Genomic DNA, 57671 nt, shown 5'->3' on the forward strand with positions numbered 1-57671 from the left:
AAATAATCTCTCTTATCATATCACATTTTTCACTAACAATTTTGTGAAAATTCTAGTAAAATCAAAGTAAGAAAGACTTTCAAGGAGTTTACCATGCCCAATTTAATCGATTATCTTGAACAGGTGAAGGAGCTTACCTTTGATCAAGAACCTCTCAATATCTTGGATAAGGTTGTATGAATGAAATTGGTTACCTGGCCTATGAAAAATGGTTCACAGCAAGTGATTTACAGAATACCCTCAATTTACATGATTATGCGAGGAGAAAGACCTGAATCTAGACTACAGCTTCATGGTGACTAAGAAACGGGTTGAACTAGCTGAATCTATGGTCAGGTCGAGGCGTTTTAGGAAATTTATCTATGTGGATCAGTCCACAGAGATGAGTCAACGCTTGGAAGGGTCTTTCCATGAATGGATTGAAGTCTTGCCAAATCAACAACTCAAGCAAGTCTATGATTTATTCTTTAATACCATTCTTGATTCTGGAATTGAAAGTCTAGACGATTTTGGGATAAAAACTCTCCCTAAACTAGGTCAGTTGTTACAAGAATTTGGCAATCTTACTGACCAACAAAAAAGTTTCTTCAAGACGGTTTCAACCAGTTACTCTGGATATTTTGGAAATCTGGAAACAAGAAATCTAGTATCCCCAAGCTAGAACTTCCTGATTATATCAAGAAATTGAGTGAATTGACCAACAACGATTAGGGCAGCGGAATCATTGAAATGGAGGATATCATGCCAAAAAACGTACTTATTATAGGAGCAACTTCAGGCATTGGCGAAGCTACGGCGTGTGCTTTTGCCAGAGAGGGGGCTAACCTCATCTTGACAGGTCGCCGTGTGGAGCGCTTAGAAGCCTTGAAAGAAGAGCTCCAAACCACCTATCCAGGCCAAAAAGTTTGGACCTTTACATTGGATGTTACCGATATGGACATTGTCAAGGATGTTTGCCAAGCCATTCTCAAAAGTGTGGGGCAAGTCCATGTCTTAGTCAATAATGCAGGCCTGGCACTAGGCCTAACAGCTTACCAAGACTACGAAGAGTGGGACCTGCTGACCATGCTCGACACCAATGTCAAGGGCTTGATGATGGTGACACGTCAGATTTTGCCAAATATGGTAGCTGCCAATGAGGGCCATATCATCAATATGGGCTCTACAGCAGGCATCTATGCTTATGCAGGCGCCGCTGTTTATTCAGCAACCAAGGCCGCTGTCAAGACTTTCAGTGATGGGCTACGTATCGATACCATCGCCACAGATATCAAGGTGACAACCATTCAGCCAGGTATTGTTGAGACGGACTTTTCTCAAGTTCGCTTTCACGGTGACAAGGACAAGGCAGCCAAAGTCTATCAAGGTTTGGAAGCCCTCCAAGCCCAAGATATTGCGGAGGCGGTCCTATATGTCACCAAGCAACCACGACGTGTTCAGATTTCAGATATGACCATCATGGCTAACCAACAAGCCACAGGGTTTACGATTCATAGGGAAGAGTAAATAGAAGATAAAAACATGGAACCAAGCTGTGTTTTTTTGCTTGAACTTTCCAAAAACTATGAAAGAAAATGTGAAAATGCTATAATGTAAGGGATTACGACAATGTTGAAAGGATAAGTCATGCCAGCAGTTACTCCAGAACTTGAGATAGAACGTCAATTAATCGAGCAATTAACCTCTGGTGAGAGCCAGTGGACCTATCGCCCAGACTTAAAAAATGAAGGTCAATTATGGGATAACTTTTTTGAGAAGTTAGCGCAAAATAACGTTGCCCTCCTTGCTGACCATCCCTTGACTGAGCAGGAGAAGCACCAAATCAAGAACCAGCTTAACTTCGTTAACTATTATGAAGCTGCCAAGTGGTTGGCAGGTGAAAATGGTATTGCCAAAGTCGAGGTACAGCGTGAAGATGCTAGCCTTGGGACTATCCGACTTTCTGTCATCTGGCGTGATAATATCGCTGCAGGAAAATCTAGTTACGAAGTGATCAATCAAGTAGAACGTGGCAAGGCTTATCCACAAGATCAGGACCGTCGTTTAGATACGACGCTGATGATCAATGGTCTTCCTCTTATCCATATCGAGCTCAAAAGTCCTCGTGTGGCCTTTTTGGATGCCTTTCATCAAATCAAAAAGTATGACCGTGAAGGCAAGTTCCGGGGCATTTATTCGGCCCTTCAGATGTTTGTTGTGACGAATAAAGTAGACACACGCTATATCGCAGCTGCACGAGAAGATAAACTCAATAAACAATTCTTGACATCTTGGGTGGATAAAGATAATAAACCTATGACCAGTCTCATGGACTTCGCCCATGAAGTCCTGTCTATCCCACGTGCCCATCAGATGGTGATGCAGTACTCTGTTATTGATGATAGTAAAAAAGCCCTCATCCTCTTACGTCCCTATCAAATTCATGCTATCGAGTCTGTTCAGGATGCCTCTCGTCGTCAAGAATCAGGCTATATCTGGCATACCACGGGTTCTGGTAAGACCCTAACGTCCTACAAGGTGGCTCGCAACCTCTTGCAGATTCCAGCCATTCAAAAGACAATTTTTGTCGTCGACCGTAGGGACCTTGACCAGCAGACGACGTCATCCTTTCTTTCCTACGCTGCCAATGATGTTATCGATATCGACGAAACGGACAATACCCATGACTTGGTCAAGCGTTTGGCTGGAAACGATAAGCGTGTGATTGTGACGACTATCCAGAAAATCACAACCATGATGCGCAAGTTCCAAGAAGGTAAATACCAAAAGGATTCGGAAAAAATCAAGGACCTCCGTGTAGCTTTCGTTGTGGATGAGTGTCACCGCGCGGTTACGCCTCAGACCCAAAAAGACATCAAAGGCTTTTTCCACAATTCGCTCTGGTATGGCTTTACAGGTACACCGATTTTCAAGGAAAATAAACGCAAGCAATTAGGTGATTTGGCACAAACCACCCACCAACAATATGGCGAACGCCTTCATGAGTATACGGTCAAAGAAGCCATCCATGACGGGGCAGTTCTGGGCTTTAAGGTGGATTATTGGAATACCATTATTTCGCCGATTCCTGAAAAAGATCTTCCTGACTCTGTCTATGAAGATAAAGAACACATGCTGGAAGTACTGGATGCTATCCTAAACAAAAGTTATCAACAGTTGGGCTTCCCAAATGGTGTGGGCAAGACCTATGAGGCTATCTTAACCGTTAAGTCCATTCCACAGGCACAGGCCTATTACAATCTTCTCAAGAGTATCAAGGCAGGACAGGAACGTGTCAAGGTGTCAGAGCGAGTTAAGCGCGTGCTACCCGACTTTCCAAAGGTGACGGTCACCTACTCTGTGTCGGAAAATGAAGAAGAGTCTATCGCCTACCAAGACCACATGAAACAGGTCATGGACGACTACAATCAGGAGTATGGGACCCATTTTAATATGGCTGATTTGCGTGGTTTTAACACGGATATCAATAATCGGTTAGCAAGAAAGTTAGACAAATACATTCCTCGCAATGAGCAGTTGGATTTGGTCATCGTCGTTGACCGTCTTTTGACCGGTTTTGATGCCCCCTGTCTATCCACTCTCTTCATCGACCGTAAGCCCATGCGTCCACAGGATTTGATTCAAGCCTTTAGTCGTACCAACCGCATCTTTGACAGTAAAAAGCGTTATGGCCATATCATCACCTTCCAAAGGCCAGAGGCCTTTAAAGAGGCTGTGGATAATGCCCTTAAACTCTACTCAAACGGTGGTGAAAATGATGTCACTGCCCCAGACTGGGCAGAAGAAAAAGCTAACTTCATCCAAGCCTGGATAGACTTTCAAGTAAAAGTGGAAGATGTGGAAAACTATGTCATTACGATTGAGCAGGCCTCTAGCCCACAACTCCGTCGCATTGCCAAGGCTTACCAAACCTTTGACAAGTATCTGGCATCTATCCGTGTCTATAGTGAATGCGATGAAGCGGCTATCTATGCGGAGACAGGCCTATCAGATGAAAATCTCGAAACCTATCTAGGAATCTATCAAAATATCCTAGCAGAGCTCAAAAGTCGAGCCGAAGACGATGGTGATGATAATCTCTTTGATATCCACTACGAACTGGAATCGGTCCAAGTCGACGAAATTAACTATGCTTACATCCTGACCTTGATTCAAAGTATGATTCAGCAGGAAGAGGATAGTCCACAGGCTCTCAGTGACAAGGATATCGAAACGGTTGATAACCATATTCAGAGTCTGGAACGTACCAATCCTAAACTAGCCAAAATTATCCGAAACCTATGGAAAGAAGTCCAAGCCAATCCTAAAGATTACCAAGGACAATCTATCACTGGTGTCTTAGACACTATGATTGAAGCCATTATCGACGACTATCTCAAACGCTTTGCCAGAGAATGGTATGTCGGACTCGATGAACTTCGTTACTATGTTCAACACTATCGTAAGGGTGCCAAGAAGCAATCAGGCGAAAGCCAGCTTGCCAAGAGCCAACGCTACAAAGACTACAAAGCAGAAACAGCTGATGCCCTTAACCCGCTCAGCTACAAAAAACACATTAAAGAAGCCTACACCAAACTCATCGAAGAGGTCATTGAACCATTGAGAGTGGGTAGGTAGAGGGAATGGAAATATCTCAACTAGACAGAATTTCATATTCAATTTTGTTGCAAGAGACTTTAGAATTAAGACAAGTTTTACAGTCAATTGTAAATTCTCAAGATACTATTGATAATTATGACATCTTTATTCCCTTTCTACCTATTATGTCTTCTGTGTGTCTCGGTTGGTGTGATTTATTTACGAAAGAAGGTATAAAAATAGAAATTCCTGATATAGAAGGTTATAGTTGTGTAAGGTTTCTAAAAAATTGTAGAATTGGTTTGAAGTTATATTGTGACCAGAGAATTGGCAAAGCAACTAAACAACTTAAGAAGAATTCTGAAGAAACATATCGGTTACTAAAAACTGATTATAATATCTTTCAAAGATTAGTCGTTTCTATGTTAGGGCAATGTGACTTTGGCGTTTTTACAATTAACGAATTACCTTATGGGAATACGAGTCAACTTTTTCTTTATATCTCAGACGTAATTAATTTTGAAAGGTATAAATCCCTTGGAGTATGGGAAACAGAAGCGCGAAAAGTTGTTTTTGAATTTTCTAATTTACTTTCCCAATTTATAAATACAATTATAGACTCATTTGCTAAATCGAATATGATTGATAAGGACTCCCAAATTGAATTGGTGAAATTCAATTTTTCTTATAATGATTACTTTCTAATTGATGAAAAACGTAGAAATATACTAAAAGGTGATTTACCTATAGAAAATCAATTACAATTATTTAATATTCTTTGCCAGAATAATTTTATTATCAATGTTTTGCCACTAGTGTTCCAAAGTGGCGGTTTATTATACCATAGATCAAGACTACAAACATATTTAGTAAGTGTTAACACTGTTAAAAAAATTATTAACAAGTTTCCAAATGAGAAGTATCAAAAGCAGCTGAAGGAAATTGTAGAGGTTAAAGAAATTTATTTTGACAAAGATAGTGTCTTAAGGAATAATATCTTTCATTATAAGATTGAAGGAGTAGATGATTCCATCTTTTCAATTCCAGAAAAATATTTTTATGAGTTTATTGAATTTAATAGTAGGGTTGAATTCAATGATTTTATGCAAGTAATAAGTGAAGAAATTATAAAAATTAATAAAGTTATTTATAAAATGGTTGAATTTTGTTAAAAATTTTCAGTTATAATGATTTGAAATAGAAGGAAATAATTATGGAAGAAAAAATTCACATATACTCTGATGAATCAAATCATGATAAGAGTATTACTAACAAAGAAAACAATATAAATATTGATAACGAAGGTTTGTCTAGAGAATATGTTAGATCCTTTCTAATGATTAAGACATCTTGTTTAGATGATGCAGAGAATAAATTAAATAATTTAGAAAAAAGATATTTTTCTTGTCAAGAAGATGAACCCAAAGGCAAGGTAATTTTCCAACTTACTAAAAAAAATGGATTAAAGAATTTATCTGGGGACGCTACAAAATTTCTTTTAGATTTACTTGATTTTATTGAAGAATTTGAAATCCATATTTTTCTTGTAGTTTTTAATAAATTTGAATATATCATAAATGATAGTATTGAGGTTGATATAGATCGTTTTTCGAAAAAATATAAACCGATTGATGATGATAGAGAAATTAGGTATTCTTTTTCGAAGTATTTCGAAAATCATTACAATGAAAAATTACGTAAAGTTTTGTTTAGTAGAAAAGATTCTCAAAAAGATTATAAAATAAAAAAAGCAATCTACGAGATGAATTGTTCTTTGAAACAACATGAACTAAAAAGGAATGAATGGTTAGTAGGAAAAAATTTATACTCTCTTGTCGATAATGGTATTGTTAAATTTAATACAAAAGCTACATATAAGTGGGATTATACATTTGAAAGTAATGCTATTATCGATATAGTTGAGGAAGTTTATAAAAATAAAAAAATAATTTCTTTTGATAAAGGAACTAAAGTGAGTACTGTCTTCAAAGAACTCTTAGTTTCAAAAAATATTACAAGTATTGAAGTTACTGAGGATTTAGATTCTAAAGAGGATATATTTATTAGACTATCTGACTACTTTGCGACATTTTTTGGAAAATTATCCAGATCATATTCAAATTCATTTAAGTTAAAAGATTTCGAAACAGGCAAAAAAAAATTATAGTACAGTTGAATCCATTCCTCAAAGCTGGTTTGAAGTAGATGAAACACAATTTTATCTAGCAAAAAGAATAGGAGAATTAATTAATAAAGGTTCAGTAATTTTGTTGCACGGTATTTTAGCAGATACTCCAATTGGTTTAAAAAATTATTTTCAGTTTATCTCTGATTTTAAAGAGTTTAGTGATTATCAAGCAGTAGATAATGTGAAATTGAGTCAATTGAATAATCAGAGATTATCAGAAACATGGAATACTAGTTATTCAAAACAAGGAATATTTTTTTCACCATATGATGCAACATATGGAGCTTTAAGCGAAAATTTTGGAAAGTCTTAGTAGATTAACCAATTATAGTATTGAAATATTAAAATGAGACAATTAAAATGAGACAATTAAAAATAAGATTTAAAAAATATAATGATGTTTGGGATAATGTTAAGTTAACAGAAATAGCACCCATTGTAATGGGGCAATCACCCGATAGTAAAAACTATACTGATAATCCAAATGATTATATATTAGTACAAGGTAATGCAGATATGCAGAATGGTAGGGTTGTCCCAAGAGTCTGGACAACACAGATTACAAAGTTAGCCGAAAAAGGTGATCTAATTTTAAGTGTTCGAGCACCCGTTGGAGATATAGGTAAGACAGACTACAATGTTGTTTTAGGTCGTGGAGTAGCAGCAATAAAAGGAAATGAGTTTTTGTTTCAACTATTAACAAAAATGAAACAATATCACTATTGGGCAAGATTCTCTACGGGATCAACTTTTGAAAGTATTAATTCAAATGACATAAAATCAGCTGAAATTTATTTGCCTAGTCCGGCAGAACAACAAGCCATAGGCTCCCTTTTCCGCACCCTCGACGACCTTCTATCTAGCTATAAGGACAATCTCGCCAACTATCAATCTATTAAGACGACCATGCTCTCCAAGATGTTTCCCAAAGCCGGACAGGCAGTTCCTGAGATTCGTTTGGATGGTTTTGAAGGTGAGTGGAAAAAAGATACTTTAGAACCTTATCTAACTGAAAGTAGAATTTCAGGCGACACAGGTCTAACTGCAAAAAAAATTACTGTTAAACTTTGGGGAAAGGGAGTTATAGAAAAGGAAGAGAAATATGCTGGTAGCTCGAATACGCAATACTTTGTTCGCAAAGCTGGACAGTTCATATACAGTAAACTAGATTTTCAAAATCAAGCATTTGGAATTATCCCGAATGAACTTGATGGGTATCAGTCAACATTGGATTTACCAAGTTTTGATATTCAAAACATTGATCCTAAATTTTTACTTGAATATGTAATGAGAAGAGAATTTTACGAATATCAAGGCTTAATTGCGAATGGTTCCCGAAAAGCAAAGCGTATTCATCCAGAGGATTTTTTAGTTATGCCAGTTAGGATTCCATCCCTTGAAGAACAACAAGCCATAGGCTCCTATTTCTCTAATATCGATAACTTTATCAATTCTTATCAAGAGAAAATTACTCAGCTAGAAACTCTAAAAAAGAAGCTTTTGCAGGATATGTTCATCTAAGGAGAAAGTGACGTATGGAGCATGAATTCATTAGGTTAGAGCACATTGATACCACAGTTGCAGCAAAAAACTTTTCTGAATTACTCAATGATAATAAAACATATTTTTTAAATGGTAGTTGGGGATCTGGTAAGTCGGAATTTTTAAAAGAAGTGAAGAGAGGTTCCCAAAATAAACTTATTACCATTGATTTTTGGAGGTTATCTGATACTCGTTCAACTATCGAGATTGCATTTTCAAAATTACATCCTCTTTTATATTGGACTATAAGACTGGGTATTATCCTGCTAGTGGCTGTATCTATACTGATGACTAATGTTGTTGATATTGGGTTGAGTAATTATTTTGGTGGCTCAAAACCTTTGATTCTGAAACTAGGAGGAGTAGTAGCATTAATAGTTGCTGTATGGCAAGTTTTTAAGAAAAAATCGAATGAATTTTATTGTTTCTCATTAAGTAAATTACCAAAATTTTCGAAAGTCCTGATTATTGATGACTTTGATAGAATGTCTGAAAAGCAACAAGAAGAAAGTTATAAACTTTTCAGTTTGATAAATGGAAAGTTGCCTATAGTTTTTGTTGGTGATATTACAAAGGTTCATAAAAGTGATGATAATTATTTATCAAAAGTAATTGATAGACAAGTTGAACTGCCATTTGATTTGCATCCATCTAAAATATGGAATAACTATTTTAGTGTTCTAGAAGATAAATTTAATACAGTACTTTCTGATGATTTTAAAAAAAAGAATAAGTTCTGAGAACAGGAATCTACGAGATAGAGAACACTTTAATGATTATGTCAATCAAGAATTCTTTACAAGAGGAAAGTTAGGACACGTTCAAGTTAAGCAGCAATTACTTGTGATTTATGCTTATCTATTTTATCCAGATTTATATATGAATCTGCTTAACGATGAAGCAATTAGGGTGGAGGAATCAGAAAAGTCAGGGTTTCTGGATATAAAAAGAATAGGTTATACAATAAAAGAACAATTATCTGAAATTCAGAGTTCAGATAATTCGGATTATCCATCAAGTTTCAAAAAGAATAAGTTAGAATATTTATTATACGAGCAAACAATCAACCGAACAAAAATTGAGTTAGAACTACTGTTTACTAGTAACTCAGAGAAATTAATCTCAGAGATTATTGATTCTGATCAATCATCTGATTTTTACAAATACTTATCTAGTCAATTCCGAGTATTCTCTAAAAAAATGAAAAAACAACTTTTGATTATGGTAATAAAAGAATCAATAAAGTTTAAGAATAGTCCTTCAATGAATTTTATTGTTCAAGAAAGTTTGAATGAGGTTATACCTTCATATGAAAGGGATTCACCTCTGACTAAGGATGTTATTACTAGGATTATAAATATGTGGGAATCTATCCTTAGGAATGAGAATCTGGACCAGTCTGAAATCATATATTTTCTCAATAAACACGACTTGCTTAGTTTTCACGAACTAGGACTATATTATTCTGATTTAAGAATAGATACTGAGACTTTTTCAAACTTACGTAGAAAGGACTTTTTTCTGTTGACCTATTTAAGTAGTAAAGGTTTATTTGAAAAGTTTAAGTATTGGGATAATACTATTTGGGAGGCTATAAAATTATTTGATGATAGGGAGTTCTTATCTTTTTGGATTTTTCAATCAATTATTACGAATGAACTAGGCTATGAAGGATTTGATATTATTCCTGAGGACAAGAGGTATACTATTTGGACTGGTAGATATTTGTTTGAATCCCCTCATAAGCATACTGATTATATGGAGTCTGTCATTTCTAAAATTAAACTGAGACTTGAAAAGATGGAGAAGGAAGGTTTTATATTTACTGAGAGGGAAGACACGAGATTTAAGGTTTAATGTAAATTATTTTCTAAGGAGACCAACATGGTATCAGTAACACAACGTATCAAACAGATTAAACAGCCTCGTGGTGGTTATCTTCCGGTCAAGACTTTTACTGTGACGACGCTTTATGATAGTCAGGATCTTAATCCTGAGGAGTCTATTGCGGCTAGTTTGGTTGGGACTGCTGTGGACTATCTTAGTCGTTTCATGGATGGGACAACCGTTGAGGAGGCTTTTAAGATTTCCTTGCTTGGGGCTAGAGTCATGAGGATGGAGTCTAAGGCTTTTGGTCTTCTGGATGATGTTAAGAGGCTGGATGATTTGTCGATTACTAAGGCTTGTCAGTTGGCAGGTTTTGATAGTGCCTTTCGTGCGGGTCCTCTGGCTTATCGTCCAGTGGAGAGTATTGTCCCAGATCAAGCTACCATTTCGAATATTCGTATCATGGTTGAGCGTAGTTTGAGCTTCTTCAAGGCCTTTGGCCCTGTGACTGCGGATGGTTTTACCATGGAAGGGGCTTATACAGCTACCATAACGACTGGTGATGGGGATTTCCTGACCAAAGATACCCTTTGGGACTTTAAAGTCACCACCAGCAAGCCTAATAAGAACCATACCTTGCAGCTACTGAGTTACTATCTCATGGGTAGGCGTTCGATTCATCCAGAGTTTCAAACTATTGAAAAACTAGGCATTTTCAATCCACGTCAAAATACTATTTACCAACTTCCTCTTTCTGAGATTTCAGATGAGGTCATCAAGGAAGTGGAAACAAACGTGATAGGCTATTAGAACTAATAGGATAACATTCAAAAATACAAAGAAAGAAACATTATGTCAGAAACAACACAAACTTCCCAGTCGCTTTATCAAGCACTCTGGAACTCAGCGGATGTGCTCCGCTCTAAGATGGATGCTAACGACTATAAGTCATATCTCTTGGGCATGGTCTTTTACAAGTATTTGTCGGACAAGATGCTCTTTTTCGTGGCAGAGACCGTGGAGGAGGAGACAGAAAGCTTGGAAGAGGCACTGGCAGTCTATCGCAAATACTATGAGGATGAGGAGACTCACGAGGACCTCTTGTCAGTCATCACTGATGAAATGAGCTATGCCATTCATCCTGACTTGACCTTTACGGCTTTAGTGGAGCGAGTGAACGATGGAAGCTTTCAGTTAGAGGACTTGGCTCAGGGCTTCCGTGATATTGAGCAGAGTGACGAGCTTTATGAAAATCTCTTTGAAGATATCGACCTCTACTCTAAGAAACTCGGAGCGACTCCTCAAAAGCAAAACCAAACGGTTGCGGCTGTGATGAAGGAGTTGGCGGTTCTAGATGTGGCAGGTCATGCTGGTGATATGCTTGGTGATGCTTATGAGTACCTGATTGGTCAGTTTGCGACGGATTCAGGTAAAAAAGCTGGTGAGTTCTATACACCGCAACCTGTTGCCAAGCTCATGACGCAGATTGCCTTTTTAGGACGTGAGGACAAGCAAGGCTTTACCCTTTATGATGCGACTATGGGGTCAGGCTCGCTCTTGCTTAATGCCAAACGCTATTCACGTCAACCACAGACAGTGGTTTACTTTGGTCAAGAGTTGAACACCTCAACTTATAACCTGGCACGTATGAACATGATTCTGCATGGTGTGCCGATTGAAAATCAGTTTTTACACAACGCTGATACCTTGGATGAGGATTGGCCAACTCAAGAGCCGACTAACTTTGATGGGGTTCTCATGAACCCACCTTATTCAGCCAAGTGGTCTGCTAGCTCAGGTTTCATGGATGATCCTCGTTTCTCACCATTTGGGAAACTAGCACCTAAGTCTAAGGCTGATTTTGCCTTCCTCTTGCATGGTTACTATCACTTGAAACAAGACAATGGTGTTATGGCCATCGTCCTACCTCATGGGGTTCTCTTCCGTGGTAATGCTGAAGGGACCATTCGTAAGGCTTTGTTAGAAGAAGGAGCAATTGATACAGTTATCGGTTTGCCTGCTAATATCTTCTTTAACACCAGTATTCCAACGACGGTTATCATTCTCAAAAAGAACCGCACCAATCGAGATGTTTACTTTATCGACGCCTCTAAGGAGTTTGATAAGGGGAAAAATCAGAACATCATGACAGATGCCCATATTGAGAAGATTCTCAATGCTTATAAGAGTCGTGAGGATATGGACAAGTTTGCCCACCTGGCTAGCTTTGAAGAGATTATGGGAAATGACTACAACCTTAATATCCCTCGCTATGTGGATACCTTTGAGGAAGAGGAAGTGGAGCCCTTGACTGAGATTGTGGCTAAGATTAATCAGACCAATGCGACAATTGAAAGTCAGACAGCCTCGCTTCTCGACATGCTTGGACAGCTTCATGGAACCACACCAGAAGCAGATAAAGAACTCAAGGCCTTTGTGGAAGCATTTATAGGGTAATTCCATATTTCATTTACTTTTTCCAAATAGATAGGAGTAGAGGGGCCATCCCTCTATTTTTTCTTAAGGAGAGGTATATGGAAAAAAGACACAAGCACGTCTCACCGACCTTGGATATCATGGATGAGAAGATTTTCAGTCTTCCTGAGGTGACGGTGGCATTTATTTGAGATATTTTGGATTTGGATGTTGTGGATGCCCAGATTTTGGAGGGGACACAGCTTCATAAAAAGGACTTTGATGAGGATGAGCTCTTTTCAGCCTCGGTGGATGTTCGAGCTAAGTTGAATGATAGAACTGAGGTTATTATTGAGATTCAGGTGCGTAAGTAACCTTATTCTTTCAATCGTTTTCATTATTATTTGGCTAACCAGCTGGTGGAAAATGTGTAACAATTACGCCAACAAGGACAGACGCGCAAGATGTACGAGCAGATGGAGCCAGTTTATGGCATAGCTATCTTGGAGAAGACCTTATTGCCGGATGAGGAGTCCCCGATTTTTAATATACCTAATTTCATTATTCTTTATTTTTAATCATATATTTTGATTTGGTCCTGTATAATTAAAGTCATAAAAATATTATGGTGTTAAGATAATGAAAGAAAAAAGAAATAGTAGAATTCATTTATTTGCTCTTCTTGTTTTAGTATTTACTTTAGGTTTTGGAGTTTCTGTAGATGCTAGCAAACAATCATTGGCTGTGCCCCCTCAAGTCGCTCAAGCAGATGAGATTAATGGTATATTAGCTTTTAATGGTCAAAAGCAGTTTGTCATGGAGGAGAAGGACCAGCTAGGACGTGCCCACAGTGCTCATATACAGTTACAAGATAAGGACGAGCCGAAGAATAAACATCATGGTAAAATAAAATATGATCCTGTAGGATGGCATAACTATAAGTTTTATTATGGTGATGGTAAATCAAAATCTTGGCTAATGAATCGAGGGCATTTGGATTGGCTATCAATTTTCTGGTGTCAATGACGAGGGCAAGAATTTAGTACCTATGACTGCCTGATTAAACTCTGGAAATTATAAAGGAACCGACGAGGGTAATCAGTCAGGCATGCTTTATTACGAGAATCGCTTGGATAACTGGCTGGCACTCCATCCTAACTATTGGTTAGATTATAAGGTAACAGCTATCTACAGTGGATACGAGTTGTTGCCTCGTCAAGTGGAACTTCAATATGTTGGTATTGATAGTTCTGGAAATCTTTTGGAAATTAAACTTGGTGGAGATAAGGAGACTCTCGACAGTCAGGGAGTTACGCATGATGTCTTGGATAACCAATCACCAAATGCAGAAATAAATTATGCGGATGGAACAGCGACAAATACGGTTACTGAATTTACTGAGGCACCATCTGAGCCTAGTCCTGAGAGATCACCAGTGGCTGAACAACCGAGTCCTGATCCAGAGCCTGCGCAACCTACACAAGAAGAAAGTAGAACAGTTTATGTGGCGCGTCATGGAGCAGCAGATGTTTATTGGTATGACATCAATAGTATGCCTAGCAATACCAATAAGGCTAATGTCGTCACTATGACAGAAGCAGATGCCATAGCCCAAGGTAAACGACATACGACTAAAGAGTAATAAAAAAGCTGAACATCTTGTCCAGTTTTTTTTGTAAAACGACTTATATTTTCCACTTTTATCTGAAAATTTGATATACTGAGACTAGTAAAGATACTTGTAAGAGAAGTCGTACGGACTCTTTGTAGGTATAAGAAAGGAATAAAAATATGATTTGGATTATTATTGCCATTATTGTTGTTCTTGTGATTTTTGTTATTGCAAGTTATAACGGCTTGGTTAAAAGCCGTATGCAAACCAAGGAGGCGTGGAGTCAAATTGATGTTCAATTGAAACGTCGTAATGATCTCCTTCCTAACTTGATTGAAACGGTTAAAGGTTACGCTAAATATGAGGGTTCAACGCTTGAAAAAGTAACAGAACTTCGTAATCAGGTAGCAGCTGCGACTTCTCCTGCACAAGCTATGCGTGCTAGTGATGAATTGACTCGTCAGGTTTCTGGAATCTTTGCGGTAGCTGAAAGTTACCCTGACCTCAAGGCAAGTGCCAATTTCAGCCAGCTTCAAGAAGAGTTGACGAACACTGAAAATAAAATTGCCTATTCACGTCAACTTTATAACAGTGTGACAAGTAACTACAATGCGAAATTGGAAACATTCCCAAGTAATGTTATTGCTAGGATGTTTAGCTTTAAGGCTGCTGAATTCCTTGAAACACCAGAAGAAGAAAAAGCTGTGCCTAAGGTTGATTTCAGTGGACTAGGTAACTAATATGTTATTTGATCAAATTGCTCGAAATAAGAGAAGGACTTGGCTTCTGCTCCTGGTCTTTTTCCTCTTGTTGGGTCTTGTTGGCTACGGTGTCGGCTATCTTTGGTTAGGTTCAGGCTTTGGTGGTCTGATTCTTGCCTTAGTTATTGGTTTTATCTATGCCATTACCATGATTTTCCAATCAACAAATATCGTCATGGCCATGAATGGTGCACGAGAAGTTGATGAACACACGGCTCCAGAACTTTATCATGTGGTCGAGGACATGGCTATGGTGGCCCAAATCCCAATGCCACGTGTCTTTGTTGTCGATGATCCTTCTATGAATGCTTTTGCGACTGGATCAAGCCCTAAGAATGCGGCAGTAGCTGCTACAACAGGTCTTCTTGCGGTTATGAATCGTGAGGAGCTTGAAGGGGTTATCGGACATGAAGTGAGTCATATTCGCAATTACGATATTCGAATCTCTACCATAGCAGTTGCCTTAGCATCGGCTATTACCATGCTAGCTGGGATGGCTCGTAATATGATGTTCTGGGGTGGAGGTCGTCGTAGAGACGATGATGACCGTAATGGAAGTAGCGGTTTGGAAATTATTCTTCTCATTCTTTCTTTGATTGCCATTATCCTGGCGCCTTTGGCGGCTACCTTGGTTCAGTTGGCTATTTCACGCCAGCGTGAATTTCTAGCTGATGCTTCCAGCGTCGAATTGACACGTAACCCACAAGGTATGATTAATGCTCTACTCAAACTTGATAATAGTGTGCCAATGCAACATCACGTGGATGATGCTAGCGCAGCCCTCTTTATCAATGACCCTAAAAAAGAATCTGGTTTACAGAAGCTCTTTTATACTCACCCACCAATTTCAGAACGGGTGGAACGCTTGAAACAAATGTAACTCAGGGAAGGCTAATCATGTGATTGGCCTCTTTCTTTTAGCAGTTATTTTCTTTTTTAATTAAATAAATAAGTATCATACCTAGTCAATTCAACTTATTTCTGGCATAATAGATATATGAAACTAACGATTCAACGAATGGCTCGGATAGCCATTTTGTCAGCACTGGCAGTAGGATTGCGGTCAGCATTTATAGGATTGCCAAATATTCAGCCTATCACAGCTATGTTTTTTGTGTCTGTCCTTTATTTGGGGTTAGTAGATGGTTTCTTGATTATGGCTTTGACCATGTCAATCTCAGGATTCATCTTTGGGTTTGGTCCCTGGGTTTTTAATCAAATCTTGGCCTTCGGCATTTTGATGGCTCTTTGGAGCTTGATTGCACCTAGGTTATCACTTGTTTGGCAGATTGCTTTGGTAACTATTTTATCCTTTCTCTACGGAGTTCTCTTGGATTATAGTTATGGCCTCCTATTTAAGAGCGGTCTTACCTTTGTTGTTTCTGGCCTTCTTTATGATACTTATCATGCAGTATCGACGCTTCTATTCTATCCATTTATTCAGTCTATTTTTAGGAGACTTTTGAAATGAAAAAATTATTGATATGTTTAGCTCTTGCCTTTTCTCTTGTTACTTTAGGTGCTTGTGGAAAAAATGAGTCTGCTAAACCTACTAGTAGCACAAACAATCATCAGTCTAAGGGTCAAGGCCAGGTTACTTTGATTTTAAAAACTGAAAAGGAAAGTAAGAAAAAATCCGTAGAATTCAAAAATGGTGATACGGTCCTTGATGTTTTAAAAGAAATATATCCTGTTCAAGAAAATGATGGTTTTATTACTGAAATTGATGGAATTTCTCAAGACAAGGAGAAGGGGATTTATTGGATGTTTGATGTCAATGGAAAAATCGGTGAGAAAGCTGCTAATCAACTTAAAGTTCAAGATGGTGATGAAATCAAATTCTATCAAGAAAAGTATAATTAAGATTTTAGACTCTAATTCAGAGTCTTTTTTTATAAAGTTCGGAAACAGGACTAATATTTTTTTCAAATAAGTCAGAAAATTGCAAAATAACTGACGATTTACAGAAAAACAGTTTACTTTTGTTTTAAAAGTGATATCATAAAAGGGTACTACATAAAGTAAGGAGAACACGGTTTGGCTCTTAACAAATTGGAAAGCAGTAACAACCAGGAAATCATCTCTGAAGAAGTTGGTATCTTGAAAGAATTGTTGGATGATGCAACACGAGGCATGGCTGGTGAGCAAGGCCTCACGACTATCCAACATTTGGTTGAACTTTATGATGAAGGTGACTATGAGGCCCTTACACAAGCTATTTCAGAAATGACAAATGATGATATGATCGTTGCATCACGTTATTTTTCTTTGTTACCTCTCTTGATTAATATCTCTGAGGACGTGGATTTGGCTTATGAAGTCAACCGAAAAAATAATATTGATGAATCTTATTTAGGTAAGTTGTCTGAAACCTTTGATGTTGTCGCTGAAAGCGACAATGCGCGTGATATTCTTGAAAATGTTAATGTCGTTCCGGTATTGACAGCTCACCCAACTCAGGTTCAACGTAAAACCATGCTTGAATTGACTAACCACATTCACGAACTTCTCCGTAAGCATCGTGACGTCAAGGATGGTCTTATTAATGAGGATAAATGGTATGCGGATTTGCGTCGTTATGTAGAGATTATGATGAAAACGGATATCATTCGTGAGAAGAAACTTAAAGTTAAAAACGAAATCACTAACGTTATGGAGTATTACAACTCCTCATTGATTAAGGCAATTACCAAGCTATCGCATGAATTCAAACGTTTAGCGGTTGAAAAAGGTATCGAACTTGATAATCCAACACCTATTACAATGGGAATGTGGATTGGTGGTGACCGTGACGGGAACCCATTTGTAACGGCAGAAACTCTTAAACTTTGTGCGACATTACAAAGTGAAGTTATCCTCAATTACTATATTGAAAAAGTTGTTAACCTTTACCGCTCATTCTCACTCTCATCACGTTTGACTGAAGTTTCAGAAACAGTAGCAGAAATGGCGAAACTTTCTCCAGATACATCTGTCTACCGTGAAAACGAACCATACCGTCGTGCTTTCAGTTACATTCAATCTAAATTGATTCAGACGCTTCTTTTCTTCAAAGCAGGTAACTTTAGCAAGGAACGAGTTGCTAAGCGTCTTTCTGAAAATGTTCGTCTTGGCTCAGTCTCAACAGGTGAAGTAGTAGCTGATTTTGTGCATGACCGTCTCAGCCAAAGTCTTCAAGCTGTCTCACAACAAACTACCGAATTTTATGAAACAGCTGAAGCATTCCATGACGATCTTTTGGCAATTAAAAATTCACTTCTCGAAAATGATGATTCTGTCTTGATTTCCGGTGATTTCGAAGAGCTTCTTCAAGCTGTTGAGGTCTTTGGATTCTACCTTGCAACAATTGATATGCGTCAGGATTCAAGCGTTCATGAAGCTTGTGTGGCAGAGTTGCTTAAATCTGCAAACATTGTTGACAACTACAGTGAATTGACAGAGGTTGAAAAGGTTGCTGTTCTTCTCAAAGAATTGCAAGAAGATCCACGTACCTTATCATCAACAAATGTATCTAAGTCTGAAACGCTTGAAAAAGAATTAGCTATCTTCCGTACTGCTCGTCTTTTGAAGGACTATCTTGGTGAAGAAGTCATCAAACAACATATCATCTCTCACACTGAGAGCGTCTCAGATATGTTTGAGTTAGCCATCCTTCTTAAAGAAGTTGGTTTAGTTGATACTGAGCGTGCGCGTGTCCAAATCGTTCCACTGTTTGAAACCATCGAAGACTTGGAAAACTCTAATGAAATCATGAAACAATACCTTGGTTATGATATTGTTAAACGATGGATTAAGAATAGCAATAACTACCAAGAAATCATGTTGGGTTACTCAGATTCAAACAAAGATGGTGGTTACTTGTCTTCAGGTTGGACGCTTTACAAGGCTCAGAACGAATTGACCAAGATTGGTGAAGAGCGTGGCATTAAAATTACCTTCTTCCATGGCCGTGGTGGTACAGTTGGTCGTGGTGGTGGCCCATCTTACGATGCTATTACTTCTCAACCATTTGGTACTATTAAAGACCGTATCCGTTTGACGGAGCAAGGTGAGGTTATCGGTAATAAATATGGCAATAAGGATGCAGCTTACTACAATCTTGAAATGCTAGTTTCAGCTACGCTTGATCGCATGGTAACACGCCAAATTACTGATCCTGATGAATTGGTTGATTTCCGTGAAATTATGGATAGTATTGTTCAAGATTCTAATGGTATTTATCGAGATCTTGTCTTCGGAAATGAACATTTCTATGAATACTTCTTTGAAGCAAGTCCAATCAAGGAAGTATCAAGTTTAAATATTGGTTCTCGTCCAGCTGCTCGTAAGACTATTACTGATATTTCAGGACTTCGTGCTATTCCTTGGGTATTCTCATGGTCACAAAACCGTATCATGTTACCAGGTTGGTATGGTGTGGGTTCTGCCTTTAATCACTATATTGAAGCTGAAGAAGGAAACCTTGAAAAACTTCAACACATGTTTGAAACATGGCCATTCTTCCGTTCACTTTTGTCTAACGTGGATATGGTGCTTTCAAAATCAGATATGAATATTGCCTTCCACTATGCACAGTTGGCAGAGAGTGAAGAAGTTCGTAGCGTCTTTAACATCATTTTGGATGAGTGGCAGCTGACTAAGAATGTCATTCTTGCTATTGAAAAACATGATGACTTCCTTGAAGAAAGCCCATTTCTTAAAGCGAGTTTGGATTTCCGATTGCCATACTTCAACGTCTTGAACTACATCCAAATTGAATTGATTAAACGGCTTCGTAATAATAATCTGACTGATGACGAAATTAGTCTTATTCATATTACTATCAATGGTATTGCAACAGGACTTCGAAACTCTGGTTAATAAAGTAAAGTTCATCGCTTCGGTGGTGAGCTTTTTGTTATAATGAAAATTCTGGTATAATATAACCATGATTGCTATGGAAACGATTGAAAAGCTGAGCAGAGAAAAACTTCCTAAGATAACTGTCTTGGCTGGCGAGGATTTAGGTCAGTATAGTCAAGCTAAAGAAAAATTTTTAAAACAAATTGGATTTGATTCAAGCGACTTGACCTATTCCTATTTTGATATGTCCGAGACTGATTATCAGGATGCTGAACTCGATTTGGAAAGTATGCCTTTTTTTGCAGATGAAAAGGTAGTTATTTTTGATCATTTCGCAGATATGACGACTTCTAAAAAGTCTTATCTAGATGAAAAAGCATTGAAACGTCTTGAAAATTATCTTCAATCACCTGTAGAAACAACACGTCTTGTATTAATGGCTTCTGGAAAGCTCGATGGGAAGCGTCGGTTGGTTAAACTCCTAAAACGTGATGCTTTGGTACTTGAAGCTAACTCTTTAAAGGATACAGAGCTTAGAACTTATTTTCAAAAACAGGCACATCAAGAGGGACTCACTTTTGATAAAGGGGTATTTGAGGAACTCTTAGTCAAGTCAAGTTTTGATTTTTCAGATATTCAAAAGAATCTGGCGTTTTTAAAAGGATATAAAACTGAAGGGAATATCTCATCGCAAGACATTACGGAGGCTATTCCTAAAAGTTTACAAGATAACATTTTTGATATGACTCAACTTCTTTTGAGAGGACAGATTCAAGATGTTCGTGAATTGGTTCATGATTTACGATTGCAAGGAGAAGATGAGATTAAGTTGATTGCTGTTATGTTGGGACAATTCCGCACCTATCTGCAAGTCAAATTGTTATCTGCTCAAGGTAAAAGCGAGCAACAAATTGTTTCAAGTCTTTCAGACTATCTAAGTCGGAAAGTTAATCCATTTCAGGTTCGCTATGCTATAAGAGATAGACGTCATTTATCAGTTGCATTTTTAAAGACAACGATTAAGACTCTGGTTGAGACAGACTACCAGATAAAAACAGGAACTTTAGATAAAGATTATCTACTTGATTTAGCACTTTTTAAAATAGCGTCAAACAGCTAAAAAAATGGAGATTTCCAAGATTTTGTAAGCAAAATTTTTGAAAGCTCTATCACTTTATGGTAAGATGGAAAAAAATGAAAAGAGGACCTTTACTATGGCTATTATTCTTCCAGATCTTCCTTACGCTTACGATGCTTTGGAACCATACATTGATGCTGAAACAATGACTCTTCATCATGACAAACACCATGCAACTTACTTGGCGAATGCTAATGCTGCGCTTGAAAAACACCCTGAAATTGGTGAGGACCTTGAAGCGCTTTTGGCTGATGTAGAAAAAATTCCAGCAGACATCCGTCAAGCACTTATTAACAATGGTGGTGGACATCTTAACCACGCACTTTTCTGGGAACTTTTGTCACCAGAAAAGCAAGAACCAACTGCAGAAGTAGCAGCCGCTATTAATGAAGCATTCGGTTCATTTGAAGCTTTCCAAGAAGTTTTCACTACGGCAGCAACAACTCGTTTTGGTTCAGGTTGGGCATGGCTTGTGGTTAACGCAGAAGGTAAACTTGAAGTTGTTTCAACTCCCAACCAAGATACACCTATCTCAGACGGTAAAAAACCAATCTTGGCACTTGATGTTTGGGAACATGCTTACTACCTAAAATACCGTAACGTACGTCCAAGCTACATCAAAGCCTTCTTTAAAATCATCAATTGGAATAAAGTTGCTGAGCTTTACGCAGCAGCTAAATAAGTCTAGAATCATCCTCAGTCTTGAGGGTGTTTTTTTGTAATATGGTTGTAAAATCTCCTTGTTTTTTGTACTATTATAGCTTAAACTATAATTGGTATGAGAAAAAAGAAAAAACATTCAAGTGAAAAGTATAGTGGAAGCCGCCAAAAAACTAAATATAAGAAGAAAGATTCGTTAAAACAAGACCTTCAAAAAGACGTTAAGAAAGACAGTAAAGATTGTAAAAAAATGTCAAAAGAAGCGACGAGAAGAATAACAAAAAAGATAAGAAAAAGGTTTCTAAGAAATCAGTAGAAAAGAAACCGGTTGAGGAAACATCGATACCAGTAGGACACAAGGAAAAAGAAGAAAAAATTGAAACCTTATTACTTAGGAGTAAACGCTCTAAAAAATCTAGATCGAAATCATTCAGTGATGATAAGAAACCTTATCTTATCTTAATTCTTCTGGGTGCAGTAGTTATTCTTGTGTTTGTTGCTATGCTTGCCTTAGCAGGACGAGGAAAACAGGCTGGTCACACTGGGAACCTTGGGAACATTTTTGGTTCTAACTCTAAGGTAACTAAAAAAGAGGATAAGAAAAAAGAGGAAAAGGTAACTCCAACCAACAAGTCAGCTGAAGCTAAAAAAGGAGTCATGGAAGCAGATGCAGATACGATGTATGCTAATGGATTGTATTATGATTATGCTAACATGACATTGAACCAAGTGGTTGAAGCCTTTATGGCTGATCAGGGAATCGAGTCTAGCCAATCGCCTTCTCATATAAAAATACCAAGACAAATGAGCAATTCTCTATGAATGATACTCAGCCAATGACTGCAGGATCAATCTACAAATTGCCACTAAACATGCTTGTTATGGATGAGGTTAATAGAGGGAAGCTTTCTTTGACTGAACGTTTTGATATTAATAATACTGAATATGAATATCAAGGAGAACATGATAAGTATGTTGCCTCCTTTGGTGGTGCAATGACCATCCCAGATATGCAAGAATATTCTCTAGTTTATTCTGAGAATACGCCTGCCTATGCATTGGCAGAACGTCTTGGCGGTATGGAAAAATTCTATGGCATGCTTGATAAATACGGTAAGTCAAAAGGGAAAGTTAAAACTATTCAAATGCATGGTAATAAGACAACAACGGATTATTACATCCAAGTCTTGGATTACCTTTGGAAACACCAAGAGAATTATAAGGATATTCTCCACTATATTGGTGAGTCTTTCCCAAATGAATACTACAAAACTTATCTTCCTGGTTTAACCATCTATCAAAAACCAGGCTACGTTCGTGAAGCACTCAACGTTGATGCTATTGTCATGGAAGATACACCTTATTTGGTAGCAATCTATACCCGTTACCTTGGTGGTTCAACTGAGGAATCAGATGAAATTAGTGGTTGGGGTCTTCAACAATTGGGGGTGCTCGCTTATGTTATTAATGAATGGCACCGTGTCAATATGAATTAATACTGAAAAAACCGATTATTTAGGTTTTTTTTCTATACTATTACATGAAGGTAAGAATTAGAACGCTCATAAAGAGAAATGGGACAAAAGCGACTGTTTCATTAGGGTTTCTACGTACTAGGAAGTACATAAGCCCAAATAGGCAAGCTAGTTCAATAGCTATTAGTATTTTGGAAAATGGGAAAATGAGGGAGACACTGGCCAAATAGAGAAAATCACCTTCACCAATATTTAAACGTTTGATATATGACAGAACGGCTAAACTTATTCCTAAGCTAAAAGTGAGGTAGTGGTTTCCCAAACATAGGAGAGGTAGTGTTCCAAGAATCCAAATTAGAAGGGGATATGATTTATTTTTTAAATCAAAAATAGTTAGACAAAGACTGAAAAAAAGCAAATAGGTTCTTCCGAAATCTAGGTAGTCATAGAAATAAAGAAGAAGTATTCCTCCACAAAACAATTCCAAGAAGAGGTAACGGTATGGGATAGAACTTTGACATATCCGACATTTGAACCTTAAGAAAAGTTGTGATAGAATCGGAATCATTTCGAAAAAACGTAACGGATGCCCACACTGATTGCAATGGCTTCTAGGAAAAATAATCGACTTCTCAGGAAAACGATCACAAATCAATCCAATAAAGGAGCCTAAAGAGGTACCGAGAAAAAAATATAAAATACTAAGCATACCTAACTATTCGAAAAAAGACAGAAAAAGCGTTTTACTTGCATCTTATTTAGAAATACTTTAAGATATAAGTATAAACAATAATGGTTCTAAATAAGGAGAAAGAATATGACAGATTCAATTAAAGAAACAATCAAGGAAACAGTTAACCATCAAGCAAAGACGCCAACAAACACAAAAACCAAAGCAGTATTAAATCAAGCGGTTGCCGATTTGTCTGTAGCAGCTTCTATTGTGCATCAAGTTCATTGGTATATGCGTGGTCCTGGTTTCCTTTATCTTCACCCAAAAATGGATGAATTAATGGATAGTTTGAATTCCTATCTTGATAAGATTAGTGAGCGTTTGATTGCCATTGGTGGTGAACCATACTCAACTTTGGTAGAGTTTTCATCTAATTCGGGTTTGACTGAAACTACTGGTACATTTGATCAACCAATGTCTGATCGAATTCAGCTATTGGTTGATATATACAAATACTTGTCTGTCTTATTCCAAGTTGGCTTGGATATCACAGATGAAGAAGGAGATGTTCCTTCAAATGATATCTTTACGGATGCAAAATCAGAAATTGATAAGACGATCTGGATGTTGACTGCAGAACTTGGACAAGCACCAGGCTTGAAATAATCAAATTTTGAGTTAAGATGATTGTCAAGAGTTCCTCTAAAAATGTATAATAGATATAAAATACTTTTAGAATATATGAATTAATACTGAAAAAGCCGATTATTTCGGTTTTTTTCTATACTATTACATGAAGGTAAGAATTAGAACGCTCATAAAGAGAAATGGGACAAAAGCGACTGTTTCATTAGGGTTTCTACGTACTAGGAAGTACATAAGCCCAAATAGGCAAGCTAGTTCAATAGCTATTAGTATTTTGGAAAATGGGAAAATGAGGGAGACACTGGCCAAATAGAGAAAATCACCTTCACCAAACCGACATTTGAACCTTAAGAAAAGTTGTGATAGAATCGGAATCATTTCGAAAAAACGTAACGGATGCCCACACTGATTGCAATGGCTTCTAGGAAAAATAATCGACTTCTCAGGAAAACGATCACAAATCAATCCAATAAAGGAGCCTAAAGAGGTACCGAGAAAAAAATATAAAATACTAAGCATACCTAACTATTCGAAAAAAGACAGAAAAAGCGTTTTACTTGCATCTTATTTAGAAATACTTTAAGATATAAGTATAAACAATAATGGTTCTAAATAAGGAGAAAGAATATGACAGATTCAATTAAAGAAACAATCAAGGAAACAGTTAACCATCAAGCAAAGACGCCAACAAACACAAAAACCAAAGCAGTATTAAATCAAGCGGTTGCCGATTTGTCTGTAGCAGCTTCTATTGTGCATCAAGTTCATTGGTATATGCGTGGTCCTGGTTTCCTTTATCTTCACCCAAAAATGGATGAATTAATGGATAGTTTGAATTCCTATCTTGATAAGATTAGTGAGCGTTTGATTGCCATTGGTGGTGAACCATACTCAACTTTGGTAGAGTTTTCATCTAATTCAGGTTTGACTGAAACTACTGGTACATTTGATCAACCAATGTCTGATCGAATTCAGCTATTGGTTGATATATACAAATACTTGTCTGTCTTATTCCAAGTTGGCTTGGATATCACAGATGAAGAAGGAGATGTTCCTTCAAATGATATCTTTACGGATGCAAAATCAGAAATTGATAAGACGATCTGGATGTTGACTGCAGAACTTGGACAAGCACCAGACTTGAAATAATCAAATTTTGAGTTAAGATGATTGTCAAGAGTTCCTTTAAAAGTGTATAATAGATACAAAATACTTTTAGAAGAAGAGAGGCGGCGATATGTCTGATCATCGACATAGTCTCGGTGTTTACGAAGATATCTTGAATCAGTTAAAAGCTAAAGGGATTCGATTAACCGAATCTCGTAAAGCTATTATCCGCTATTTGATGATGTCTGATCAACATCCTAGTGCTGATGTGATATATTATGACCTTCTCCCTGATAATCCAGGTATGAGTTTAGCAACGGTCTATAACAACTTGAAAGTGTTAGTCGAAGAGGGAATTGTCTCTGAAATTAAGGTTAATAATGATAATACAACATATTATGATTTTATGGGGCATGACCACTTAAACATTGTTTGTGAAAAATGTGGTCAAATTACTGATTTATATTTACCGATTCCGTCTTTCAAAGAAGAGGTAGAATCGCAAACAGGATTTCGCATCACTCGTGAGCAAATGATTTTGCATGGCGTTTGTCCGAATTGTCAATAGATAAGAGTCTAAGTCAAATAGACTTGGGCTTTTTGTCTAGGTACATAATAATCTGTAAAGGTTTTCAAAATTATCTTGTCATGCCTTAAGCTTTTTGCTAAAATATTTCTATGAAAACATTATATGACGTTCAACAGTTATTGAAGCAGTTTGGGGTAGTAGTTTACTTGGGTAAAAGGCTCTATGATATCGAGATGATGAAGATTGAATTGGAAGGTCTTTATCAGAATGCTTTGATAGACAAGGAAAACTATCTTATTGCTGAAATGATTTTACGACGTGAATATCGGATTGAAATGGAGAAGGAAAATGAGTAAGAAACTCTTAGGTATTGACCTCGGTGGAACAACCGTTAAGTTTGGTATTTTGACTGCAGATGGTGAAGTTCAAGAAAAATGGGCTATTGAAACAAATACGTTTGAAAATGGTAGCCACATTGTTCCTGACATTGTAGAATCTTTGAAACACCGTTTGGAATTGTATGGACTTACTGCTGAAGATTTTATTGGAATTGGTATGGGATCTCCAGGTGCAGTTGACCGAGAAAATAAAACAGTAACGGGTGCCTTTAACTTGAACTGGGCAGAAACTCAAGAAGTTGGCTCTGTCATTGAAAAAGAACTTGGTATTCCATTCGCTATTGATAATGATGCTAATGTGGCTGCACTGGGTGAACGTTGGGTTGGTGCTGGTGCTAACAATCGGAATGTTGTCTTTGTAACATTGGGTACAGGTGTTGGTGGCGGTGTTATCGCTGATGGTAACTTAATTCATGGTGTTGCCGGTGCTGGTGGGGAAATTGGTCACATTATTGTTGAACCTGAAACAGGATTTGAGTGTACTTGCGGAAACAAGGGGTGTCTGGAAACTGTAGCTTCAGCAACAGGTATTGTACGTGTAGCACATCATTTGGCAGAAAAATACGAAGGAAACTCTTCTATTAAAGCTGCTGTAGACAATGGTGAGCTTGTTACAAGTAAAGATATTCTCGTAGCTGCTACTGAAGGTGATAAGTTTGCTGACAGCATTGTTGATAAAGTCTCTGAATACCTCGGACTTGCAACAGCAAACATCTCAAACATTCTTAACCCAGATTCTGTCGTTATCGGTGGTGGTGTTTCTGCCGCAGGAGAATTCTTGCGTAGTCGTGTTGAAGGATACTTTACACGTTATGCATTCCCACAAGTTCGCCGTACAACAAAAGTGAAATTAGCGGAGCTTGGAAATGATGCAGGAATCATTGGAGCTGCTAGTCTTGCTTATAGTATTGACAAATAATGAGATAAGGTGCGCCTAACTGGATAAGGGAAGGTAGCACTTTTTTTTGTTGAAAAACGTTTACAATTATCCGATCTCTGCCATTTTATTGAAAATGTGGTATACTTGAAAGGTTGAAATAAATAATAAAGAGGAAAAGATGACTAAACTTAGAGAAGACATCCGTAACGTTGCCATTATTGCCCACGTTGACCACGGAAAAACAACACTTGTAGATGAATTGTTGAAACAATCACACACCCTTGATGAACGTATGGAACTTGATGAGCGTGCAATGGACTCAAACGATCTTGAAAAAGAACGTGGTATTACCATCCTTGCTAAGAATACAGCCGTTGCTTACAATGGTACTCGTATTAATATCATGGACACACCAGGGCACGCGGACTTTGGTGGAGAAGTTGAACGTATCATGAAAATGGTTGACGGTGTTGTTCTTGTTGTCGATGCTTATGAAGGGACAATGCCTCAAACACGTTTTGTATTGAAAAAAGCTCTTGAGCAAAATTTGACACCAATTGTTGTTGTCAACAAGATTGATAAACCCTCAGCTCGTCCTGAAGAAGTTGTTGATGAAGTCCTAGAGCTATTCATCGAACTGGGTGCAGATGATGATCAATTGGAATTCCCAGTTGTTTATGCATCAGCTATAAATGGAACATCATCATTGTCTGATAATCCAGCTGATCAAGAGCACACTATGGCTCCAATCTTCGACACTATTATAGATCACATCCCAGCTCCTGTAGATAACTCAGATGAGCCACTTCAATTCCAAGTGTCACTTCTTGACTACAACGACTTTGTTGGACGTATTGGTATTGGACGTATCTTTCGTGGGAGTGTAAAAGTTGGTGATCAAGTTACCCTTTCAAAACTTGATGGAACAACTAAAAACTTCCGTGTTACGAAACTCTTTGGTTTCTTTGGCTTGGAGCGTCGTGAAATTGAAGAAGCCAAAGCTGGTGACTTGATTGCTATCTCAGGTATGGAAGATATCTTCGTCGGTGAAACAATCACACCAACTGATGCTGTTGAACCATTGCCAGTTCTTCGTATTGATGAACCAACACTTCAAATGACTTTCTTGGCGAATAACTCACCATTTGCTGGTCGCGAAGGTAAACACGTGACATCACGTAAAGTCGAAGAGCGTCTTTTGGCTGAGTTGCAAACAGACGTTTCATTACGTGTTGAACCAACTGATTCACCAGATAAATGGACTGTCTCAGGCCGTGGTGAATTGCACTTGTCAATCCTTATCGAAACAATGCGTCGTGAAGGATATGAACTTCAAGTGTCACGTCCAGAAGTTATCATCAAGGAAATTGATGGAGTGAAATGCGAACCATTTGAACGTGTTCAAATTGATACTCCAGAGGAGTACCAAGGCTCAATCATCCAAGCTCTTTCAGAACGTAAAGGCGACATGCTTGATATGCAAATGGTTGGTAACGGCCAAACACGCCTTATCTTCCTTGTGCCAGCTCGTGGACTCATCGGATTCTCTACTGAATTCTTGTCTATGACACGTGGTTACGGTATTATGAACCATACCTTTGATCAATATTTGCCGGTTGTTCCTGGTGAGATTGGCGGACGTCACCGGGGTGCTCTCGTTTCTATCGATACAGGTAAAGCGACAACTTACTCAATTATGCGTATTGAAGAACGTGGTACTATCTTTGTTAACCCAGGTACTGAAGTTTATGAAGGTATGATTGTTGGTGAGAATGCTCGTGAAAATGACCTTGGTGTTAACATTACTACAGCAAAACAAATGACAAACGTGCGCTCAGCTACTAAGGACCAGACGGCTGTTATCAAGACTCCACGTATATTGACACTTGAAGAATCACTTGAATTCTTGGATGATGATGAATACATGGAAGTAACACCTAAATCTATCCGCTTGCGTAAACAAATTTTGAATAAAGCAGAGCGTGATAAAGCTAATAAACGTAAGAAAAAAAGCAGCGGAAGCTGAATAATTTTTAGAGAGGAGAAGAGATGTTTTATCTGATTGTTGCTATATTGATTGCTTCATTCTATTTCTTTATTGCACCAAAGTCAGTTAAAAACACTATGAATCTTCTCTTTGTCATGGCTACCTTAGCATTGCTCTTGCTTTTAGCAGTGTTATCAATCATTAAATTCTTCAGTTTACCTGGTGAGTTCTTTGTCACGGTAGGAATGTTTATATTGAGTTATTTCACCTTGAAAGATATTTTCGGCATGTCAGAGCCCAATCGTGATAAAGCTCAACAAGGCGAAAATAAGTAGCATGATATTAAAGTCAATCTGTTAAGATTGGCTTTTTTCTGTGAATAGAAAATACTACTCCTTGAAATAGCTTGTGATAAAGGGTAAAATGGATATGATACAATTTGAGAGAATGGACGAATTATGAAATCAATAACACAATTGGAAAATAAAAAGGTTTTAGTCCTTGGTTTGGCTAAATCTGGTGAAGCAGCGGCTCGTCTTTTGGCTAAGCTAGGAGCTATTGTTACTGTTAATGATGGAAAAGCATTTGAGGAAAACCCATCGGCTCAATCACTTCTTGAAGAAGGCACTAAGGTTATTTGTGGTGGACATCCACTTGAACTTTTGGATGAAAATTTTGAATTAATGGTCAAGAATCCTGGAATTCGGTATGATAATCCAATGGTAGCTCGTGCGCTTGAAAAAGAAATTCCAGTTTGGACTGAAGTTGAATTGGCTTACCTAGTCTCTGAAGCACCAATTATCGGTATTACAGGCTCAAACGGTAAAACAACCACAACAACTATGATTGCTGGTGTTTTAAATCATGGTGGAAAGTCAGGTGTCTTGTCTGGAAATATTGGTTTCCCTGCATCGGAAGTAGCGCAATCAGTGACAAATCAGGATACTTTGGTCATGGAGTTGTCTTCTTTCCAATTGATGGGAATTGAGAGTTTTCATCCACATATTGCTGTGATTACGAACTTGATGCCGACGCATATTGACTATCATGGTAGCTTTGAAGAATACGTAGCTGCCAAATGGAATATTCAAAACGAAATGACATCAGACGATTTTATTATTTTAAACTTTAATCAAGATTTGGCTAAAGAGTTGGCTACGCAAACAAATGCGCAGGTCGTTCCCTTCTCAACTGTGGAAAAAGTAGATGGTGCTTATCTGGAAAATGGTGGCCTCTACTTCAAAGGTGAATTGCTAATGCATGCTGATGAACTTGGAGTTCCAGGAAGTCACAATATTGAAAATTCCTTAGCGACAATTGCTGTTGCAAAATTGTCAGGTGTTTCAAACCAGGCAATTAAAGAAACTCTCTCAAGCTTTGGTGGGGTTAAACACCGTCTTCAATTTGTTGATACGATTGATGATGTAAAATTCTATAATGATAGTAAGTCAACAAATATTTTAGCGACACAAAAAGCACTTTCTGGCTTTGATAATAGTAAAGTCATTTTGATTGTCGGTGGTTTGGACCGTGGTAATGAATTCGATGAACTCATTCCTGATATTACTGGACTTAAGAAAATGGTAATTTTGGGAGAATCAGCTCCTCGTCTCAAACGTGCTGCAGACAAAGCTGGTGTAACCTATCTGGATGCCAAAGATGTGGCTGATGCGACACGCATTGCCTTTGAACAAGCTAGTGCAGGTGATGTTGTCTTGTTGAGTCCTGCTAACGCGAGTTGGGATATGTACAAGAATTTCGAAGTGCGTGGTGATGAATTTATCGCAACTGTTGAGCGATTGAAGGGATAGGCTATGACAAAATCGAAAAAAATTGTTTTTACTGGTGGAGGGACAGTTGGACATGTGACCTTAAATCTTATCTTAATTCCAAAGTTTCTAAAAGATGGATGGGAAGTGCACTATATCGGTGATAAACATGGTATTGAACACGAACAAATTGATAAGTCTGGTCTAGATGTAACCTTCCATAGTATTGCTACAGGTAAACTACGTCGTTATTTTTCATGGCAAAACATGTTGGATGTCTTTAAAGTTGGTTGGGGAATTCTACAGTCAATTGCAATTATTGCTAAGATTCGTCCCCAAGCACTCTTTTCAAAAGGCGGATTTGTATCTGTACCACCAGTTATCGCGTCTAATTTATTAAGAGTCCCTGTATATGTTCACGAGTCTGATTTGTCTATGGGATTAGCCAATAAAATCGCATACAAGTTTGCAACTACTATGTTTACGACTTTTGAACAATCAAAAGCTTTGGTGAAGGCAAGGCATGTTGGTGCTATTACTAAGGTGGGTATGACAAGGTTTGATAATTCAGATCAACTAGATAAGATTAAAGAACAGTTTGATGAGAAACTAAAAACAGTCCTTTTTATTGGGGGATCAGCTGGTGCAAAGGTGTTTAATGATTTTATTAGCAAAACTCCAGAACTGATTGAGAACTATAATGTCATCAATATATCTGGGGATTCCTCATTAAATACCCTGGAGCGTCATCTTTATAGAGTTGATTATGTGACAGATTTGTACCAACCTCTTATGGATATGGCGGATTTAGTTGTAACTCGTGGTGGTTCAAATACTATTTTTGAATTGTTGGCTATGAAAAAACTTCATTTAATCGTTCCTCTAGGAAAAGAAGCTAGCCGTGGGGACCAGCTTGAAAATGCTGACTATTTTGAAAGAAAGGGTTACGCTCGTCAATTGCAGGAATCGGAATTAAGTTGGGAGACATTAAAACACAAGCTCGAACAACTTGTTGAACATGCAGAGACTTACAAAGAAGCTATGGCTAAATCTGAGGAAATCACTTCTCCTGATGATTTTTATAACCTATTAGTGACTAGTATTTCAAATCTATTAGTGACTAGTATTTCAAATAAATAAAGGAATTTCATGGCAAAAAAGGATCAAAAATCACAAGAAAAAAAAGTTCTGACTGAGTGGCAGAAGCGAAATCTAGAATTTTTGAGAAAACAAGAAACCAAAGATTCAGGAGAGATGACTAACAAAACAGGCGTTCATCCAGAAAAAGCCACATCTCAGGAGGACAAAATACCAGTAAAAAAAAAGGTCAAGAAGAAAAAAAGAAAAAAAGTCAATACGACTAGCAATATCCCAATTGCACAACGAAATCTTGCGGGGCTTGTTATTTTTATAGCTGCGATTTTAATCGTATTTTCACTCTTCTTTATCTCGCCTTGGTCTAAGCAAAAGATTCTTACAGTATCAGGAACAAAAAATGCTCTACCGGAAGATGTGAAAGTTGCAAGTGGTATTCTTGATACAGATTATATTACTCACGTTTTTTTCAATCAAGAAGAGATTGCATCAACTGTTAAAAAAAACAACGTTTGGGTTAAAAAGGCTACGGTAACTTATAGTTTTCCAAATCAATTTAATATTGCAGTGAAAGAATATCCAATCGTGGCTTATCGTCAAACATCAAATGGATATGTTTCTATTCTTGAAAGCGGTAAGACTGGAGGGACTGTTTCAACAGGAAATCTACCAGATAAATTTATCACTTTAAAGACGGATGATGAAAAGAAAATTGAAGATTTAGTAAAAGAGTTGCATAAACTTGATAGTAAAATCAAGAATAATATTCAAATTATTAATTTAACGCCTACAAAAGCAACTACAGATTTGTTGACAATTGAGTTATATGATGGAAATTCTATTCGCGTTCCCCTCTCTCAATTAACGACTAAGTTACCTTATTACGAGAAAATTAAGAGTAAGCTTTCTGATGGATGTATTGTAGATATGGAGGTTGGCCTCTATACAACAACTCCTGAAGTAGAATCATCAAAAACTGATAAGGATAAAAAGAAAGATAAAAGCAAGACAGATAAGAAGGAAGACAGAGAAATTTCTGACGAGGGTCAGGAAACAACGACACTAACTGAACAAAATACTGAGAAAGAAGCTAATGCTGAAAATTCAGATGTTCAGGGAGTAGGAAATCCGACTGTTAATCAAGATAAAACTCTTCAATCTTCCCCCAGTCAAGGCTAATATTGAATAATAAAAACGTAAAATGCTGACATTTTACGTTTTTTTATGGTACAATAGTGTCCGAATAATTCTGTATTTATACAGTTTACAAAGATATTGAATGGAAAGATTGAGAGGTCGAGTGAATGGCTAGAGATGGCTTTTTTACAGGATTAGATATAGGAACTAGCTCGATTAAGGTTCTTGTTGCTGAGTTTATTGATGGATCAATGAATGTCATCGGAGTAAGTAATGTTAAGAGTTCTGGTGTGAAAGATGGCATCATTGTTGATATTGACGCTGCAGCAAAATCAATCAAAACAGCTATTGAGCAAGCAGAAGAAAAAGCCGGTATTGTGATTGAACAAGTGAATGTTGGGCTTCCAGCCAATCTTCTTCAAATTGAGCCTACACAAGGTATGATTCCTGTAACAAGTGAATCAAAAGAAATCAAAGATGAAGATGTTGAAAGTGTTGTTCGATCAGCCTTGACTAAGAGTATTACACCTGAACGTGAGGTTATCTCACTAGTTCCTGAAGAATTTATCGTTGATGGTTTTCAAGGGATTCATGATCCTCGTGGAATGATGGGGATTCGTCTTGAGATGAGAGGCCTCATTTACACAGGACCAACAACAATTCTTCACAATATTCGTAAGACAGTTGAGCGTGCAGGTATTCGGGTTGAGAATATCATCATCTCTCCTCTTGCAATGACTCGTGCTGTCTTGAATGAAGGAGAGCGTGAATTTGGTGCTACTGTTATTGATATGGGTGGTGGTCAAACGACTGTTGCAAGCATGCGTGCTCAAGAACTGCAGTTTACCAATATTTACTCTGAGGGTGGCGAATATATCACCAAGGATATTTCAAAAGTCTTAAAAACATCTATGCAAATTGCAGAAGCGCTTAAGTTTAATTTTGGTAATGCTGACATTGAAAAAGCAAGTGAAACTGAAACTGTTCAGGTAGAGGTTGTAGGTGAAAATTCACCTGTTGAAATCACTGAGAAATATCTTGCTGAAATTATCTCGGCTCGTGTGAAGCATATCTTGGATAGAGTTAAACAAGACTTGACGCGAGGTCGCCTACTTGATTTGCCTGGTGGTATTGTCCTTGTAGGTGGAACGGCCATCATGCCAGGTGTAGTTGAAGTTGCTCAGGAAATTTTTGAGACAAATGTGAAACTTTATATACCTAACCAAGTTGGTATCCGTAATCCAATGTTTGCAAATGTAATTAGTCTTGTTGAGTATGTTGGTCTCCTTACAGAAGTTGATATTATTGCTCAGCAAGCTGTGTGTGGTGAAGAGTATCTTCGTCGTAAACCTATCGACAATGAGGCGCCTACCTTGAGTATTGATAGAACTCATACTCCAGCACCTCGAGTGACCCCACAACCAAATCGTATTCCAGTTGAGAATACCGTCGAGGTACCTCAACCGGTTGATGAAGAAAATCATGAACAAAAACAAAAACTTGGAGATCGTGTTCGTGCAATCTTCGGAAGTATGTTTGATTAATTGAATCTAGTAAAAGCGAGGAAATAAAATGAATTTTTCATTTGATAGCGCATCAGTTCAGGGTGCGGTAATTAAAGTTATTGGTGTCGGTGGAGGTGGAGGAAATGCCATCAACCGAATGATTGAAGAAGGTCTTTCTGGTGTCGAATTTATTGCAGCTAACACGGATATTCAAGCTCTCAGCTCTTCTAAAGCAGAAACAGTTATCCAATTAGGTCCTAAATTGACTCGTGGTCTTGGTGCTGGAGGTCAACCTGAAGTTGGTCGTAAAGCAGCTGAAGAAAGTGAAGAAACACTTACAGAGGCACTTACAGGAGCTGATATGGTATTTATCACTGCTGGTATGGGTGGTGGTTCTGGTACAGGGGCAGCACCAGTTATTGCACGTATTGCTAAAAGCTTGGGTGCATTGACAGTAGCAGTGGTTACGCGTCCATTTGGATTTGAAGGTAATAAGCGTAGTTCCTTCGCTATTGAAGGTATTCAAGAATTGCGTGAGCAAGTTGATACTCTTCTTATTATCTCTAACAACAACCTTCTTGAAATCGTTGATAAGAAAACACCACTTCTTGAAGCCCTTAGTGAAGCAGATAATGTCCTACGTCAAGGGGTACAAGGTATTACAGACCTTATTACCAACCCAGGTTTAATCAACCTCGACTTTGCTGATGTGAAAACAGTTATGGCAAATAAAGGCAATGCGCTTATGGGGATTGGTATTGGTTCTGGTGAAGAACGTATTGTTGAAGCTGCACGCAAAGCAATCTATTCACCGCTTCTTGAAACAACTATCGATGGTGCAGAAGATGTTATCGTTAACGTAACTGGTGGCCTTGATATGACACTTACAGAGGCAGAAGAAGCATCTGAAATTGTTGGTCAAGCTGCTGGTAACGGTGTTAATATTTGGCTTGGTACATCAATCGATGATACTTTGAAAGATGAAATTCGTGTAACGGTTGTTGCAACAGGGGTTCGTCAAGATCGTGCTGAAAAGGTATCTGGTATGAAAGCTCAACCACGTAAAGTGACTACAGCTCCTTCGCAATCGTCAGTTCCTACTCAGCAAGTTGCACAAGAACAACAACGTCTAGGTTCTCAAGCTTCATTTGAACGTCAACCGAATTTCGACTACAATGAAACACATTCAATGTCACAACCAGGAGTTCGTCCAACTGTGGCAGCACCTCAACAAGATCAGTCAGATTTTGGAAACTGGAACTTGAGACGTGATAATATTTCTCGTCCTAAGACAGGTGAACTTGATAGTCAATTGACTATGTCTACATTCTCAAGTGATGTTGAAGATGACGATGAATTGGAGACACCACCATTCTTTAAAAACCGTTAATAATGACTATAGAAGAAAATAAAAATGATGTTTATCAGGCGGTGAAGAAAGCATGTGAAAAAGCTAATTGCTCTAGCGAAGAAGTCAATATAATTGCCGTAACTAAGTATGTTTCAAGTGAAATCGCTGAAGAATTGGTTGAATCGGGAATTAAACACATTGCTGAAAACCGTGTTGATAAATTTTTAGATAAGTATCAGGCGTTAAAAAAATATGATTTGACATGGCACCTTATTGGTAGCTTACAACGTCGAAAAGTAAAGGATGTTATTAATTTAGTTGATTATTTTCATGCTTTGGATTCTGTTAAATTGGCAGAGGAAATTCAAAAGCGTGCGGATCATACCATTAATTGCTTCCTCCAAGTTAATGTTTCAGGTGAGGAGTCGAAACATGGTTTTTCACCTGAAGAACTTGACACTGTTCTAAATCAAATTAAAAATCTTGATAAAATTTGTATAGTAGGGCTAATGACTATGGCTCCAATTGATGCGAATACTCAAGAACTTGATAAGATTTTTGGTGAGACAAATGAACTTAGACAATCAATTCAAGATAAAAAACTAAAGAATGTTCCCTGTGATCAACTAAGCATGGGGATGAGTCGAGATTATGACATGGCTATTCAGAATGGATCAACCTTTGTTAGAATAGGCAGTGCATTCTTTAAAGAGAACGGAGAATAACCTTATGGCAATAAAAGATGCAATTGAAAAAATTGTTTCATATTTTGATGCCGACGAAGTAACAGATCATGAAGATGTTGCTAAAGAACGTCCAGTTAAAGTACAGAAAACTGAGCAGACACCACCTCAACAACAACCTAAACCTGAACGTCCTCAGGCAACAGTCCCTCCTCGTCGCCAACATATCAAATCAGACGTACAGGCAACTCAAGTTCTTCGTAGTTTACCTTCAAGTCGATCACAAGTTAATCAGGGATCCCAACAAATGAATACAACTAAAACTACTATTGCAATTAAATATCCTAAAAAATATGAAGATGCTCAAGAAATTGTAGAACTTTTAATTGAAAATGAATGTGTTTTAATTGATTTTCAATATATGTTAGAAGCACAAGCTCGCCGTTGTTTAGATTATATTGATGGTGCTAGCAAGGTACTTACAGGAAACTTACAAAGAGTTGGTTCTTCCATGTACTTGCTCACACCAATCAACGTTGTTGTTGACATCGAAGAGATTGGTTTGAGTCATGGAAATCAAGAATCTACTTTCGACTTCGACATGAAGAGACGTTAAGCCATGTTTGTATTACTATATGTTATTTGGGCACGTGTTGTTAACTTGGTAGAGATACTCCTTGTAATCTATGCCTTGTTATCTTGGTTTCCAGGAGCTTATGATACAGCTCTTGGGAAGACTATTAGACAAATTGTTCAGCCAATTCTTGCACCATTTCGTAGGCTGAATTTGGTTTTTGCTGGTATTGATTTTTCAATTATCGCAATTATACTTTTGTTAAATTTCTCTCTTAGTATTCTTAAGCTTGTCCTATTTTGATGTTTGAAGCAAAAAATATTGAACAACATTACTCGTTAGAAGAACGTCTTTTTTTAGAAAAGGTTAGGGGATTTTGTCAATTAGTTGAAGATCGGTATAGCCCCTATTTGACTGATTTCTTAAATCCTCGTGAAATCCAGATTGTCAAAGATTTAGCAAATTACTATAATTTAAAATTCTTTGTAAGTTCAACTTTTGATAACGAAGAGTATGGAAGAGTGATTCTTGCTCCGGATTATTATGAACTTGATGAAGATGACTTTGAAATTAAACGATTAGAGATTTCTTATGCTAGACAATTTAATAAATTGACACACCCCAAAATTTTAGGCGCACTGCTTAATCAACTTGGTCTTGAACGTCAAGTATTTGGAGATGTTATTCTTGATGAAGAAGGCCGAGTTCAATTTAACATTGCTTCTCATCTAGCAAGCTATGCAATAATGACTATTACTAAAATCGGTAGGGTTTCGGTTATGCTTAGAGAAGTAAATAAAGATGATTGGATTTTAAATCAAGAAAAATATTCTCAATCTTTTGTCTTGCTTTCTAGTATGCGTCTTGATAATGTGTTATCTACAGTATTAAAAACTTCGCGTTCAAATGCTTTAAAGCTAATTGCTTCAGGCAAAATCAAACTTAATTATAGGCAAATTGAGAAATCTGATCAGATAATATCTATTGGTGACATGATTTCGGTTAGAGGTTTTGGCCGATTTCGTCTAGTTCAACAAGAAGGAATTTCTAAATCAGGAAAAGCCAAGGTCGTCATCGACAGTCTTCTAAGATAACAAAAGTAGGTATTTAATTTAAAAGCATCAGAGATGCTAATGAAAGTTGAGGAGATCTGTAATGACAATTATAGTTCTTGATATTATCGAAAGATAGTTTACAACTAAATTTTGTGGATATTATGAACAAGAAGTAGATGAATTTCTTGATATTATCGTAGATGGTTATGAAGATTTAGTTCATGGAAATCGTGAACTTGTTGCTCATGTAAAAGAACTTGAAGAAATGGTAAAAAATAAAGGAGGCCTGTAATGGCAATCACAGCACTTGATATTAAAGATAAACAGTTTACCACTAAATTTCGTGGATACAATGAACAAGAAGTAGATGAATTTCTTGATATTATCATAGATGATTATGAAGATCTAGTTCGTGACAATCGTGAACTTACTACTCGTGTAAAAGAGCTTGAAGAAAAATTAGCTTATTTTGATGAAATGAAAGAATCATTGAGCCAGTCAGTTATCTTGGCTCAAGAAACAGCTGAAAAAGTTAAAGCTTCAGCAGCAGATGAATCAGCTAACTTGATTAACAAAGCCAACTTTAATGCGACACGCTTGATCGAAGAAGCTAAATCTAAGGCATCTGAAATTCTTCGTGATGCTACTGATGAAGCAAAACGTGTTGCTATTGAAACTGAAGAGCTTAAACGTCAAAGTCGTGTTTTCCACCAACGTCTTTTGGCTGCAGTTGAAGGTCAACTTAGCTTAGCAAGTGCTCCAGAGTGGGAGGAATTGTTGCAACCAACAGCTATTTATCTGCAAAACTCAGATGCTGCCTTTAAAGAAGTTGTTGAAAAAGTGCTGGATGAACATGTTCTGGATTCAAATGATACCACTTCATTCGATGCGACTCGTCAATTCACTCCTGACGAAATGGCTGAACTTCAACGTCGAGTTGCTGAAAGCAATAAACAAGTTGAAGATTTCTCTAATCCTGATGTTGACGAAACAAATGATATTACTTCAACTCCAGTATATTTTGGTATTGAAGATTCATTCGAAAGTGAAGTAGTTGATTTTCCAATTTTTGCACCTGTAGACGAGGACAGTGATTCGGAACAAAAAGCAACTGTTGAAAAAAATCTTAATGAAACACAAACTTTTAAATTAAATATTAGCGAATAAGAAAAATAAGACTTTCCAAATATATTAACAGCGAGTGGGAGATGGTGTGAGTCCTACATTCCCTATTTGGGTAGTTATCATTTTCTAGCATTCTAGCTGAATTAAGTAAGCTAGAAGGATGGTCCTCCTTACGGACATTTGAGGGAGCAATGTTACTTGCTCTAAACTAAGGTGGTACCACGAGCTTTCGTCCTTTTTTGATGAAGGCTCTTTTTATTTAGTATAAAAAATTAAAGAGGAGATATAATGAAACTTAAAGAAACCTTAAATCTAGGTAAGACAGCTTTTCCAATGCGTGCTGGGCTTCCTAATAAAGAACCAATCTGGCAAAAAGAGTGGGAAGAAGCGAAAGTGTATCAACGTCGTCAAGAGTTGAATCAAGGTAAACCACACTTCACACTTCATGATGGCCCTCCTTATGCCAATGGTAATATTCACGTGGGTCATGCGATGAATAAAATTTCTAAGGATATCATTGTTCGATCTAAATCAATGTCTGGTTTCTATGCTCCATTTATTCCTGGGTGGGATACACATGGTTTGCCAATTGAACAGGTATTGGCTAAGCAAGGCGTAAAACGTAAAGAACTTGATCGCGCTGAATACCTTAAGATGTGTCGTGATTATGCACTCTCACAAGTTGATAAGCAACGTGAAGATTTCAAACGTCTTGGTGTTTCAGCTGATTGGGAAAACACTTATGTTACCTTGACACCAGACTATGAGGCAGCTCAAATCCGTGTCTTTGGCGAAATGGCTAAAAAGGGTTATATCTATCAAGGTGCGAAACCTGTATACTGGTCATGGTCATCAGAATCGGCACTTGCTGAAGCAGAGATTGAATATCATGATTTGGTTTCAACATCTCTTTACTATGCCAATAAGGTTAAAGATGGTAAAGGTGTTTTAGATACTGATACTTATTTTGTTGTTTGGACTACAACACCATTTACAGTGACAGCTTCACGTGGTTTGACTGTAGGTGCAGATATTGAGTATGTTCTTGTAAAACCTGCTGGAGAAACTCGTAAGTTTATTGTTGCTTCTGAATTGCTAAATAGTCTTTCTGAGAAATTTGCTTGGGAAGAAGTAGAAGTTCTTAATACTTACCGTGGAGATGAATTAAATCAAATCGTTACAGAACACCCTTGGGATAGTGAAGTTGATGAACTTGTAATTCTTGGTGAGCATGTTACAACAGACTCTGGTACAGGTATCGTCCATACAGCTCCTGGGTTTGGTGAGGATGACTATAACGTAGGTGTTGCTAATGGTCTTGAAGTTGTAGTAACTGTTAACGAACGTGGAATCATGATGGAAAATGCCGGTCCTGATTTTGCTGGTCAATTCTACGATAAAGTGGCTCCGATTGTTATGGAGAAACTTGGAGATTTACTTCTTGCGAAAGAAGAAATCACTCACTCATACCCATTTGACTGGCGTACTAAGAAACCAATCATCTGGCGTGCAGTGCCACAATGGTTTGCCTCTGTTTCTAAATTCCGTCAAGAAATCTTAGATGAAATTGAAAAAGTTAAATTCCATTCTGAGTGGGGCAAAGTTCGTCTTTACAATATGATTCGTGACCGTGGTGACTGGGTAATTTCTCGTCAACGTGCTTGGGGTGTTCCACTCCCAATCTTCTATGCTGAAGATAAAACACCAATCATGACTGAAGAAACGATTGAACATGTAGCTAAACTTTTTGAAGAGCATGGATCAGTTATTTGGTGGGAACGTGATGCCAAAGATCTTCTTCCAGAAGGTTTCACACATCCAGGTTCACCAAATGGTGAGTTCACTAAAGAAAATGATATTATGGATGTGTGGTTTGACTCAGGATCGTCATGGAATGGTGTTGTTGTAAACCGTCCAGAGTTAACATATCCAGCTGATCTCTATCTCGAAGGTTCAGACCAATACCGTGGTTGGTTCAACTCATCACTTATCACCTCAGTTGCCAACCATGGTGTTGCACCATATAAACAACTCTTGTCTCAAGGTTTTGCACTTGATGGTAAGGGTGAAAAGATGTCCAAATCTCTTGGAAATACAATTGCTCCTAGTGATGTTGAGAAACAATTTGGTGCTGAAATTCTTCGTCTTTGGGTAACAAGCGTAGATACTAGCAATGATGTCCGTATCTCAATGGATATCCTTAGCCAAGTATCAGAATCTTATCGTAAGATTCGAAACACACTTCGTTTCTTGATTGCTAATACTTCTGACTTCAATCCAACAACTGATGCAGTAGCATTTGAAGATTTGCGCTCTGTCGATCAATATATGACTATTCGTTTTAACCAATTGGTTAAGAGTATTCGTGATGCCTATGCAAACTTTGAATTTTTGACTATTTATAAATCTTTAGTTAACTTCATTAATGTTGAATTGTCAGCCTTCTATCTTGATTTTGCCAAAGATGTCGTTTACATTGAGAGTGCTAAATCACTTGAACGTCGTCAAATGCAAACAGTCTTCTACGATATTCTTGTTAAGATTACAAAACTCTTGACTCCAATCCTTCCTCATACTGCAGAAGAAATTTGGTCATATCTTGAATTTGAAAATGAAGATTATGTTCAATTGACAGAGTTGCCAGAAGCAGAAGACTTTGCTAATCAAGATGCACTTCTTGAAAAATGGAATGCCTTCATGGACTTCCGTGGAAAAGCTCAAAAAGCTTTGGAAGAAGCTCGTAATGAAAAAGTTATTGGTAAATCGCTTGAAGCTCATTTAACTATCTATCCAGATGCTGAAGTAAAAGAACTTCTTGAAAGTTTGAATACTAACCTTGCTCAACTTTTGATTGTCTCAGCTCTAACTATTGCTGAAGGAGATGTTCCTAAATCTGCTGTAAGCTTCCAAGGTGTTTCATTCACAGTAGAACGTGCTGAAGGTGAAGTATGTGACCGTTGTCGTCGTATTGATCCAACTACTAAAGAACGTAGCTACAACGCGACTATCTGTAATCACTGTGCTAGCATTATCGAAGAAAACTTTGCTGAAGTTGTAGCAGAAGGTTTCGAAGTTTAAAGTAAAATAAGCTAAAAAGAGTTGCTCTTTGTTAGCTGTAGTGGGTGACGAAAAGATCACATCTAGAGAGGACCATATAGATCTTCTCTTTTTGAATGTTCAGAGTGATGAAAACACGCTTCCTAAAGGTGATAGAGGTTGTGAAAATTAGCGAACTCTTCTGAGAAATCCAGTGTCTTCTCAAAGACTTCATGTGGGTTTAAGGTTTGACAAAAGGTTTTCGAATGAAATGCTTTACAAGATAACTTACGGCTGTCCTTTTGAAAGAGTCACCAGTGATTTTTTAAATCTTAATAAGGTAGTAGCTTCTTATTAAACTGGTTCATAATGGCAATTCTTTTCTTTAAAAAGGATCGATCAAGCTTCTGGATGATGTGGAAACGATCAATAATGATTTGGGCATTTATAAAAAGTCTTCGAACTAGTGGCATATAAGCTCCTGACATGTCCATCGTGATAAACCTTACCTCTTGGCGTACTTTCAATGGATACTTCAAAAAGAAGTTACGAATAGTGGTTTGGCGGCGATTATCGAGGATGGGTATGAGTTCGTTGTTCTCATAGTTTTGAGACACAAAAGCGAGTTCACCTTTCTTGAAACTAAACTCATCCCAGGACATAACAGCTGGTAGTTTGTCATAATGTTCCTTGAAATTAAACTGGTCAAGTTTGCGATAGACAGTGGACGTCGATACATGAAGTCTTCTGGCAATATCCGTGAGTGATACCTTCACAGTAGGGAGTTATGTAACTCTTTGTCGGACTAGATTTGAAATTTGGTGGTTTTTCTCAACGATATATGTCTCAGCCCCCGTGACTTGCCTATAACTTTCACACTGGAAGCGACGTTTCTTCAGACATAGTAGTATTGGTATTCCAGTTTTGCTTGAATCTCGATATGAGTATCCGTTTCAAAAACAAAAGAAATAATGATGTTAGGGTCTTTAATTCTGTGGTATTCTTAATAAGTCTCATGAGTTCTTCCTAATGATGGTTTAGTCGCTTTTCATTATAGTTCTTATGGGACTTTTTGTGTATACTTAAAAAGTTCTATAATCTCTACAGTAGTTTTACCCACTACAGAAATTATAGAGCCGATTTTTCAGAAAATATGTGAAAAGCTATTGAAATTATTCCAACAATTGTGTAAAATGGTAATTATGAATTCAGATTATTTTGAAAATTTGTTTTAGGAGATTATTTTATGTCACAAACAAGTGTAACTAGTCAGTCTACCTGGCGTAGTAAAATAAAAGCAATGGGACCAGGTATCCTAATGGCATCTGCTGCCGTAGGTGGTTCCCACATCGTTTCATCAACTCAAGCGGGTGGTTCTTATGGATGGGCTTTGCTAGGACTAGTTATTCTTGCCAACCTCTTCAAGTATCCGTTCTTCCGTTTTGGTGTGGAATATACCGCAGATACAGGAAAAACTTTGGTTGAAGGTTACGCTGAAAAGGGAAAAATTTACCTCTGGGTATTCTTCATCTTGAATGTCTTTTCAGCCTTGGTTAATACAGCGGGAGTTTCCATTCTATGTTCAGCTATCCTTGCCAGTGCCTTTCCAATGCTTGATTTGAGTATTAGCACATGGTCAATTATTTTGGTTGCAGTTATCTGGGGTATGTTACTATTTGGTGGTTACAAACTTCTTGACGGTATGGCTAAATGGATCATGTCTGCTTTGACGATTGCAACAGTAGCAGCAGTTGTTATTGCGGCAATCAAACATCCGGAGTACAGCGCTAGTTTTGTTGAAAAATCACCATGGAAGCTAGCCGCTCTTCCATTTATCGTATCACTTCTTGGATGGATGCCTGCTCCAATTGAGATTTCAGCCATCAACTCACTGTGGTCAGCTGAAAAAAAGAAAACAGTTGATTTTAATATCGAAGACGCACTCTTTGACTTTAATGTTGGTTTTATCGGAACAGCTATTCTTGCAGTATTCTTTGTAGCACTTGGTGCCCTTATCCAATATCCAACCGGTAAACCTGTTGAAGCTGCTTCAGCTAAGTATATTGCTCAGTTTGTTGGTATGTACGCATCAGTACTTGGTGACTGGTCACGTTATTTGATTACCTTCATTGCTTTCTTGTGTATCTTCGGTACTGTAATTATAGTTATTGATGGTTATTCACGTGTGAATGAAGCATCTCTTCGTCTTTTGTTTAACAAGAAAGAGTCCAATGCAACACCTCTGAACGTATGGATGACCTTGACATCTATTCTTAGTCTTATCATTATTTTCCTCTTCCAAGGTCAAGTAGCAATAATGCTTCGTTTCGCTATGATTGGTTCTTTCCTTACAACACCATTCTTTGCACTTTTGAACTATGTACTTGTTACAAAAGAGAAGAAAAACCTTCCAGCTTGGTTGAAAGGACTTGCCATTGCAGGTTTGATTTTCTTGTTTGGTTTTGCTATTTTCTTTATCTGGGCTTTGGCTATTGGTAAAGCAGGATAAGATGATTAAACAGTTTCCCTTGGGAAGCTGTTTTTTATTCTGAATATAAAGGAGAGATTATAGCTGAGAGTACAGAAAAAAGCCATTCCAATCGGAATGGCTTAACAACAAGAGGTTGCTTATTTGAGACCGTATTTTTTGTTGAAACGATCCACGCGTCCGTCTGCTTGTGTGAATTTTTGACGGCCAGTGTAGAATGGGTGAGAATCTGATGATATTTCTACACGGATAAGTGGGTAAGTTTCACCTTCGAATTCAACTGTTTCGTTTGATTGTTTAGTTGAACCGCTAAGGAATTTGTATCCAGTAGTTGTGTCCATGAATACTACTGGATGGTAATCTGGATGGATATCTTTTTTCATGTTAAAATATTTCCTTTCTGCCATGGTACTTTCCGCACCATAGTTTTTTTAACTATTTTAGTTTATCAAAAGCTAGTCTTCTTGACAAGTCTTTTTTACTATTTTTTAGGAAAGTCGAATCTTGTATATGCCAGCTGTCTGGAAGCAGTGATTTTCTTTATCAACGATGATTGCTTCAAGATTAGGTTGTGAGCTAACTTCCTGGAAAATGCTTTCGAGACTTGATCCAAATAAACGGGTGGTCCAAATTTCGCCATCCACTGAGAGAGATGAAATTATAGTGAGACTAGCTAGGTCACTAGAGACTGGATAGCCAGTTTGACTATCAAAAATATGATGATAGGTTTTGCCATCTATCTCAAAAGTGCGTTCATATATTCCTGAAGTAACTACAGATTGATCTCTTATGGCAAGTACTAGAAGGTTAGTATTTCTAGTCTCCTTAGGATTTTGAATACCAATTCGCCATTTTTGATCAGGATTGTGTAAGGCTGGTCCAAATGTTAGGATATTGCCACCCAGATTAATCAGAGCACTAGTAACATTTTTAGCTTTAAGATAATCTGCAATACGATCTGCAATATAACCTTTTGCCAGAGCACCAAGATCAATTTTCATGCCTTTTTCTTGGAGAAAGACGCTTTGATGTTTCTCGGATAGAACGATAGCATTGGGATTAATAATATCTAGGAGCGAAGTGATTTCTTCAGGAAAGGGAAGCCTTGCATCAGAAAAGCCGATTCGCCAAGTCTGAATGAGAGGTCCAATAGCAATATTAAGGTGACTGCCCGGCTGGCAACTGTGCCATTTTCCAAGAGAAATAAGTTCAAAAAGTTCTGGGTGGACCTTCACAGGATGTAAGCCTGCCGCCTTGTTAATTTTCATGAGTTCGGAACTGTCATCATTGGCAGAAAAACGCTTATTATAAAGATTAAGCAGCGCTTCAACTTGATCAAGTAGAGGCTCTGGCTGCTCATGATAGATGGCGACATCAATCATAGTCCCCATGAGACGTACCCGACGATTAGTGAGTTGCATGGGCAACAGTGTCCTTAATTTCTTGATAGATTTGTTCGTTTTCCTCTAAACTGTAGGAATTGGCACCACTAGCAAGTGGATGGCCTCCCCCGTCATGGCGTTTGGCAATCTCATTGATGACAATGCTTTTACTACGAAGACGTACACGGTAATGGCCCTCAGGTTGCTCTACGAAAATAGCCCATGATTCAACGCTATCAATACGGCCAGGAGTTCCAACAATAGCAGAACTCTCAGCATCAGTGATATTAAAGTCATCAAGAACTTTTCGAGTTAAGACGACGCGAGCTGCCCCATTTTCATCAACTTCAAGATTATTGAAAACATAGCCTTGAAGTTTAGCAATTTTGAAAGGAAAACTATCCATTTGCCGAGCCATAGATGCAAAATCAAAGTCATATTCGCGAAGTTTAGCAGCGATTTGTAGTGTTTTAGGTGTTGTAGATGGGTAGAGGAATCGACCAGTATCACCAACAATACCATTGTATAGAACACGAGCAGCAGCATCTGACAAGGAAAGACCAAGAGTGAGAGCCCAATCGGTCACAATTTCGCTGGCACTTGAAGCAGAGGTGTCAACCAGAAGCAGGTCTCCATAAGCATCATCGTTAGGATGATGGTCAATTTTGATAAGAAAGTCACCCTTATCATAACGCTCATCATCAATACGCGGAGTATTGGCTGTATCGGTAACAATAACAAGGGCACCTTCATAATCTTTGTCGGACACCTCATCCATCTCAGCAATCCAAGATAAGGTAGGTTCATTGACACCTGTTGCAAGAATCTTTTTATCTGAGAAGTTTGTTTTTAAAATTTCTTTTAGCCCTACCTGACTACCAATGGCATCGGGGTCTGGTCGTTGGTGGCGATGAATTATAATAGTGTCGTAGGCTTTGATTTTTTCTAAAATTGCTTGAAATAAAGTCATGTAAGTCTCCTTGTGATTTTGCTTCTATTATATCACGAAACAGTAGAAAAACGGTTGGCCTAGGCAAACCGTTACAAAAATTAGATCTCTTTATATTCGACTTCAAGTCCGCGTTTAACTGCTGGACGGTTAGCAATCTTCTCAGTCCATGCTTGAAGGTGCTTGTATTCTTTAACATCAAGGAAAATACCAGCCTTGTCCCAAATCTTATCTTGAGCAAGACGGCCATACCAGGACCAGATAGCAATATCAGCGATGGTGTATTCATCCCCAGAAATATAAGGTTTGTTTGCTAATTCTTTATCAAGCAAGTCAAGTTGGCGTTTGGCTTCCATGGCAAAACGGTTGACGGCATATTCGATTTTTTCAGGTGCATAGTGGAAGAAGTGCCCAAAGCCACCACCTAGAAAAGGAGCAGCACCTGTTTGCCAAAAGAGCCAGTTGAGAACTTCCGTACGTTTTGTGTGATCAGTTGGAATGAGTTTGCCAAATTTTTCAGCCAAGTAAAGGAGGATGTTAGCTGATTCAAAGACACGAACTGGTTGGTCTTCAGAATAATCCATCATGGCTGGAATCTTTGAGTTTGGATTAATTGCAACAAAGTCTGAGCCGAATTGGTCACCATCACCAATCTTAATACGATAAGCGTCATAACCTGCTTGAGTCACACCAAGTTCCTTCAGTTCTTCTAGCATGATAGTTGCCTTGATACCATTTGGTGTTGGGAAAGTATAGAGCTGGAAAGGTTGGTCACCTTTAGGTAAAGTTTGTTCAAAACGTGCACCAGCTGTAGGTTGATTGAGGCCACCCCAGGTACCTCCCATAGAGGTTGGATTTTCCCAAACTTCTGGTAAAATATAGTCAGACATAAAGTTTCTCCTCGTATTCTTGATAGTCACATCCTAACAAAATTCTGATGGCATTTCAAGAATCGACTACGTTCTTTTGGAGAAGACATATTGATTCTTGATAGGTAAGATAAGATTATAAATCATTTTATCTGAATTAATAGAATATTATTTAGAGAGGAAAAGAAATATGACTGCTATTGACTTTCATAAGTTGGCTAAAATAGAATTGCACTGCCATTTGGACGGTTCTTTATCTTTAAGTACCATTCGTCACCTAGCTGAGTTGTCACAGATTGATTTGCCTGAGGATGATGAGGAGCTCAAACACCACGTGACAGCGCCGGTTACCTGTGAGAGTCTCCTAGAATATTTAGAGGCCTTTGATTATATTCGCCCCTTGCTACAAACTAATGAGGCTTTAACTATTGCTGCTTATGATGTTGCCAAACAAGCTGCTTTAGAAAATGTTGTCTATATTGAAGTGAGATTCGCACCAGAATTGTCGATGGATAAGGGATTGACTGTCACTGAGACAATTGATGCTGTTTGTCAAGGATTACGTCAAGCTCAAGAAGAATTTGGTATTATTGCTAAGGCACTGGTTTGTGGCATGCGCCAATCAGATCAATCATTAACAGCTCGTATTCTTGATGAAGCTAATCAAGTCAGAGATAGTGACTTTGTTGGTTTTGATTTCGCTGGAGATGAGCTTAATTATGGACCTGCAGCTATTAAACCTCTTATTGAACAAGTCAAAAGTTACAACCGTCCTATGACCTTCCATGCTGGTGAGTGTGGCTGTTCGGCTTTTCTTGCTGAGTCAATTGCTATGGGAATTAAGCGTAATGGTCATGCGACTATCCTGGCTCAAGAACCAGAACTTTTGGATGAATTTGTCAAAAACGGTGTGACGGGTGAGTTATGCTTAACAAGTAATCTACAGACCAAGGCAGCAGTGACTGTTAATGATTTTCCATACCTTAAAATGAAAGCAGCAGGTGCTAATATTACGATTAATACAGACAATCGTACGGTTTCTGATACAAATTTAACTAAGGAATACGAACTCTATCACAAGTATTTTGATAGCACAGTTCAAGATTTCTATGCACATAATAAGACAGCGATTGAAGCTTCCTTTGCTAGTGATGAAGAGAAAGAAGAACTCCTTGCACGATTAGCTAAAGCCTATTCATAAGGAAGTGGTAGTAACGATACTTCTTATTTAGTAGGACCTCAAATAGTATTTTAGAGTTGAGGAGTTTCACAAGAGAAGATTATTGAAAAGTTTTAAGTTACTTTTTAGTCCCACTTTATAATTAAGGGAGTAAGACGAACTTTTTTTCAAAAATTGTTCGGACTCTCTCCCTTTTGCGCTTAAAATTATGATAAAATAGGTACAATAAAAATTTTAGAGGAGTCTGGTGTGGCACAACTTTATTTTCGCTACGGCACCATGAATTCTGGGAAATCCATTGAGATTCTTAAGGTTGCATATAATTACGAAGAGCAAGGAAAGCCGGTAGTGCTACTGACCAGTCGATTAGATGATCGAGACGAGGTCGGCTATATCTCCAGTCGTATTGGTATGAGACGTAAGGCTTATCCAATTGGGAATGACACGGATATTTTTGATTACATTGATGATATAAGTCCGCGGCCTTATTGCGTTTTGATTGATGAAGCACAGTTTCTAACTCGTGCAAATGTCTATGATTTGGCACGAATTGTTGACGAGTTAGATATCCCAGTTATGGCATTTGGTCTCAAAAATGATTTTCAAAATAATCTATTTGAAGGATCTAAGTATCTCTTGCTTTTGTCTGATAAAATAGAAGAGATTAAGACCATATGTCACTACTGTTCGAGAAAGGCAACCATGGTTCTACGCATGGAAGACGGTGAGCCAGTCTATGAGGGGGTACAGGTACAAATTGGAGGTCACGAAAGTTATATCTCGGTTTGCCGAAAACATTGGTTTAATCCGCCTCGAGAAAGAATAGTTCCTTTGAAACAGAATTAAAGATAACTATCAGGTATATAGGGAGAAAAATAACAAATGAACATTTATGATCAGTTGCAGGCGGTTGAAGACCGTTATGAGGAATTGGGTGAATTGCTTAGCGACCCTGAAGTTGTATCGGATACCAAACGCTTCATGGAGTTGTCGCGTGAAGAGGCTAACACCCGTGAGACTGTCATAGCTTACCGTGAGTACAAGCAAATTATCCAAAATATTTCAGATGCTGAAGAGATGATTAAGGAAGCTAGTGGTGATGCTGATTTGGAAGAAATGGCTAAGGAAGAACTTAAAGAATCCAAAGCAGCTAAAGAAGAGTATGAAGAACGCTTGAAAATTCTCCTCTTACCAAAAGACCCTAATGACGACAAGAATATCATCCTTGAAATTCGTGGGGCTGCTGGGGGAGATGAGGCTGCCTTGTTTGCGGGTGACCTCCTAGCTATGTACCAAAAATACGCTGAAACACAAGGGTGGCGCTTTGAAGTAATGGAAGCATCATACAATGGTGTTGGTGGTATCAAGGAAGTGGTTGCCATGGTTTCAGGACAATCAGTCTACTCTAAACTCAAATATGAGTCTGGAGCACATCGTGTACAACGTGTCCCTGTGACTGAAAGTCAAGGTCGTGTTCATACCTCTACAGCAACTGTTTTGGTAATGCCAGAAGTTGAAGAAATGGAGTACGAAATCGATCCTAAGGATCTTCGTGTCGATATTTATCACGCCTCTGGTGCCGGTGGACAGAACGTCAATAAGGTTGCAACTGCGGTGCGTATGGTTCACATTCCTACTGGAATTAAAGTTGAGATGCAAGAAGAACGTACCCAACAGAAAAACCGTGATAAAGCCCTGAAGATTATCCGTGCGCGTGTTGCGGACCATTTTGCACAAATTGCTCAAGATGAGCAAGATGCAGAGCGTAAATCTACAGTTGGTACAGGGGATCGTTCAGAGCGTATCCGTACTTATAATTTTCCACAGAACCGTGTCACAGACCACCGTATTGGTTTGACCCTTCAAAAATTAGATACGATTTTGGCTGGTAAAATGGATGAAATAATCGATGCTTTGGTTCTTTACGATCAAACACAAAAATTGGAAGAGCTTAATAAATGATTTTAGCGGATGTCCTGGCCGGTTATGAGAAGGAACTTGAAGCTATCGGTGAAGAACCTGAGGCCATTTCCTTTGTTTATCGTGGTTTGAAACAATGGGATTTGACTCATTTTGTTCTTCAATTGAGACAGGAAGTTTCGGAGGAAGACGGAAATCTTTTAGCTCATATTTTCACGCAACTTACGACTCACAAGCCTGCCCAATATATTTTAGGTTATGAGGAATTTCATGGCCTACGTTTTCATGTTGATGAGCGTGTTTTGATTCCTCGTCCTGAAACTGAGGAATTAGTGGACCTAATTTTGGCAGAAAACCCGAACACAGAGCTCAAGGTTCTTGATATAGGCACTGGCAGTGGTGCTATTGCGGTCTCCCTGAAAAAGAGTCGTCCTATGTGGCAAGTGACGGCTAGTGACTTATCAGCTGACGCTTTGGTACTTGCTAAGGATAATGCTAAGCTAAATCAGGTAGATATCAGCTTTGTTCTATCGGATGTTTTTGAAAATGTCTCCGGTAGTTTTGATATCATTGTGTCGAACCCTCCTTATATTTCTGAAAATGATAAGGACGAAGTTGGTTTAAATGTCTTGACTAGCGAGCCCAAGATGGCCTTGTTTGCTGATGAAGATGGACTTGCCATTTATAGACAAATCCTTGAGGACGCAGATAAGTATCTAAATCCTCAAGGAAAACTCTATTTTGAGATAGGCTATAAGCAAGGCGAAGATTTAAAGAAACTTTTGTCACTACGTTTTCCAGATAAGCATGTGCGTGTCCTTAAGGATCAATTTGGACAGGATAGAAAGGTCGTGATGGATGATGGAAAGTAAGAAACAGTTAAGAGAAACTTTAAATAATGGTGAGGCCGTTGTTCTCCCTACAGAGACCGTATATGGTCTGTTTGCCAAGGCTTTGGATGAGAAGGCAGTCGATTATGTTTATGAGCTAAAAAATCGGCCTAGAGACAAAGCCATGAATTTGAATGTAGCCTCGTATGAAGATATCCTCTTCTATTCAAAGGAGCAACCCAAGTATTTGAAACAATTGTACGATGCTTTTTTGCCTGGACCTCTGACCATCATCTTAAAAGCTAATGATCAAGTACCTAGATGGATTAATTCAGGATTGGCAACGGTTGGATTTCGATTACCAAACCATCCCGTAACTAGAGAGTTGATTCAAGCTGAGGGGCCTTTGATTGGTCCATCAGCCAATAAGTCTGGGAAAGAAAGTGGTCGTCATTTCGAAGATATTAGAGCGCAATTTGATTTTAAGGTGACTGGCTATCAGGATGATAATGCCTTGTTAGGTGTAGATTCGACGATTTTGGATTTGTCGGTTTCACCTGCTAGGATTCTCAGACAAGGGAAAATAACAAAAGATGACCTATTGGCAGCTATTCCAGAGTTGACTATAGAATAAAATGACTAACAAAGACTTAAGAAAGAGTAAGATGACTTTCGACTGTTTGTGGGTGAGTTGTTTGAAAGCCCATTACACCTCAAAGGAGACCTCAATGATTTTTGACAAAGAAGATTACAAAGCATTTGACCCTGAACTATGGAACGCCATCGATGCTGAGGCAGAACGCCAACAAAATAATATTGAATTGATTGCCTCTGAAAATGTGGTTTCTAAAGCCGTTATGGCTGCTCAAGGAACGCTCTTGACAAACAAATACGCAGAAGGTTATCCAGGTAAACGTTACTATGGTGGTACAGCCTTTATTGATGTGGTTGAGACTCTTGCCATTGAACGTGCTAAGAAACTTTTTGGGGCAAAATTTGCTAACGTGCAACCTCACTCAGGTAGCCAAGCCAATGCTGCTGTTTACATGTCTTTAATCCAACCTGGTGATACAGTTATGGGGATGGATTTGTCAGCGGGTGGTCACTTGACACACGGTGCACCAGTTAGTTTCTCTGGTAAGACCTATAACTTTGTGTCTTATAATGTTGATAAGGAGAGTGAACTTCTTGATTATGATGCTATCCTTGCTCAAGCAAAAGAAGTGAGACCCAAACTTATCGTGGCAGGGGCTTCAGCATACTCACGTATCATTGATTTTGCTAAATTCCGTGAAATCGCTGATGCTGTAGGTGCTTACCTTATGGTAGATATGGCTCACATTGCAGGCCTTGTAGCCTCTGGTCATCATCCAAGTCCAGTTCCTTATGCATATGTGACAACTACAACAACCCACAAGACACTTCGTGGACCTCGTGGTGGTTTGATTTTGACTGATGATGAAGATATCGCTAAGAAATTGAATTCTGCGGTCTTCCCTGGTTTGCAAGGTGGCCCACTGGAACACGTTATTGCTGCTAAGGCTGTCGCTCTTAAAGAAGCACTTGACCCTGCCTTTAAGGAATACGGTGAAAAAGTTATCAAGAATGCTGCTGCCATGGCGGACGTTTTCAACCAACATCCAGATTTTCGAGTAATCTCAGGTGGAACTGATAATCATCTCTTCTTGGTTGATGTTACTAAAGTTGTCGAAAATGGTAAGATTGCGCAAAACGTTCTTGAAGAAGTAAATATTACTTTGAACAAAAATGGTATTCCTTATGAGCAGTTATCTCCATTCAAAACATCTGGTATTCGTGTCGGTAGTCCAGCAATTACAAGCCGTGGTATGGGTGAAGCTGAGAGCCGTCAGATTGCAGAGTGGATGGTTGAAGCTTTGGAAAATCACGATAAACCTGAAGTTTTGGAACGCATTCGTGGAGACGTTAAAGTTCTTACAGATGCTTTCCCACTCTATTAATAAATTATGTTAGATCTATATATTAAACGCATTATCATTCATCAGTTTTCGCCAAATGATACGGAGCTGGTTTTGGCAGAATCACCTATTGAAATAACGCCACGTTTAGATGAGTATTTTAGAAAGAAACTCTCTAAGGTTTTCTCTGATGAGGCTAAACGAGGGTATTTCGATACAGAGAATGTTTTCATCAGTCATATAGGAAATGATTTGATGGAAAGTTCAGTCAAAATTTCCCAACTTTGGAAGGAAGAATTTGTCATTTCTGAAGATCAAAAGACCAATGATTTGGTCTTTATTCAGTTTGATAAAGAAGGTCAAGAATATTTTGCTTTCTTGCGCATTGCTCTTAAGGATAGTTTGATTCATTCTTTGGGAAATAGTCAGCATCCTATTCAGTTGTCACAAAATAATCTGCCTTCTGCGGCCCAGACACCAGATGAAGCTTTGGTTATCAACCGTAGTAGTAATCAGTATTATCTGATTGAAAAACGTATTAAGCATAATGGTAGTTTTGCCAATTATTTCTCTGAAAATCTGTTGCAGGTCCGACCTGAGCAGTCTGTTAAAAAATCGATTAAGATGGTTGAAGATACTGCTCACAAGATTGCTGAGAATTTTAATCAGGCTGACTTTAACTTCCAAGGAAAAATGAAATCTGCTATTTTCAATAATTTGGAAGAAGATCAAGAGTTGTCACCAGAAAAATTAGCGGACCAGCTCTTTGATAATAATTTGACTGCTCGTTTGACCTTCGTTGATGAGATAAAAGAAGCTATTCCTGAACCCATTTCGGTTTCAGATATTGACCATTCTCGTCAAATTAAAAAATTGGAGAATCAAAAACTATCGTTATCAAATGGAATTGAGTTAATTGTGCCGAATAACGTTTATCAGGATGCTGATAGTGTTGAATTTATTCAAAATCCTGATGGCACCTACTCTATTCTCATCAAAAATATCGAGGATATCGTCAATAAATAATATGTTTAAATGGATAAGACGTCTGGTGGTTTTTGTCGTAGTTTTCATAATAGGTATCCAATGCTATCGAATCCATGCCAATATCCAACATGTCCTAACTTATGAATCCCTGGTTAAGGAGGTCTTAGCAGAGGATGACATTAAAAATACAACTAATGTCGATTTGGTTCTTGCTATGATTTACACAGAAACCAAGGGTAAGACAGACGACGTAATGCAGTCCAGTGAAAGTTCTACGGGGGTGACCAACTCCATTACAGATCAAAAAGAAAGTATCCGTCAGGGGGTGAAGGTGCTTTCGGATAATCTTGAAGAAGCTGTCCACCATAAGGTCGATCCTTGGACAGCAGTGCAAGCTTATAACTTTGGTAAGGCCTATATTGATTATGTTGCTGATAACGGTGGTGTTAACACCGTTGAACTAGCAAATGCCTATTCTAAAGATGTCGTTGCTCCAAGTCTAGGAAACACTAGTGGAGAAACCTATACTTATTATCAACCTGTTGCCATGTATTATGGTGGGGGAAAACTTTATACAAATGGCGGAAATATTTATTACGCCAAAGAAGTGCAGTTTAATCTCTTTCTGATGCGAATATTCTCTCATCTCTAAGAGTAACCACCTCATTCTTAAGGAAAGACAAATGAAAGCATTATTAGTTTATTTCAAAGGATTTGTTAAAGATAGTATCCTAGGACCTGTTTTAAAATTAATCGAAGCTAGTTTCGAACTCTTAGTTCCTATGGTGATTGCTGGAATTGTCGATACAACTATTCCAAATAGAGACCAAAATCATCTGTTTGTGATGATTTTTCTCTTGTTCGGATTTGCCGTTGTTGGGGTTGTCGTTGCTATCTCAGCACAGTATTTTTCATCTAGGGCAGCAGTTGGCTATGCCCAAGCTTTAACAAATGATTTGTATGCAAAAATGATGCGATTGTCAAAGGAAAAGCGTGATGAGATAGGCACTTCAAGTTTGGTAACACGTTTGACTGGAGATACCTTTCAAATCCAAACAGGTATTAATCAGTTTTTAAGACTCTTTTTAAGGGCACCAATAATTGTGACGGGAGCCATTATTATGGCATTCCGTATCAGCCCACGTTTAACCTTATGGTTTCTTGGGATGGTCTTGGTATTGTTTCTTATAATTGCACTAGCTAGTCGTATTGTCAATCCTATGTATGCTAAGATTCGATTGATTAATGAATCAATTGTGACCAATATTCGTCAACAACTCGAGGGCATGAGGGTTATTCGTGCTTTTGGTCAGAGTGAGCGTGAATTAGATAACTTTACCACTGTCAATAAAGAGTTGAAGAAGTGGCAACTTAAAACAGGGGTGATAGCAAGTCTCATTAGTCCTTTGACATTCTTGGTTGTTAATATGACCTTAATTGCTATACTTTGGCAAGGAAATGTGCAAATTCAAGGTGGTCTTTTGTCTCAAGGTATGCTAATCGCCTTGGTTAATTATCTCTTGCAGATTTTGGCGGAGCTCCTTAAATTAGCTATGATGTTGACGAATCTCAACCAAAGCTTTATTTCGGCAAAACGAGTCCAAGCTATCTTCAATCTTCAAGATGAGGACATTGAAGCGCCTATAATAATTAAGAAACCAAATCAACCAAGCATAGCTCTTGAAATTGACAAGATGACTTTTACTTATCCTACAGCTAGTCAACCATCGCTACAAGAAATCGACTTTAAGACTTTTGAAGGTGAGTCTCTGGGGATTATTGGAGGTACAGGTTCGGGTAAATCGACCTTGGTCAATTTAATTATGAATCTATATCGACCTCAGCTTGGTAGTTTGACTATCTTTAAGAATCAGTTATCGCCGAATAATCTCAAAGAGTGGCGGTCTTGGGTGGCCTATGTCCCACAGAAAGCTGAGTTGTTTAGGGGAACCATTCGTTCAAACTTGTCATTGGGACTTGATTACGAACCAAGTGATCAAGAACTGTGGCATGCTCTTGACATGGCTCAGGCTTCTGATTTTGTAAGAGAAAAGGACCTTGGCTTAGATGAACCAGTGGAGTCTTTTGGCAGTAATTTTTCGGGTGGTCAGCGTCAGCGTCTGACTATTGCGCGCGCTTTGATGCGACCAGCGCCATTCTTAATTTTGGATGATTCGACCTCGGCTTTAGATTATTTGACTGAAAGTCGTCTACTAGCGGCTATCAGAGAAAATCTTAAATCAACTAGTTTGATTATTATTTCACAGAGAACAAATAGCTTAAAAGCTGTTGATCAAATTTTGGTACTTGATAAGGGACATCAAGTTGGTTTTGGTAATCATGAAGAATTACTTGCCACTAATAAAATCTATCAAGACATTCATTATTCTCAACATCAAAAGGAGATCGCTGATGAAGGCTAGAAATAACAAGTCAACGCTTAAACGATTATGTAAAGATATCCTAAGTCAGCGTTACCACCTCTTTGCTTTAGCAACTGTTGGGACCATTGTTCAAGTTGCTTTGACTGTTTACTTCCCTA

At 38.0% G+C, this 57671-nt stretch carries 52 protein-coding genes, 7 pseudogenes and 1 other annotated feature (1 of these 60 running past the window's edge); of the genes and pseudogenes, 52 read left to right on the plus strand and 7 right to left on the minus strand.

The features are described from left to right. Positions 1–364 precede the first annotated feature (364 nt). From NSQ85_RS09665 to NSQ85_RS09765, 21 genes and pseudogenes are all read left to right on the plus strand, one after another. The gene (locus tag NSQ85_RS09665; protein WP_340781746.1) at positions 365–661 is read left to right on the plus strand and encodes a hypothetical protein; all 297 of its coding nucleotides are present in this window, start codon (positions 365–367) and stop codon (positions 659–661) included. 80 nt (positions 662–741) lie between these two features. Continuing rightward, positions 742–1506, plus strand: coding sequence for an SDR family NAD(P)-dependent oxidoreductase (locus NSQ85_RS09670; RefSeq protein WP_179974414.1), 765 nt, complete (start codon positions 742–744; stop codon positions 1504–1506). A gap of 120 nt (positions 1507–1626) precedes the next feature. Continuing rightward, entirely contained in the window at positions 1627–4617 is a 2991-nt protein-coding gene (locus tag NSQ85_RS09675) for a type I restriction endonuclease subunit R (protein ID WP_340781749.1), read from the plus strand. Between the two features lie 5 nt (positions 4618–4622). Further along, positions 4623–5750 (plus strand): hypothetical protein, encoded by a 1128-nt coding sequence (locus NSQ85_RS09680; RefSeq protein ID WP_179974416.1) that lies wholly within the window; start codon positions 4623–4625, stop codon positions 5748–5750. A gap of 41 nt (positions 5751–5791) precedes the next feature. Beyond that, on the plus strand, positions 5792–6745 hold the full coding sequence (locus NSQ85_RS09685) for a hypothetical protein (RefSeq protein ID WP_340781750.1): 954 nt from the start codon (positions 5792–5794) through the stop codon (positions 6743–6745). A gap of 100 nt (positions 6746–6845) precedes the next feature. Next, positions 6846–7079, plus strand: a complete 234-nt coding sequence (locus NSQ85_RS09690) for a hypothetical protein (protein WP_179974418.1) — start codon at positions 6846–6848, stop codon at positions 7077–7079. A 47-nt stretch (positions 7080–7126) separates the two neighbouring features. Next, positions 7127–8287, plus strand: a complete 1161-nt coding sequence (locus tag NSQ85_RS09695; protein ID WP_100273616.1) for a restriction endonuclease subunit S — start codon at positions 7127–7129, stop codon at positions 8285–8287. Between the two features lie 14 nt (positions 8288–8301). After that, a complete protein-coding gene (locus NSQ85_RS09700; protein WP_232087366.1) occupies positions 8302–9048 on the plus strand; it encodes a P-loop NTPase fold protein in 747 nt (248 codons plus the stop codon). Beyond that, positions 9020–10165, plus strand: a complete 1146-nt coding sequence (locus tag NSQ85_RS09705; protein WP_232087367.1) for an NTPase — start codon at positions 9020–9022, stop codon at positions 10163–10165. The genes NSQ85_RS09700 and NSQ85_RS09705 overlap by 29 nt, the downstream gene beginning before the upstream one ends. Positions 10166–10192: 27 nt before the next feature. Then, positions 10193–10945: a hypothetical protein gene (locus NSQ85_RS09710; protein WP_179974419.1), complete on the plus strand. Its 753-nt coding sequence runs from the start codon at positions 10193–10195 to the stop codon at positions 10943–10945. A gap of 42 nt (positions 10946–10987) precedes the next feature. Continuing rightward, the gene (locus tag NSQ85_RS09715; RefSeq protein WP_179974420.1) at positions 10988–12592 is read left to right on the plus strand and encodes a type I restriction-modification system subunit M; all 1605 of its coding nucleotides are present in this window, start codon (positions 10988–10990) and stop codon (positions 12590–12592) included. Positions 12593–12669: 77 nt separating this feature from the next. Continuing rightward, positions 12670–13092: pseudogene (locus tag NSQ85_RS09720) on the plus strand (PD-(D/E)XK nuclease family transposase); the annotation flags it as partial. 97 nt (positions 13093–13189) lie between these two features. Continuing rightward, positions 13190–14192: pseudogene (locus tag NSQ85_RS09725) on the plus strand (DNA/RNA non-specific endonuclease). Positions 14193–14341: 149 nt separating this feature from the next. After that, positions 14342–14902, plus strand: coding sequence for a LemA family protein (locus NSQ85_RS09730; protein WP_084831058.1), 561 nt, complete (start codon positions 14342–14344; stop codon positions 14900–14902). A gap of 1 nt (position 14903) precedes the next feature. Next, complete coding sequence (htpX, locus tag NSQ85_RS09735; RefSeq protein ID WP_095559312.1) at positions 14904–15803, plus strand: zinc metalloprotease HtpX; 900 nt, start codon at positions 14904–14906, stop codon at positions 15801–15803. A gap of 117 nt (positions 15804–15920) precedes the next feature. After that, positions 15921–16394, plus strand: coding sequence for a membrane protein (locus tag NSQ85_RS09740; RefSeq protein ID WP_014608168.1), 474 nt, complete (start codon positions 15921–15923; stop codon positions 16392–16394). Further along, positions 16391–16786, plus strand: a complete 396-nt coding sequence (locus NSQ85_RS09745; protein ID WP_179972857.1) for a DUF4430 domain-containing protein — start codon at positions 16391–16393, stop codon at positions 16784–16786. Before NSQ85_RS09740 ends, NSQ85_RS09745 begins: the two co-directional genes overlap by 4 nt. Positions 16787–16960: 174 nt before the next feature. Continuing rightward, positions 16961–19783, plus strand: coding sequence for a phosphoenolpyruvate carboxylase (gene ppc / locus NSQ85_RS09750; RefSeq protein WP_179974422.1), 2823 nt, complete (start codon positions 16961–16963; stop codon positions 19781–19783). A gap of 67 nt (positions 19784–19850) precedes the next feature. Then, positions 19851–20885 carry a DNA polymerase III subunit delta gene (gene holA, locus NSQ85_RS09755; protein ID WP_179974423.1) on the plus strand — a complete coding sequence of 345 codons (1035 nt, stop codon included), beginning with the start codon at positions 19851–19853 and terminating at the stop codon, positions 20883–20885. 94 nt (positions 20886–20979) lie between these two features. Further along, positions 20980–21585: a superoxide dismutase SodA gene (gene sodA / locus NSQ85_RS09760; RefSeq protein ID WP_179974424.1), complete on the plus strand. Its 606-nt coding sequence runs from the start codon at positions 20980–20982 to the stop codon at positions 21583–21585. Positions 21586–22064: 479 nt separating this feature from the next. Next, a pseudogene (locus NSQ85_RS09765) lies at positions 22065–23059 on the plus strand (serine hydrolase). Positions 23060–23099: 40 nt separating this feature from the next. Here NSQ85_RS09765 and NSQ85_RS09770 read toward each other — a convergent pair. Further along, positions 23100–23747, minus strand: coding sequence for a prepilin peptidase (locus NSQ85_RS09770; protein ID WP_179974425.1), 648 nt, complete (start codon positions 23745–23747; stop codon positions 23100–23102). Between the two features lie 108 nt (positions 23748–23855). Here NSQ85_RS09770 and NSQ85_RS09775 point away from each other — a divergent pair, with 108 nt between their 5' ends. Beyond that, positions 23856–24377 carry a Dps family protein gene (locus NSQ85_RS09775; protein WP_179974426.1) on the plus strand — a complete coding sequence of 174 codons (522 nt, stop codon included), beginning with the start codon at positions 23856–23858 and terminating at the stop codon, positions 24375–24377. A gap of 123 nt (positions 24378–24500) precedes the next feature. Here the strand turns inward: NSQ85_RS09775 and NSQ85_RS09780 are convergent, their stop codons facing one another. Then, positions 24501–24875: a prepilin peptidase gene (locus tag NSQ85_RS09780; protein ID WP_179974427.1), complete on the minus strand. Its 375-nt coding sequence runs from the start codon at positions 24873–24875 to the stop codon at positions 24501–24503. A 108-nt stretch (positions 24876–24983) separates the two neighbouring features. Between NSQ85_RS09780 and NSQ85_RS09785 the strand changes: the two genes are divergently transcribed. From NSQ85_RS09785 to ileS, 19 genes and pseudogenes are all read left to right on the plus strand, one after another. Beyond that, positions 24984–25505, plus strand: coding sequence for a Dps family protein (locus NSQ85_RS09785; protein WP_179974428.1), 522 nt, complete (start codon positions 24984–24986; stop codon positions 25503–25505). Between the two features lie 88 nt (positions 25506–25593). Further along, a complete protein-coding gene (locus NSQ85_RS09790; protein ID WP_141326303.1) occupies positions 25594–26031 on the plus strand; it encodes a Fur family transcriptional regulator in 438 nt (145 codons plus the stop codon). Between the two features lie 110 nt (positions 26032–26141). Beyond that, entirely contained in the window at positions 26142–26348 is a 207-nt protein-coding gene (locus tag NSQ85_RS09795; protein ID WP_179974429.1) for a YqgQ family protein, read from the plus strand. Further along, positions 26341–27309 (plus strand): ROK family glucokinase, encoded by a 969-nt coding sequence (locus tag NSQ85_RS09800; protein WP_179974430.1) that lies wholly within the window; start codon positions 26341–26343, stop codon positions 27307–27309. Before NSQ85_RS09795 ends, NSQ85_RS09800 begins: the two co-directional genes overlap by 8 nt. Positions 27310–27448: 139 nt before the next feature. Then, on the plus strand, positions 27449–29296 hold the full coding sequence (gene typA / locus NSQ85_RS09805; protein ID WP_179974431.1) for a translational GTPase TypA: 1848 nt from the start codon (positions 27449–27451) through the stop codon (positions 29294–29296). A gap of 23 nt (positions 29297–29319) precedes the next feature. Then, positions 29320–29592 carry a DUF3165 family protein gene (locus NSQ85_RS09810; protein WP_179972863.1) on the plus strand — a complete coding sequence of 91 codons (273 nt, stop codon included), beginning with the start codon at positions 29320–29322 and terminating at the stop codon, positions 29590–29592. Positions 29593–29715: 123 nt separating this feature from the next. Beyond that, positions 29716–31068, plus strand: coding sequence for a UDP-N-acetylmuramoyl-L-alanine--D-glutamate ligase (gene murD, locus NSQ85_RS09815; RefSeq protein ID WP_179974432.1), 1353 nt, complete (start codon positions 29716–29718; stop codon positions 31066–31068). 3 nt (positions 31069–31071) lie between these two features. Beyond that, positions 31072–32166 carry a UDP-N-acetylglucosamine--N-acetylmuramyl-(pentapeptide) pyrophosphoryl-undecaprenol N-acetylglucosamine transferase gene (locus NSQ85_RS09820; RefSeq protein ID WP_179974433.1) on the plus strand — a complete coding sequence of 365 codons (1095 nt, stop codon included), beginning with the start codon at positions 31072–31074 and terminating at the stop codon, positions 32164–32166. A 9-nt stretch (positions 32167–32175) separates the two neighbouring features. Further along, on the plus strand, positions 32176–33300 hold the full coding sequence (locus NSQ85_RS09825; RefSeq protein ID WP_179974434.1) for a cell division protein FtsQ/DivIB: 1125 nt from the start codon (positions 32176–32178) through the stop codon (positions 33298–33300). A 125-nt stretch (positions 33301–33425) separates the two neighbouring features. Next, a complete protein-coding gene (gene ftsA, locus NSQ85_RS09830) occupies positions 33426–34802 on the plus strand; it encodes a cell division protein FtsA (RefSeq protein WP_116920190.1) in 1377 nt (458 codons plus the stop codon). A 28-nt stretch (positions 34803–34830) separates the two neighbouring features. Continuing rightward, positions 34831–35836, plus strand: a pseudogene (ftsZ, locus tag NSQ85_RS09835) (cell division protein FtsZ); the annotation flags it as partial. Positions 35837–35994: 158 nt separating this feature from the next. Beyond that, positions 35995–36153 (plus strand): annotated as a pseudogene (locus NSQ85_RS10775) (cell division protein FtsZ); the annotation flags it as partial. A gap of 2 nt (positions 36154–36155) precedes the next feature. After that, complete coding sequence (locus NSQ85_RS09840; RefSeq protein ID WP_179974436.1) at positions 36156–36839, plus strand: YggS family pyridoxal phosphate-dependent enzyme; 684 nt, start codon at positions 36156–36158, stop codon at positions 36837–36839. A gap of 4 nt (positions 36840–36843) precedes the next feature. After that, positions 36844–37413 (plus strand): cell division protein SepF, encoded by a 570-nt coding sequence (locus tag NSQ85_RS09845; RefSeq protein ID WP_179972868.1) that lies wholly within the window; start codon positions 36844–36846, stop codon positions 37411–37413. Between the two features lie 3 nt (positions 37414–37416). After that, positions 37417–37674, plus strand: a complete 258-nt coding sequence (locus NSQ85_RS09850; protein WP_116920194.1) for a YggT family protein — start codon at positions 37417–37419, stop codon at positions 37672–37674. Next, positions 37674–38465: a YlmH family RNA-binding protein gene (locus tag NSQ85_RS09855; protein ID WP_179972992.1), complete on the plus strand. Its 792-nt coding sequence runs from the start codon at positions 37674–37676 to the stop codon at positions 38463–38465. The genes NSQ85_RS09850 and NSQ85_RS09855 overlap by 1 nt, the downstream gene beginning before the upstream one ends. 61 nt (positions 38466–38526) lie before the next feature. After that, positions 38527–38691, plus strand: a pseudogene (locus NSQ85_RS09860) (DivIVA domain-containing protein); the annotation flags it as partial. A 26-nt stretch (positions 38692–38717) separates the two neighbouring features. Continuing rightward, entirely contained in the window at positions 38718–39593 is an 876-nt protein-coding gene (locus tag NSQ85_RS09865) for a DivIVA domain-containing protein (RefSeq protein WP_179974437.1), read from the plus strand. Then, positions 39580–39791: a binding site (T-box leader), on the plus strand. (Overlaps the previous gene by 14 nt.) Positions 39792–39839: 48 nt before the next feature. Continuing rightward, the gene (gene ileS / locus NSQ85_RS09870; protein ID WP_179973143.1) at positions 39840–42629 is read left to right on the plus strand and encodes an isoleucine--tRNA ligase; all 2790 of its coding nucleotides are present in this window, start codon (positions 39840–39842) and stop codon (positions 42627–42629) included. Between the two features lie 125 nt (positions 42630–42754). On the opposite strand, the pseudogene NSQ85_RS09875 reads toward ileS, so the two are convergent. Further along, positions 42755–43604: pseudogene (locus NSQ85_RS09875) on the minus strand (transposase); the annotation flags it as partial. 229 nt (positions 43605–43833) lie between these two features. Between NSQ85_RS09875 and NSQ85_RS09880 the strand changes: the two are divergent. Further along, positions 43834–45096, plus strand: coding sequence for an NRAMP family divalent metal transporter (locus NSQ85_RS09880; protein ID WP_340781761.1), 1263 nt, complete (start codon positions 43834–43836; stop codon positions 45094–45096). 119 nt (positions 45097–45215) lie between these two features. Here NSQ85_RS09880 and NSQ85_RS09885 read toward each other — a convergent pair whose 3' ends face one another. From NSQ85_RS09885 to yghU, 4 genes are all read right to left on the minus strand, one after another. After that, positions 45216–45458, minus strand: a complete 243-nt coding sequence (locus NSQ85_RS09885; RefSeq protein ID WP_332057755.1) for a type B 50S ribosomal protein L31 — start codon at positions 45456–45458, stop codon at positions 45216–45218. Between the two features lie 105 nt (positions 45459–45563). Continuing rightward, a complete protein-coding gene (locus NSQ85_RS09890; protein ID WP_179974439.1) occupies positions 45564–46496 on the minus strand; it encodes an FAD:protein FMN transferase in 933 nt (310 codons plus the stop codon). Beyond that, complete coding sequence (locus NSQ85_RS09895) at positions 46483–47427, minus strand: DHH family phosphoesterase (RefSeq protein WP_179974440.1); 945 nt, start codon at positions 47425–47427, stop codon at positions 46483–46485. Before NSQ85_RS09895 ends, NSQ85_RS09890 begins: the two co-directional genes overlap by 14 nt. Positions 47428–47507: 80 nt before the next feature. Then, positions 47508–48296 carry a glutathione-dependent disulfide-bond oxidoreductase gene (gene yghU / locus NSQ85_RS09900; protein ID WP_014608182.1) on the minus strand — a complete coding sequence of 263 codons (789 nt, stop codon included), beginning with the start codon at positions 48294–48296 and terminating at the stop codon, positions 47508–47510. A gap of 169 nt (positions 48297–48465) precedes the next feature. On the opposite strand from yghU, the gene add reads away from it, so the two are divergent. The 10 genes from add to NSQ85_RS09950 all read left to right on the plus strand — a co-directional run. Then, positions 48466–49476 carry an adenosine deaminase gene (add, locus tag NSQ85_RS09905; protein ID WP_179974441.1) on the plus strand — a complete coding sequence of 337 codons (1011 nt, stop codon included), beginning with the start codon at positions 48466–48468 and terminating at the stop codon, positions 49474–49476. A gap of 228 nt (positions 49477–49704) precedes the next feature. Then, the gene (locus NSQ85_RS09910; protein WP_011225787.1) at positions 49705–50301 is read left to right on the plus strand and encodes a thymidine kinase; all 597 of its coding nucleotides are present in this window, start codon (positions 49705–49707) and stop codon (positions 50299–50301) included. A gap of 36 nt (positions 50302–50337) precedes the next feature. Next, positions 50338–51417 (plus strand): peptide chain release factor 1, encoded by a 1080-nt coding sequence (gene prfA / locus NSQ85_RS09915; protein ID WP_179972875.1) that lies wholly within the window; start codon positions 50338–50340, stop codon positions 51415–51417. Then, entirely contained in the window at positions 51414–52247 is an 834-nt protein-coding gene (gene prmC, locus NSQ85_RS09920) for a peptide chain release factor N(5)-glutamine methyltransferase (protein ID WP_179974442.1), read from the plus strand. The genes prfA and prmC overlap by 4 nt, the downstream gene beginning before the upstream one ends. Continuing rightward, positions 52234–52839 (plus strand): L-threonylcarbamoyladenylate synthase, encoded by a 606-nt coding sequence (locus NSQ85_RS09925; protein ID WP_179972877.1) that lies wholly within the window; start codon positions 52234–52236, stop codon positions 52837–52839. Before prmC ends, NSQ85_RS09925 begins: the two co-directional genes overlap by 14 nt. Positions 52840–52933: 94 nt before the next feature. Further along, positions 52934–54184 carry a serine hydroxymethyltransferase gene (gene glyA / locus NSQ85_RS09930; protein ID WP_340781764.1) on the plus strand — a complete coding sequence of 417 codons (1251 nt, stop codon included), beginning with the start codon at positions 52934–52936 and terminating at the stop codon, positions 54182–54184. A 6-nt stretch (positions 54185–54190) separates the two neighbouring features. After that, on the plus strand, positions 54191–55168 hold the full coding sequence (locus NSQ85_RS09935; RefSeq protein WP_100262415.1) for a nucleoid-associated protein: 978 nt from the start codon (positions 54191–54193) through the stop codon (positions 55166–55168). A gap of 1 nt (position 55169) precedes the next feature. Next, a complete protein-coding gene (locus NSQ85_RS09940; RefSeq protein WP_100262416.1) occupies positions 55170–55781 on the plus strand; it encodes a lysozyme family protein in 612 nt (203 codons plus the stop codon). Between the two features lie 31 nt (positions 55782–55812). Then, positions 55813–57552 carry an ABC transporter ATP-binding protein gene (locus NSQ85_RS09945; protein WP_340781766.1) on the plus strand — a complete coding sequence of 580 codons (1740 nt, stop codon included), beginning with the start codon at positions 55813–55815 and terminating at the stop codon, positions 57550–57552. Beyond that, on the plus strand, positions 57542–57671 hold the start of the coding sequence (locus NSQ85_RS09950; protein ID WP_100262418.1) for an ABC transporter ATP-binding protein. It continues 1619 nt past the right edge of the window; 130 of the gene's 1749 nt are visible here — the first part of the coding sequence; it begins with the start codon at positions 57542–57544; the stop codon falls past the right edge of the window. The genes NSQ85_RS09945 and NSQ85_RS09950 overlap by 11 nt, the downstream gene beginning before the upstream one ends.

Origin of the sequence: Streptococcus sp. FSL L8-0526, assembly GCF_038007145.1 — a bacterium.
Lineage (GTDB): Bacteria > Bacillota > Bacilli > Lactobacillales > Streptococcaceae > Streptococcus > Streptococcus thermophilus.

Coding starts and splice junctions, on each gene's coding strand:
- NSQ85_RS09770 (WP_179974425.1), bottom strand. CDS start 23,747: ATGCTTAGTATTTTATATTTTTTTCTCGGTACCTCTTTAGGCTCCTTT.
- NSQ85_RS09695 (WP_100273616.1), top strand. CDS start 7,127: ATGAGACAATTAAAAATAAGATTTAAAAAATATAATGATGTTTGGGAT.
- NSQ85_RS09840 (WP_179974436.1), top strand. CDS start 36,156: ATGACTATAGAAGAAAATAAAAATGATGTTTATCAGGCGGTGAAGAAA.
- NSQ85_RS09845 (WP_179972868.1), top strand. CDS start 36,844: ATGGCAATAAAAGATGCAATTGAAAAAATTGTTTCATATTTTGATGCC.
- glyA (WP_340781764.1), top strand. CDS start 52,934: ATGATTTTTGACAAAGAAGATTACAAAGCATTTGACCCTGAACTATGG.
- NSQ85_RS09790 (WP_141326303.1), top strand. CDS start 25,594: ATGTCTGATCATCGACATAGTCTCGGTGTTTACGAAGATATCTTGAAT.
- prfA (WP_179972875.1), top strand. CDS start 50,338: ATGAACATTTATGATCAGTTGCAGGCGGTTGAAGACCGTTATGAGGAA.
- NSQ85_RS09890 (WP_179974439.1), bottom strand. CDS start 46,496: ATGCAACTCACTAATCGTCGGGTACGTCTCATGGGGACTATGATTGAT.
- NSQ85_RS09865 (WP_179974437.1), top strand. CDS start 38,718: ATGGCAATCACAGCACTTGATATTAAAGATAAACAGTTTACCACTAAA.
- NSQ85_RS09880 (WP_340781761.1), top strand. CDS start 43,834: ATGTCACAAACAAGTGTAACTAGTCAGTCTACCTGGCGTAGTAAAATA.
- NSQ85_RS09895 (WP_179974440.1), bottom strand. CDS start 47,427: ATGACTTTATTTCAAGCAATTTTAGAAAAAATCAAAGCCTACGACACT.
- NSQ85_RS09780 (WP_179974427.1), bottom strand. CDS start 24,875: ATGCTTAGTATTTTATATTTTTTTCTCGGTACCTCTTTAGGCTCCTTT.
- NSQ85_RS09820 (WP_179974433.1), top strand. CDS start 31,072: ATGACAAAATCGAAAAAAATTGTTTTTACTGGTGGAGGGACAGTTGGA.
- NSQ85_RS09785 (WP_179974428.1), top strand. CDS start 24,984: ATGACAGATTCAATTAAAGAAACAATCAAGGAAACAGTTAACCATCAA.
- NSQ85_RS09935 (WP_100262415.1), top strand. CDS start 54,191: ATGTTAGATCTATATATTAAACGCATTATCATTCATCAGTTTTCGCCA.
- prmC (WP_179974442.1), top strand. CDS start 51,414: ATGATTTTAGCGGATGTCCTGGCCGGTTATGAGAAGGAACTTGAAGCT.
- NSQ85_RS09700 (WP_232087366.1), top strand. CDS start 8,302: ATGGAGCATGAATTCATTAGGTTAGAGCACATTGATACCACAGTTGCA.
- yghU (WP_014608182.1), bottom strand. CDS start 48,296: ATGTCTGACTATATTTTACCAGAAGTTTGGGAAAATCCAACCTCTATG.
- NSQ85_RS09680 (WP_179974416.1), top strand. CDS start 4,623: ATGGAAATATCTCAACTAGACAGAATTTCATATTCAATTTTGTTGCAA.
- NSQ85_RS09740 (WP_014608168.1), top strand. CDS start 15,921: ATGAAACTAACGATTCAACGAATGGCTCGGATAGCCATTTTGTCAGCA.
- NSQ85_RS09705 (WP_232087367.1), top strand. CDS start 9,020: ATGATTTTAAAAAAAAGAATAAGTTCTGAGAACAGGAATCTACGAGAT.
- NSQ85_RS09940 (WP_100262416.1), top strand. CDS start 55,170: ATGTTTAAATGGATAAGACGTCTGGTGGTTTTTGTCGTAGTTTTCATA.
- holA (WP_179974423.1), top strand. CDS start 19,851: ATGATTGCTATGGAAACGATTGAAAAGCTGAGCAGAGAAAAACTTCCT.
- NSQ85_RS09710 (WP_179974419.1), top strand. CDS start 10,193: ATGGTATCAGTAACACAACGTATCAAACAGATTAAACAGCCTCGTGGT.
- NSQ85_RS09775 (WP_179974426.1), top strand. CDS start 23,856: ATGACAGATTCAATTAAAGAAACAATCAAGGAAACAGTTAACCATCAA.
- NSQ85_RS09945 (WP_340781766.1), top strand. CDS start 55,813: ATGAAAGCATTATTAGTTTATTTCAAAGGATTTGTTAAAGATAGTATC.
- typA (WP_179974431.1), top strand. CDS start 27,449: ATGACTAAACTTAGAGAAGACATCCGTAACGTTGCCATTATTGCCCAC.
- add (WP_179974441.1), top strand. CDS start 48,466: ATGACTGCTATTGACTTTCATAAGTTGGCTAAAATAGAATTGCACTGC.
- NSQ85_RS09850 (WP_116920194.1), top strand. CDS start 37,417: ATGTTTGTATTACTATATGTTATTTGGGCACGTGTTGTTAACTTGGTA.
- NSQ85_RS09685 (WP_340781750.1), top strand. CDS start 5,792: ATGGAAGAAAAAATTCACATATACTCTGATGAATCAAATCATGATAAG.
- NSQ85_RS09670 (WP_179974414.1), top strand. CDS start 742: ATGCCAAAAAACGTACTTATTATAGGAGCAACTTCAGGCATTGGCGAA.
- htpX (WP_095559312.1), top strand. CDS start 14,904: ATGTTATTTGATCAAATTGCTCGAAATAAGAGAAGGACTTGGCTTCTG.
- NSQ85_RS09745 (WP_179972857.1), top strand. CDS start 16,391: ATGAAAAAATTATTGATATGTTTAGCTCTTGCCTTTTCTCTTGTTACT.
- NSQ85_RS09855 (WP_179972992.1), top strand. CDS start 37,674: ATGTTTGAAGCAAAAAATATTGAACAACATTACTCGTTAGAAGAACGT.
- NSQ85_RS09810 (WP_179972863.1), top strand. CDS start 29,320: ATGTTTTATCTGATTGTTGCTATATTGATTGCTTCATTCTATTTCTTT.
- NSQ85_RS09795 (WP_179974429.1), top strand. CDS start 26,142: ATGAAAACATTATATGACGTTCAACAGTTATTGAAGCAGTTTGGGGTA.
- NSQ85_RS09715 (WP_179974420.1), top strand. CDS start 10,988: ATGTCAGAAACAACACAAACTTCCCAGTCGCTTTATCAAGCACTCTGG.
- ftsA (WP_116920190.1), top strand. CDS start 33,426: ATGGCTAGAGATGGCTTTTTTACAGGATTAGATATAGGAACTAGCTCG.
- NSQ85_RS09925 (WP_179972877.1), top strand. CDS start 52,234: ATGATGGAAAGTAAGAAACAGTTAAGAGAAACTTTAAATAATGGTGAG.
- NSQ85_RS09800 (WP_179974430.1), top strand. CDS start 26,341: ATGAGTAAGAAACTCTTAGGTATTGACCTCGGTGGAACAACCGTTAAG.
- NSQ85_RS09730 (WP_084831058.1), top strand. CDS start 14,342: ATGATTTGGATTATTATTGCCATTATTGTTGTTCTTGTGATTTTTGTT.
- NSQ85_RS09825 (WP_179974434.1), top strand. CDS start 32,176: ATGGCAAAAAAGGATCAAAAATCACAAGAAAAAAAAGTTCTGACTGAG.
- murD (WP_179974432.1), top strand. CDS start 29,716: ATGAAATCAATAACACAATTGGAAAATAAAAAGGTTTTAGTCCTTGGT.
- NSQ85_RS09675 (WP_340781749.1), top strand. CDS start 1,627: ATGCCAGCAGTTACTCCAGAACTTGAGATAGAACGTCAATTAATCGAG.
- NSQ85_RS09885 (WP_332057755.1), bottom strand. CDS start 45,458: ATGAAAAAAGATATCCATCCAGATTACCATCCAGTAGTATTCATGGAC.
- ileS (WP_179973143.1), top strand. CDS start 39,840: ATGAAACTTAAAGAAACCTTAAATCTAGGTAAGACAGCTTTTCCAATG.
- sodA (WP_179974424.1), top strand. CDS start 20,980: ATGGCTATTATTCTTCCAGATCTTCCTTACGCTTACGATGCTTTGGAA.